This is a genomic window from Sphingomonas dokdonensis, from assembly GCF_002197685.1.
Taxonomy (GTDB): domain Bacteria; phylum Pseudomonadota; class Alphaproteobacteria; order Sphingomonadales; family Sphingomonadaceae; genus Sphingomonas; species Sphingomonas dokdonensis.
On the sequence record NZ_NBBI01000011.1, the window covers coordinates 1 to 48,499 of the forward strand.

Annotated in this window: 56 protein-coding genes and 1 pseudogene; 23 read left to right on the forward strand and 34 right to left on the reverse strand. The window is 65.4% G+C overall.

The annotated features are described in order from the left end of the window. Nucleotides 1-12: 12 nt before the first annotated feature. The 7 genes from SPDO_RS15570 (at nucleotide 13) to arsH (ending at nucleotide 3,987) form a co-directional block, all read left to right on the forward strand. Complete coding sequence (locus SPDO_RS15570; RefSeq protein ID WP_245829578.1) at nucleotides 13-105, forward strand: helix-turn-helix domain-containing protein; 93 nt, start codon at nucleotides 13-15, stop codon at nucleotides 103-105. Nucleotides 106-422: 317 nt separating this feature from the next. Further along, on the forward strand, nucleotides 423-755 hold the full coding sequence (locus SPDO_RS15575; RefSeq protein WP_066779324.1) for an ArsR/SmtB family transcription factor: 333 nt from the start codon (nucleotides 423-425) through the stop codon (nucleotides 753-755). An 11-nt stretch (nucleotides 756-766) separates the two neighbouring features. Continuing rightward, complete coding sequence (gene arsC / locus SPDO_RS15580) at nucleotides 767-1,195, forward strand: arsenate reductase (glutaredoxin) (RefSeq protein WP_088368451.1); 429 nt, start codon at nucleotides 767-769, stop codon at nucleotides 1,193-1,195. Beyond that, complete coding sequence (locus tag SPDO_RS15585; protein WP_088368452.1) at nucleotides 1,195-2,481, forward strand: arsenic transporter; 1,287 nt, start codon at nucleotides 1,195-1,197, stop codon at nucleotides 2,479-2,481. Before arsC ends, SPDO_RS15585 begins: the two co-directional genes overlap by 1 nt. Beyond that, the gene (locus SPDO_RS15590) at nucleotides 2,478-2,801 is read left to right on the forward strand and encodes a YnfA family protein (protein ID WP_088368453.1); all 324 of its coding nucleotides are present in this window, start codon (nucleotides 2,478-2,480) and stop codon (nucleotides 2,799-2,801) included. The genes SPDO_RS15585 and SPDO_RS15590 overlap by 4 nt, the downstream gene beginning before the upstream one ends. Next, the gene (arsN2, locus tag SPDO_RS15595; protein ID WP_219994274.1) at nucleotides 2,798-3,232 is read left to right on the forward strand and encodes an arsenic resistance N-acetyltransferase ArsN2; all 435 of its coding nucleotides are present in this window, start codon (nucleotides 2,798-2,800) and stop codon (nucleotides 3,230-3,232) included. Before SPDO_RS15590 ends, arsN2 begins: the two co-directional genes overlap by 4 nt. Beyond that, nucleotides 3,232-3,987: an arsenical resistance protein ArsH gene (arsH, locus tag SPDO_RS15600; RefSeq protein WP_066779332.1), complete on the forward strand. Its 756-nt coding sequence runs from the start codon at nucleotides 3,232-3,234 to the stop codon at nucleotides 3,985-3,987. The genes arsN2 and arsH overlap by 1 nt, the downstream gene beginning before the upstream one ends. On the opposite strand, the gene SPDO_RS15605 is transcribed toward arsH, so the two are convergent. Continuing rightward, nucleotides 3,978-4,385 (reverse strand): MerR family transcriptional regulator, encoded by a 408-nt coding sequence (locus SPDO_RS15605; protein ID WP_066779335.1) that lies wholly within the window; start codon nucleotides 4,383-4,385, stop codon nucleotides 3,978-3,980. The genes arsH and SPDO_RS15605 overlap by 10 nt on opposite strands. Before the next feature lie 63 nt (nucleotides 4,386-4,448). Between SPDO_RS15605 and SPDO_RS15610 the strand changes: the two genes are divergently transcribed. Genes SPDO_RS15610 through SPDO_RS15615 form a run of 3 tightly spaced genes read left to right on the forward strand, consistent with a single transcriptional unit; the run spans nucleotide 4,449 to nucleotide 5,838 of the window. After that, nucleotides 4,449-5,201 carry a MauE/DoxX family redox-associated membrane protein gene (locus SPDO_RS15610; RefSeq protein ID WP_066779336.1) on the forward strand — a complete coding sequence of 251 codons (753 nt, stop codon included), beginning with the start codon at nucleotides 4,449-4,451 and terminating at the stop codon, nucleotides 5,199-5,201. A gap of 37 nt (nucleotides 5,202-5,238) precedes the next feature. After that, nucleotides 5,239-5,571 carry a hypothetical protein gene (locus SPDO_RS16755; protein ID WP_066779338.1) on the forward strand — a complete coding sequence of 111 codons (333 nt, stop codon included), beginning with the start codon at nucleotides 5,239-5,241 and terminating at the stop codon, nucleotides 5,569-5,571. A gap of 45 nt (nucleotides 5,572-5,616) precedes the next feature. Then, nucleotides 5,617-5,838, forward strand: coding sequence for a hypothetical protein (locus tag SPDO_RS15615; protein ID WP_066779340.1), 222 nt, complete (start codon nucleotides 5,617-5,619; stop codon nucleotides 5,836-5,838). 32 nt (nucleotides 5,839-5,870) lie between these two features. On the opposite strand, the gene SPDO_RS15620 is transcribed toward SPDO_RS15615, so the two are convergent. The 9 genes from SPDO_RS15620 to SPDO_RS15660 all read right to left on the reverse strand — a co-directional run bounded on the left by SPDO_RS15620 (nucleotide 5,871) and on the right by SPDO_RS15660 (nucleotide 12,704). Beyond that, nucleotides 5,871-6,311, reverse strand: a complete 441-nt coding sequence (locus tag SPDO_RS15620) for a DUF411 domain-containing protein (RefSeq protein ID WP_058733718.1) — start codon at nucleotides 6,309-6,311, stop codon at nucleotides 5,871-5,873. Between the two features lie 58 nt (nucleotides 6,312-6,369). After that, nucleotides 6,370-6,726 (reverse strand): DUF305 domain-containing protein, encoded by a 357-nt coding sequence (locus tag SPDO_RS15625; protein ID WP_041043301.1) that lies wholly within the window; start codon nucleotides 6,724-6,726, stop codon nucleotides 6,370-6,372. 93 nt (nucleotides 6,727-6,819) lie between these two features. Further along, nucleotides 6,820-7,422, reverse strand: a complete 603-nt coding sequence (locus tag SPDO_RS15630; RefSeq protein ID WP_211280110.1) for a DUF305 domain-containing protein — start codon at nucleotides 7,420-7,422, stop codon at nucleotides 6,820-6,822. 47 nt (nucleotides 7,423-7,469) lie between these two features. Continuing rightward, the gene (locus tag SPDO_RS15635) at nucleotides 7,470-8,207 is read right to left on the reverse strand and encodes a PepSY domain-containing protein (protein ID WP_088368454.1); all 738 of its coding nucleotides are present in this window, start codon (nucleotides 8,205-8,207) and stop codon (nucleotides 7,470-7,472) included. Beyond that, nucleotides 8,198-9,367 (reverse strand): copper resistance protein B, encoded by a 1,170-nt coding sequence (locus SPDO_RS15640; protein WP_181401849.1) that lies wholly within the window; start codon nucleotides 9,365-9,367, stop codon nucleotides 8,198-8,200. The genes SPDO_RS15635 and SPDO_RS15640 overlap by 10 nt, the downstream gene beginning before the upstream one ends. Before the next feature lie 23 nt (nucleotides 9,368-9,390). Then, nucleotides 9,391-11,361, reverse strand: coding sequence for a copper resistance system multicopper oxidase (locus SPDO_RS15645; protein ID WP_088368456.1), 1,971 nt, complete (start codon nucleotides 11,359-11,361; stop codon nucleotides 9,391-9,393). Nucleotides 11,362-11,428: 67 nt separating this feature from the next. Further along, a complete protein-coding gene (locus SPDO_RS15650) occupies nucleotides 11,429-11,998 on the reverse strand; it encodes an RNA polymerase sigma factor (protein ID WP_088368457.1) in 570 nt (189 codons plus the stop codon). Beyond that, nucleotides 11,995-12,435 (reverse strand): periplasmic heavy metal sensor, encoded by a 441-nt coding sequence (locus tag SPDO_RS15655; RefSeq protein WP_041043253.1) that lies wholly within the window; start codon nucleotides 12,433-12,435, stop codon nucleotides 11,995-11,997. The genes SPDO_RS15650 and SPDO_RS15655 overlap by 4 nt, the downstream gene beginning before the upstream one ends. Then, nucleotides 12,432-12,704 (reverse strand): hypothetical protein, encoded by a 273-nt coding sequence (locus SPDO_RS15660; protein ID WP_066779362.1) that lies wholly within the window; start codon nucleotides 12,702-12,704, stop codon nucleotides 12,432-12,434. The genes SPDO_RS15655 and SPDO_RS15660 overlap by 4 nt, the downstream gene beginning before the upstream one ends. 120 nt (nucleotides 12,705-12,824) lie before the next feature. Between SPDO_RS15660 and copC the strand changes: the two genes are divergently transcribed. Further along, entirely contained in the window at nucleotides 12,825-13,196 is a 372-nt protein-coding gene (gene copC / locus SPDO_RS15665; protein WP_088368458.1) for a copper homeostasis periplasmic binding protein CopC, read from the forward strand. Between the two features lies 1 nt (nucleotide 13,197). After that, nucleotides 13,198-14,127 carry a copper homeostasis membrane protein CopD gene (copD, locus tag SPDO_RS15670; RefSeq protein ID WP_088368459.1) on the forward strand — a complete coding sequence of 310 codons (930 nt, stop codon included), beginning with the start codon at nucleotides 13,198-13,200 and terminating at the stop codon, nucleotides 14,125-14,127. A gap of 36 nt (nucleotides 14,128-14,163) precedes the next feature. On the opposite strand, the gene SPDO_RS15675 is transcribed toward copD, so the two are convergent. The 8 genes from SPDO_RS15675 to SPDO_RS15710 form a co-directional block, all read right to left on the reverse strand. Next, nucleotides 14,164-14,499 carry a four-helix bundle copper-binding protein gene (locus SPDO_RS15675; RefSeq protein WP_088368488.1) on the reverse strand — a complete coding sequence of 112 codons (336 nt, stop codon included), beginning with the start codon at nucleotides 14,497-14,499 and terminating at the stop codon, nucleotides 14,164-14,166. A 323-nt stretch (nucleotides 14,500-14,822) separates the two neighbouring features. Beyond that, nucleotides 14,823-15,740 (reverse strand): cation diffusion facilitator family transporter, encoded by a 918-nt coding sequence (locus tag SPDO_RS15680; protein ID WP_088368460.1) that lies wholly within the window; start codon nucleotides 15,738-15,740, stop codon nucleotides 14,823-14,825. Further along, on the reverse strand, nucleotides 15,737-16,345 hold the full coding sequence (locus tag SPDO_RS15685; RefSeq protein WP_088368461.1) for a cation diffusion facilitator family transporter: 609 nt from the start codon (nucleotides 16,343-16,345) through the stop codon (nucleotides 15,737-15,739). The genes SPDO_RS15680 and SPDO_RS15685 overlap by 4 nt, the downstream gene beginning before the upstream one ends. Further along, complete coding sequence (locus SPDO_RS15690; protein ID WP_088368462.1) at nucleotides 16,342-19,569, reverse strand: efflux RND transporter permease subunit; 3,228 nt, start codon at nucleotides 19,567-19,569, stop codon at nucleotides 16,342-16,344. The genes SPDO_RS15685 and SPDO_RS15690 overlap by 4 nt, the downstream gene beginning before the upstream one ends. A 3-nt stretch (nucleotides 19,570-19,572) precedes the next feature. Beyond that, nucleotides 19,573-20,745, reverse strand: a complete 1,173-nt coding sequence (locus SPDO_RS15695; protein WP_088368463.1) for an efflux RND transporter periplasmic adaptor subunit — start codon at nucleotides 20,743-20,745, stop codon at nucleotides 19,573-19,575. Then, entirely contained in the window at nucleotides 20,742-22,007 is a 1,266-nt protein-coding gene (locus tag SPDO_RS15700) for a TolC family protein (protein ID WP_088368464.1), read from the reverse strand. Before SPDO_RS15700 ends, SPDO_RS15695 begins: the two co-directional genes overlap by 4 nt. A 63-nt stretch (nucleotides 22,008-22,070) precedes the next feature. Continuing rightward, nucleotides 22,071-22,406, reverse strand: coding sequence for a hypothetical protein (locus tag SPDO_RS16760; RefSeq protein ID WP_143559681.1), 336 nt, complete (start codon nucleotides 22,404-22,406; stop codon nucleotides 22,071-22,073). Nucleotides 22,407-22,425: 19 nt separating this feature from the next. Next, a complete protein-coding gene (locus SPDO_RS15710; RefSeq protein ID WP_088368466.1) occupies nucleotides 22,426-23,088 on the reverse strand; it encodes a cation efflux transmembrane domain-containing protein in 663 nt (220 codons plus the stop codon). A 68-nt stretch (nucleotides 23,089-23,156) separates the two neighbouring features. Between SPDO_RS15710 and SPDO_RS15715 the strand changes: the two genes are divergently transcribed. Beyond that, nucleotides 23,157-23,576 (forward strand): MerR family transcriptional regulator, encoded by a 420-nt coding sequence (locus SPDO_RS15715; RefSeq protein WP_219994280.1) that lies wholly within the window; start codon nucleotides 23,157-23,159, stop codon nucleotides 23,574-23,576. A 939-nt stretch (nucleotides 23,577-24,515) separates the two neighbouring features. Here the strand turns inward: SPDO_RS15715 and traA are convergent. Then, nucleotides 24,516-27,356, reverse strand: coding sequence for a Ti-type conjugative transfer relaxase TraA (traA, locus tag SPDO_RS15720; protein WP_082746203.1), 2,841 nt, complete (start codon nucleotides 27,354-27,356; stop codon nucleotides 24,516-24,518). Nucleotides 27,357-27,520: 164 nt separating this feature from the next. Here traA and SPDO_RS15725 point away from each other — a divergent pair, with 164 nt between their 5' ends. The 5 genes from SPDO_RS15725 to SPDO_RS15745 all read left to right on the forward strand — a co-directional run bounded on the left by SPDO_RS15725 (nucleotide 27,521) and on the right by SPDO_RS15745 (nucleotide 31,480). Beyond that, the gene (locus SPDO_RS15725; protein WP_088368468.1) at nucleotides 27,521-27,850 is read left to right on the forward strand and encodes a conjugal transfer protein TraD; all 330 of its coding nucleotides are present in this window, start codon (nucleotides 27,521-27,523) and stop codon (nucleotides 27,848-27,850) included. 13 nt (nucleotides 27,851-27,863) lie between these two features. Further along, nucleotides 27,864-28,082 (forward strand): conjugal transfer protein TraD, encoded by a 219-nt coding sequence (locus SPDO_RS15730; protein WP_088368489.1) that lies wholly within the window; start codon nucleotides 27,864-27,866, stop codon nucleotides 28,080-28,082. Then, entirely contained in the window at nucleotides 28,079-28,363 is a 285-nt protein-coding gene (locus SPDO_RS15735; protein ID WP_088368469.1) for a hypothetical protein, read from the forward strand. Before SPDO_RS15730 ends, SPDO_RS15735 begins: the two co-directional genes overlap by 4 nt. Next, nucleotides 28,363-29,907, forward strand: coding sequence for a type IV secretory system conjugative DNA transfer family protein (locus SPDO_RS15740; protein ID WP_088368470.1), 1,545 nt, complete (start codon nucleotides 28,363-28,365; stop codon nucleotides 29,905-29,907). The genes SPDO_RS15735 and SPDO_RS15740 overlap by 1 nt, the downstream gene beginning before the upstream one ends. A 694-nt stretch (nucleotides 29,908-30,601) precedes the next feature. Then, nucleotides 30,602-31,480, forward strand: coding sequence for a replication initiation protein (locus tag SPDO_RS15745; RefSeq protein WP_088368471.1), 879 nt, complete (start codon nucleotides 30,602-30,604; stop codon nucleotides 31,478-31,480). Between the two features lie 95 nt (nucleotides 31,481-31,575). Here the strand turns inward: SPDO_RS15745 and SPDO_RS15750 are convergent, their stop codons facing one another. From SPDO_RS15750 to SPDO_RS15765, 4 genes and pseudogenes are all read right to left on the reverse strand, one after another. Beyond that, the gene (locus tag SPDO_RS15750) at nucleotides 31,576-31,851 is read right to left on the reverse strand and encodes a hypothetical protein (protein WP_088368472.1); all 276 of its coding nucleotides are present in this window, start codon (nucleotides 31,849-31,851) and stop codon (nucleotides 31,576-31,578) included. A gap of 31 nt (nucleotides 31,852-31,882) precedes the next feature. Beyond that, on the reverse strand, nucleotides 31,883-32,170 hold the full coding sequence (locus tag SPDO_RS15755; protein WP_211280109.1) for a ribbon-helix-helix domain-containing protein: 288 nt from the start codon (nucleotides 32,168-32,170) through the stop codon (nucleotides 31,883-31,885). Next, nucleotides 32,170-32,805 (reverse strand): ParA family protein, encoded by a 636-nt coding sequence (locus tag SPDO_RS15760; RefSeq protein ID WP_088368473.1) that lies wholly within the window; start codon nucleotides 32,803-32,805, stop codon nucleotides 32,170-32,172. The genes SPDO_RS15755 and SPDO_RS15760 overlap by 1 nt, the downstream gene beginning before the upstream one ends. A gap of 67 nt (nucleotides 32,806-32,872) precedes the next feature. Beyond that, nucleotides 32,873-33,504, reverse strand: a pseudogene (locus tag SPDO_RS15765) (transcription elongation protein SprT). A gap of 439 nt (nucleotides 33,505-33,943) precedes the next feature. On the opposite strand from SPDO_RS15765, the gene SPDO_RS15770 reads away from it, so the two are divergent. Together SPDO_RS15770 and SPDO_RS15775 are read left to right on the forward strand one after the other, a co-directional pair. Beyond that, nucleotides 33,944-34,573, forward strand: coding sequence for a Cap15 family cyclic dinucleotide receptor domain-containing protein (locus SPDO_RS15770; RefSeq protein ID WP_088368474.1), 630 nt, complete (start codon nucleotides 33,944-33,946; stop codon nucleotides 34,571-34,573). Beyond that, a complete protein-coding gene (locus SPDO_RS15775) occupies nucleotides 34,573-35,697 on the forward strand; it encodes a nucleotidyltransferase-like protein (protein WP_088368475.1) in 1,125 nt (374 codons plus the stop codon). Before SPDO_RS15770 ends, SPDO_RS15775 begins: the two co-directional genes overlap by 1 nt. On the opposite strand, the gene SPDO_RS15780 is transcribed toward SPDO_RS15775, so the two are convergent. From SPDO_RS15780 to SPDO_RS15810, 7 genes are all read right to left on the reverse strand, one after another. Next, nucleotides 35,694-36,749: a BsuBI/PstI family type II restriction endonuclease gene (locus tag SPDO_RS15780; RefSeq protein ID WP_088368476.1), complete on the reverse strand. Its 1,056-nt coding sequence runs from the start codon at nucleotides 36,747-36,749 to the stop codon at nucleotides 35,694-35,696. The two genes, SPDO_RS15775 and SPDO_RS15780, sit on opposite strands and share 4 nt — an antisense overlap. Next, a complete protein-coding gene (locus SPDO_RS15785; protein ID WP_088368477.1) occupies nucleotides 36,746-38,518 on the reverse strand; it encodes an HsdM family class I SAM-dependent methyltransferase in 1,773 nt (590 codons plus the stop codon). Before SPDO_RS15785 ends, SPDO_RS15780 begins: the two co-directional genes overlap by 4 nt. Beyond that, entirely contained in the window at nucleotides 38,515-39,090 is a 576-nt protein-coding gene (locus SPDO_RS15790; protein ID WP_088368478.1) for a recombinase family protein, read from the reverse strand. The genes SPDO_RS15785 and SPDO_RS15790 overlap by 4 nt, the downstream gene beginning before the upstream one ends. Nucleotides 39,091-39,224: 134 nt before the next feature. After that, nucleotides 39,225-39,707: a c-type cytochrome gene (locus SPDO_RS15795; protein WP_021224435.1), complete on the reverse strand. Its 483-nt coding sequence runs from the start codon at nucleotides 39,705-39,707 to the stop codon at nucleotides 39,225-39,227. A gap of 12 nt (nucleotides 39,708-39,719) precedes the next feature. After that, nucleotides 39,720-40,955 (reverse strand): molybdopterin-dependent oxidoreductase, encoded by a 1,236-nt coding sequence (locus SPDO_RS15800; protein WP_088368479.1) that lies wholly within the window; start codon nucleotides 40,953-40,955, stop codon nucleotides 39,720-39,722. 89 nt (nucleotides 40,956-41,044) lie between these two features. Further along, nucleotides 41,045-42,196 (reverse strand): TDT family transporter, encoded by a 1,152-nt coding sequence (locus tag SPDO_RS15805; RefSeq protein WP_088368480.1) that lies wholly within the window; start codon nucleotides 42,194-42,196, stop codon nucleotides 41,045-41,047. Then, entirely contained in the window at nucleotides 42,193-43,065 is an 873-nt protein-coding gene (locus SPDO_RS15810) for a LysR family transcriptional regulator (protein WP_088368481.1), read from the reverse strand. The genes SPDO_RS15805 and SPDO_RS15810 overlap by 4 nt, the downstream gene beginning before the upstream one ends. Nucleotides 43,066-43,211: 146 nt before the next feature. Here SPDO_RS15810 and SPDO_RS15815 point away from each other — a divergent pair, with 146 nt between their 5' ends. Together SPDO_RS15815 and SPDO_RS15820 are read left to right on the forward strand one after the other, a co-directional pair. After that, entirely contained in the window at nucleotides 43,212-44,279 is a 1,068-nt protein-coding gene (locus SPDO_RS15815) for a molybdopterin-dependent oxidoreductase (protein WP_088368482.1), read from the forward strand. Further along, complete coding sequence (locus SPDO_RS15820) at nucleotides 44,276-44,788, forward strand: MgtC/SapB family protein (RefSeq protein ID WP_076718490.1); 513 nt, start codon at nucleotides 44,276-44,278, stop codon at nucleotides 44,786-44,788. Before SPDO_RS15815 ends, SPDO_RS15820 begins: the two co-directional genes overlap by 4 nt. Before the next feature lie 51 nt (nucleotides 44,789-44,839). Here the strand turns inward: SPDO_RS15820 and SPDO_RS15825 are convergent, their stop codons facing one another. The 4 genes from SPDO_RS15825 to SPDO_RS15840 are packed head-to-tail and all read right to left on the reverse strand — an operon-like array spanning nucleotide 44,840 to nucleotide 47,924. Continuing rightward, entirely contained in the window at nucleotides 44,840-45,610 is a 771-nt protein-coding gene (locus SPDO_RS15825; protein WP_058733713.1) for an anti-sigma factor family protein, read from the reverse strand. Continuing rightward, nucleotides 45,607-46,116, reverse strand: coding sequence for an RNA polymerase sigma factor (locus SPDO_RS15830; protein ID WP_088368483.1), 510 nt, complete (start codon nucleotides 46,114-46,116; stop codon nucleotides 45,607-45,609). Before SPDO_RS15830 ends, SPDO_RS15825 begins: the two co-directional genes overlap by 4 nt. A gap of 1 nt (nucleotide 46,117) precedes the next feature. After that, complete coding sequence (locus tag SPDO_RS15835; RefSeq protein ID WP_088368484.1) at nucleotides 46,118-47,557, reverse strand: YncE family protein; 1,440 nt, start codon at nucleotides 47,555-47,557, stop codon at nucleotides 46,118-46,120. A 1-nt stretch (nucleotide 47,558) separates the two neighbouring features. Continuing rightward, nucleotides 47,559-47,924, reverse strand: a complete 366-nt coding sequence (locus SPDO_RS15840) for a DUF305 domain-containing protein (protein ID WP_206379054.1) — start codon at nucleotides 47,922-47,924, stop codon at nucleotides 47,559-47,561. Between the two features lie 232 nt (nucleotides 47,925-48,156). Between SPDO_RS15840 and SPDO_RS15845 the strand changes: the two genes are divergently transcribed. Next, nucleotides 48,157-48,499 (forward strand): recombinase family protein (locus SPDO_RS15845; RefSeq protein WP_143559682.1); only part of this gene is annotated, 343 nt, incomplete at its 3' end.

Sequence of the window (48,499 nt, forward strand, 5' to 3'; positions counted from 1 at the left end):
GCGCGCAAGCTGCTGGCGGCGGGCGACAGCCCCGCCAAGGTCGCCAAACTGCTGCAAGTCGGCCGCTCGACCTTCTACCGTCACTTCCCAGCCGGCGAACGATAGCCGGTGTCATAACCGGACGGTTTTGACACGTTTCTCGCGGTGGGCGCACTGATCCGCGCGCCCTCCAAGGCGGATTAACTGTCAGGTGGTGGAATAGGCCGCGCCCGCTTTGCGGAGCTGCGAAAGCGCCGGCGGCGATTAGCGCGCGACGCTTCCTTGACCGCTTGGGGGTCGTCCAAATCAATCATGCTGCTGGTCCTCGGAAAGGCGAGGCGCGCGAGCCGCGCCTATAATCCTGTTCCGAGCCGGAAGGTGTTGCGGACCTGGTTTTTCCGGACCCGTTGCCTCGCTCTCGTCATATCCACTATGCTGGATATATGGAAAACGATTCGGCCATTTCCGCTTTGAGCGCGCTCGCGCAAGCGACACGCCTCGATGTCTTCCGCCTGCTGGTGCGGCATGAACCGAACGGTATGGCAGCCGGCGACATAGCCCGTCAGCTTGATGTGCCGCAGAATACCATGTCCGCACATCTGGGCATCCTTGCGCGCGCGGGCCTCGTGCGGTCCGAACGTCGCAGTCGATCCATCATCTACTGCGCTGACCTGGACGGCCTACGTGCGCTCACCCTCTTCCTCGTCAAGGACTGCTGCGCCGGCAATGCCGAGCTGTGCGCGCCGCTCGTCGCGGAACTCGCCCCCTGCTGCTGAAAGGACGCTTCGTGCCTGTCGATATCGTCATTTACCACAATCCCGAGTGCGGCACGTCCCGCAACGCACTCGCCATGATCCGCAATGCCGGCATCGAACCGCATGTGGTCGAGTATTTGAAGACGCCGCCCTCGCGTGCCCTGCTGGTCGAGCTGATCGATCGCGCCGGCATAGCGCCCCGCGAGCTCCTGCGAGAGAAGGGCACACCCTATGCGGAGCTGGGCCTGGGTGACACGTCGAAGTCCGACGACGCGCTGGTGGACGCGATGATGGCGCATCCGATCCTCATCAACCGGCCTCTGGTCGTCTCGCCACTCGGCGTGAAGCTGTGCCGCCCCTCTGAAGCCGTCCTCGATCTGCTGCCAAGCGATCAGCTCGGCGCGTTTGCCAAGGAAGACGGTGAGCAAGTGGTGGACGCTTCGGGCCAGCGCGTCGTCTGATGCTCCTGGCCGTCCTGATCTTCGTCGCCACAATCGCGCTCGTCATTTGGCAACCCAAGGGCCTCGGCATTGGGTGGAGCGCCATGGGAGGGGCGGTCGTGGCGCTGCTAGCGGGCGTCGTCACGCTGTCCGACGTGCCGGTGGTGTGGAACATCGTGTGGAACGCGACCGCCGCGTTCGTTGCCATCATCGTCATCAGCCTGTTGCTCGATGAAGCCGGGTTCTTCGAATGGGCGGCGCTGCATATCGCACGCTGGGGCAGGGGGCATGGTCACCGACTATTTGTCCTGATCGTGCTGCTCGGCGCGGCGGTGTCTGCGCTGTTCGCCAATGATGGCGCGGCGCTGATCCTGACGCCGATCGTCATCGCGATGCTGCGGGCGCTAGGCTTCAAGGACAGGGCGACACTGGCGTTCGTCATGGCGGCGGGGTTCATCGCCGACACGGCCAGTCTGCCGTTGGTCGTGTCGAACCTCGTCAACATCGTGTCGGCCGACTTCTTCGGCATCGGCTTCGGCGATTATGCGTCCGTGATGGTGCCGGTCGATCTAGTGTCGATCGCCGCCACGTTGGGCGCGCTGCTACTGTTCTTTCGAGGTGACATACCAAGAGCTTACGATGTGGGGGCGCTACGTACGCCCCGAGAAGCGATCCATGACGCCGCGACCTTCCGCGCCGGATGGATCGTTCTCGCTTTGCTGCTTGCCGGCTTCTTCCTGCTCGAACCGCTTGGCGTGCCCGTCAGCGCCGTTGCCGCTGCCGGCGCGATCCTTCTGCTGGTAATCGCCGGACGTGGGCACGTGATAGAGACGCGGAAGGTGCTGCGCGGCGCACCGTGGCAGGTCGTGATCTTCTCGCTCGGCATGTACCTGGTGGTCTATGGCCTGCGGAACGCCGGCCTGACCGATCATCTGGCTGCGCTCCTCGATCGGACGGCACAAGGCGGTGTCTGGAGTGCCGCCTTGGGAACAGGCGTGATCGCAGCCGTTTTCTCCTCGGTGATGAACAACATGCCGACCGTGCTGGTGGGCGCGCTGTCGATCGATGCGGCCCATGCCACGGGCACGGTCAAGGAGGCGATGATCTACGCCAACGTGATCGGCTGCGACCTCGGTCCCAAGCTCACGCCGATCGGATCGCTCGCGACGCTCCTGTGGCTTCACGTTCTCGGCCAGAAAGGCGTGCGGATCGGATGGGGCTATTATTTCCGGATCGGTGTCACGCTGACCGTGCCGGTGCTGCTGGTCACGCTCGGTGCCTTGGCGTTGAGGATTACCATCGAATGACTGCCCTGATCTACATCGGCGCGGCGCTTGCTGAGATTGCCGGATGCTTCGCATTCTGGGCGTGGCTCCGAATGGGCAGGGCGCCCCTCTGGCTGGTCCCCGGCGTTGCCTCCCTAATCCTTTTCGCCTGGCTTCTGACCCGCGTCGACAGTGATGCCGCGGGGCGGGCCTATGCCGCTTATGGCGGCATCTACATCTGCGCCTCCCTGCTCTGGCTGTGGAGTGTCGAGGGCGTCCGTCCCGATCGCTGGGATGTCGGCGGGGCCGCCCTCTGCCTTGTCGGAACCTGTTTGATCCTGCTCGGGCCTCGCGGCGCATGATGACGCCGATCGCCAGGCTTCTCCAAGCCAGCGACCTTGCTGAGCTGTCGCGGCACCTCGACGCCATGGGCTTGCCCAGCACCGATCTCGCGGAGCCTGACCGCGTGTTCTTCCGGTTCGATGCGGATAGCCTAATTGGCTATGGTGGTCTGGAAGGCGAAGGAGCCGACCGTCTGCTCCGCTCCGTCCTCATCCTTCCCGATCGTCGGGGCGCCGGCATCGGCCGCGCGCTGGTCGCCGCGCTCGAACAAGAAGCTTGCACACTGGGCGTACAGCGACTCCATCTACTGACCACGACCGCGGCCCCGTTCTTCCGCATGCTCGGCTATGCGGCCGCCGATCGCCATTCGGCACCGTCCGCTATTGCCGCCACGCGCGAGTTCACCTCGCTCTGCCCCGCCTCCGCGACCTACCTCGTGAAAGCCCTCTGATGCCGCTTCGTACCCTTGCCGATTTGGATGTTCTGCCGGCACTCGATCCGGCGTTTATCCGTCATCGCCTCGCCGCGGATCTTGGGCCGACCGAACCCGCTCCCCGCATCCTGCTGCTCTACGGCAGCCTGCGTGAGCGCTCCTTCTCGCGCCTAGCCGCGGAAGAAGCGGCGCGCTTGCTGCACCTGTTTGGCGCAGACACGCGCATCTTCGATCCTTCCACGCTGCCGCTGCCCGACCAAGTGGCGGGAGACGATCACCCGGCCGTTCACGAGTTACGCGAGCTATCAATGTGGTCGGAGGGGCAGGTCTGGTGCAGCCCTGAGCGGCACGGCCAGATCACGGGCATCATGAAGGCGCAGATCGATCATCTGCCGCTCGAGATGAAGGGGATGCGGCCGACGCAGGGACGCACGCTCGCGGTGATGCAGGTGTCGGGCGGATCGCAATCGTTCAACGCAGTCAACACACTACGCCTGCTTGGCCGCTGGATGCGGATGTTCACGATCCCCAATCAATCATCGGTGGCGATGGCCTACAAGGAGTTCGACGAAGCTGGGCGCATGAAGCCGTCGAGCTATTACGACCGTATCGTCGATGTAATGGAGGAGCTGGTGCGCTTCACCGTCCTGCTGCGCCCATATGCAACCCAGCTCGTCGACCGCTATTCCGAGCGCAGGCACGCCGGCGTGCCAGTCGACGTCAGAACCGATCTGTCGAGCATCGCCATCGCCCGAGCTGACGCTCAAGCGTGATCGAAAGCCGCCAGAATAGGGCACGGTCCCGCTGATCCGTTTCCGCACTCGTGTGCGAGATGCCGCAGTGACGCGCGTACCCGCTCAAGCTCCTCGATCTTGGCGTCCAGCACCGTAATCCGCTCGCTGGCAAGCTCGCGTGCGCGTGCGCGATCGTCGGTCGCGTCGAGCGCCAGCAGCTCGCCGATCTGCTCCAGCGTGAAGCCGGCGCCCTGGGCCGATCGGATGAAGCGCAGCCGGCGAACATCCTCCGGGCCATAGCGGCGGATACCGCCCCCGGACCCGGAGTTTATCGGCCTGTCGGGCGTGTCGAGAAGACCTCGGCGCTGGTAGTAGCGGATCGTTTCCACGCCCACATCGCCTTCTCGAGCGAGCCCTGCGATCGTCATGCCGGTCATGCCTTGACTCCGTACTATAGTACGGATGCCATATAGGTCGGGCACAGAGGCCGGAGAAGACGAATGGCGACGTTCGCGCCCAAGAAGGCGACGATCTATCGGATGGTGATGCCGACCCACACCTGTCCCTACGGGATCAAGGCGAAGGATCTGCTGCGCCGGCAGGGTTATGAGGTCGAGGACCATTGGCTACGCACGCGCGAGGAAACCGACGCGTTCAAAGCCGAGCATGGGGTCAAAACGACACCCCAGACCTTCATCGGTGGCGAGCGGGTAGGAGGCTACGACGATCTGCGCCGGTTTTTCGGTAAGACCGTGGCCGACCCCACGGCGGTGACCTACCGGCCGGTCGCGGTTGTGTTCGCGATGACGGCATTGATGGCGCTGGCGGCCAGCTATGCCGTGCTCGGCACACCGTTCACGGTACGCGCGGGTGAGTGGTTCATCGCCTTCTCCATGTGCGTGCTGGCCATGCTCAAGCTCCAGAACGTGGAGAGCTTTTCGAGCATGTTCCTCAACTACGATCTGCTTGCGAAGCGCTGGGTGCCCTATTCCTACACCTACCCCTACGCGGAAGGCGCAGCGGGCGTGCTGATGGCGGCCGGCGTGCTGACCTGGCTGTCGGTGCCGATCGCGCTGGTGATCGGGACGATCGGAGCGGTCTCGGTCATCAAGGCCGTGTATGTCGACAAGCGCGAGCTGAAATGCGCGTGCGTGGGCGGTGACAGCAATGTGCCGTTGGGCTTCCTGTCGCTCACCGAGAACGTGATGATGGTCGCCATGGCGATCTGGATGGTGCTGGGCGTCGCGCACTGATCTGGTGCGGCGGCCCGGCGCAAGCTAGAAGGGCTGCATGAGCTTCGGCCGCCTCGTCCGCACATTTGCGCTGCTCCTGCTGGGCGCGATGCTGCTCGTGCGGATGGGCCCGATGTGCGAGGCCATGGCGCAGGCTGCGCCGCCTTCGCAGGCGCATGCCGGAATGGCCGATTGCGATCGCGCGCCGCTCACGCCCGTAAAAAAGACCCCTCCGGTGGACTGCGTAGGAGCCTGCATCGCAACGGCCCTCGACGTTCACACGTCTCCCGCGCCGCAGCTCGCCGTGCGGACGGATCCGCCCGCACCCGAGCCTCATGCCCTTGTTGGTCGCTCGGGCGGTCCTGCACCGCCACCTCCTCGAACCGCCTGATCGACGTGGATTCCGATCAATCAGTGCATTTGAGGAAAATTACACATGAAGACCATCAAGTTCATCGGCGCGGCTATCGCGCTCACGCTCGTTCCCGCCACGGCCTTTGCCGCCGCTGACTGCTGCGCGGGGAAGGAGTGCTGCAAGGATGGCGCCGACTGCTGCAAGGACAAGGACGGCGCGAAGAAGGATTGCTGCGCCGACATGAAGGACATGAAGCACGGCGAGCACGCCGGTCACGACATGTCGGGCATGCAGAAGAAGTAAGCTGGGAGGGGAGGCGTTCGCGCCTCCCCTTTTCAATGGCGGGCGAACACCCTGCGGCCGCTCGGCCCGAACGCGATCACGTCATAGGCCTGGGCCTTCATGCCCGGCATTTCCATGCCCGGTGAGCCCATCGGCATCCCGGCGACCGCGAGGCCGGTGACGCCCTTCGGATGCGTGGCCAAGGCGCGCTTCATGTCGGCAATCGGAACGTGCCCTTCGAAGGTCATGCCGTCGATAATGGCAGTGTGACAGGAGGCGAGGTCTTGAGGCACGCCGCGTGCCTTCATGAACGCCGGCCGGTTCGCATCGTCGACGACGCGGACGGCGCGGCCGAACTGCTCCTTCACCTGCTGCGCCCATTTCTCGCAACAGGGGCAACCCGGGTCGCGATGCATCAGGACGGGACCCGCGGCGAGAGCCCCCGCAGGGGTAGCGCACGCCAGCGCGGCGGCGAGAAGGCGAAAGCGATCCATATCTGAGTTCCCGGGTGGCCATCCCCCGCACGGTGACGGGGGGAGGGACGATAGTCGATTACTGGGCGCTCTTGCCATGCGCCCGCAGCCAGGCGTTCAACTCGCCGATCTCGCGGGTCTGCTCTGCGATCGTCTTGGTGGCCATCTGGCGAACCTTGGGGTCCTTGGTCTCGCGAAGCACGATACGCGACATGGCGATGCCGCCACGGTGGTGCTCGACCATCTTGCGGACCCACGTCTCGGTGGCATCGGCACCCATCGCCGACATCATCTTCTGATGCATGTCCATCTCGGCCTGCGGGTACGGGTTCGCCGGCGTCGGCCGCATCATCTGCCCATGGTTCATGCCGGAATGGTCCATGCCCTGCATCTGGGCGACCGCGGGAGCCGCGCCGAGGGCGGTCGCGACGGCCATAATCATCATTTTCTTCATCGTGTCGCTCCTGCGTCAAAACCCCCGCTCAACAGGGATACGGGCTCAAACCGATTAGCCCTCAAGCGATGTTGCTCAGCGGATCGGCTGAAGCGTGTTGACGCCGACGCTCTCGTCGGTTTCGGGGGGCGGGGGAGGCACCTGCTTGTCGCGATAGGAGGGGAGGTCGGGCGCATTGTCGGGCGTGGGGTGCGCCTCGAGCCGGGCGATGTAGCGCTTCATCTGCGCGATCTCGCGGACCTGAGCATCAATGATCCCGTCCGCCAGCTTGCGTACCTCGGGGTCTTTGATGTGCGCGCGCTCGCTGGTCATGATCGCGATCGAGTGATGCGGGATCATGGCCTTCATATAAGCGACGTCGCCGACCGTCTCCTGGCTACGGACGAGCCACAAGGCGCCGGCGAATACCGCGATCGAGGCTGCCACGATGCCGAGATTGGCCCGCCGGTCGGGGTACATGCCCCACATGAAGCCGATCATGATGAGCGCCATGGTGGCGCCCATGACGATCGCCATCCACGTCCGGGTCTGGCTGTATTCGACATGGCTCAGTGCGTAGGTGTTAAGGTACATGAGCCCGAACATCACGACCGTCGACGTCGCGATCATCGCGGCGAAGCGCCCGTAGCTCATCCCCATATTGCCGCCCTGTTTGGAGCTGGGGTCGTCGTGGTTCATCATGCGCTCTCCTGTGCGGCCCCACCCACACGAGGATACGCGGCTCTCTAGCGGACCCCTTGAGCTTTTCTGCGCCGTCGGCGGGGCCAACGCATGAAGAGCAGGATCGCGCCGGCAACGGCGAACACGAGCCCGCCCGCTGCAAAGGCGTTGAGCCATGGCGTGTTGAACCGTTCGTGCTCGGTCCAATCCATGATGTGGAGACCCCAGAAGAAGTCATAGAGCCGCCACGTGCCGGTTCGCACCGATGTCAGCCGCCCCGTTTCAGCCGCGACGTAAATGCGGGTCCCGTCGGCATCGGGGAAAGAAGCACGCCAGGCGGGGAGGGCGCCGCGGTACTCGGTGCTCGGGCGCTCGATCCGTTCAACGACCGGCGCCGAACCGGCATCGCCGCGATACGCCTGCCTCGCGATCAGCGCTGCAGCGGCGCCATCGACCGGGGCCAGAGGCTTCGCGGTCCGGGCGTCCAGCAAGCGCACCTTGCCGTCGCCGAGTTGGGCTTCGACGATTGGCCGACCCAGCAGCATCCGGTGCTGAAGCTGACGCACCGGCGCCCCTGCCGATGCGAGAAGGGCAGGGACGGGCGCGAAGTCCTGGGTGGCAATCAGGGCCGGTTCGACGTTCCGATCGATCCGGTGATCGCCATGCACCGTGTCGATCGGCAGCAAGCTCATGACTAGCCCGCTTGTGAACCAGACGATCGCCTGCGCTCCGATCAGGAGCGCAAGCCAGCGGTGAACCTTGCTTGCCCCAACATGGAGGCGGAGCCGCGGGCTCAGAACCAGGTCCTCACGCCCGCGACGAAGCTAAAGCCGCCCGTTTTGTCACCGCGTGCGCGAGTGAAGCGCGCGGTGTCCCCGAACTGCCGCTCCCAGGACACGCCGATGTAGGGCGCGAACTCGCGCCGGCCCTCGTAGCGAAGCCGAAGCCCGGCCTCGAGGTCCGTGAGCCCGGAGCCGGTGCCGGTTTCGGGCACGTCCTGCGCGGAGAAATTGGCCTCCACCCTAGGCTGGAGCACGAACCAGTTGGTGATGCGCTGGTCGTAATAGCCCTCCGCACGGCCAAGCACGTCGCCCTTGTCGGAGAGGAACAATGCGCCCTCCACCTCGAACCAACCGGGGGCCAGCCCCTCGATCCCTACCGTCGCGTAGGTGCGCGAGGGGTTGGGCTTGAAGTCGTAGCGAACGCCCGCCTGAAGGTTCCAGTATGGATCGAGCGCGCGGCTGTAGAGCGCCTGCACCTCGGCCTGTTCGAGCGGCTTGCCGAACGTGCCTTCGCCCTCGCTCTTTAGCGTAAAGCGATTGATGTCGCCCCCGATCCAGGCCTCGCCATCCCAGCGATAGCCGTCGCCACCCTTGCGAGCCTGATATTCGGCGAGATTGAAGAGGATCTGATAGACGGTCATTCCGCCATGCTCGCGGCGTAGATCGTTCTCGCGCGAGCTGGCCATGGCGTCCGCGCCCCAGAAACGATCGGCGAGGTGGTCCCCGGCCGGAGCGGGAGCGGGCTTGTTGCCGGGGGGAAGGTCGGTTCCGACCTTGGCAGCGGGCTGATCGCCGGGCATCGCCATGCCCGGCATCGTGCTCATGTCGTGGCCGGCATGTGGGTCCTGGCCCGCATCTGTCGATGCTGCCATGCCCGGCATAGCGGACATATCGTGCCCGGCGTGCGGGTTCTGGGTGGGCTGCTGACCGCTCATATCCATTCGCTGCATTCCGCTCATGTCATGCCCGGCATGAGGGTCGGCAGCCTGCGTCTTCGCCGGTTGCGCGCGCCGCGGCGCGGTGCGTCGGACGGGGGCCTTACGCTTAGTCGCGGACTTGGCCGCGGCTTTCGCCTTCGGCTTGGCGGCCGGCTTTGCCGGCATCGTCATGCCCGGCATGTTGTGCATGGAATGGTCCATGGTCTGCGCCAATGCGGGTGTCGCAAGGGCGAGCGGCGCCATACCGGCGAGGAGGAGCGCCCGGATCACGCCGTGGCCTCCCCGGCCTTGCGGACCTGGACGACACGCATCATGCCCGCGTGCATGTGGTAGAGCATGTGGCAGTGGAAGGCCCAGTCGCCTTCCTCGCCGGTCACGTCCCAGCTCACCGTGCCTCCCGGCTGCACCAGCACCGTATGCTTTCGGGGCGCGTAGGCGCCCTTGCCGGTCACCAGGTCGAAGAAGTGGCCATGGATGTGGATCGGATGTCCCATCATCGTGTCGTTGATGAGCGTCACCCGTACGCGCTCGCCGTGAAGCAGCGTGATCGGATCGGGGTTCTCCGACAGCTTTTCGCCGTCGAAGCCCCACATGTAGCGCTCCATGTTGCCGGTGAGGTGGAGCTTGATCTCCCGCTCCGGTGCGCGTGTGTCCGGGTTGCGGTCGAGCGCCATCAGGTCGCGATAGGTGAGAACGCGGTGCCCGACATTCTCCAGCCCCTGCCCGGGATCTCCGGTGCGATCGACCGGCATCGGCGAGATGGTCTGCACGCCCGGTCCCTTCTTCACCTCAGGGGCATTGCTGAAATCGCGCATGGAATGGCTCATGCCGCCCATGTCCATCCCGCCCATCTGATCGCCGTTCATCGCCGGCATCGTGCCGGAGCCATGGTCCATACCGGCCATGGCGCCGCCCTGAGCCTGGCCGTGGTCCATGCCTGCCATGCCGCCTGCCGCGGTGCCGGCCGCGCCGTGGTTCATTTGGGAATGATCCATACCCGGCATCGCGCCGGTGCCCGCGCCATGCCCCATCGCAGCATGGTCCATGCCGGACATCGATCCCGCGGCGCCGCCCATAGCACCATGATTCATAGCGCCGTGGTCCATCGTGCCATGATCCATGCCGCCCATGCCCATGTCCTTCATGGTCGCGAGCGGGCGCTTGCGGAGCGGGGGCACCTCGGCCGCCATCCCCTCACGCGGGGCGAGCGTCGCGCGGGCCATGCCGGAGCGATCGACGCTCTCACCGACCAGCGTATAGGCGCGCAGGTCGGGCGGGGTGACGATCGCGTCGTAGGTCTCGGCCGGGCCGAACTGGAACTCGTCGATCTCAACCGGGCGCACGTTCAAGCCGTCGGCCGCGACGATCGTCATCGGCAGGCCCGGAATGCGGACGTTGAAGGTGGTCATCGACGAGGCGTTGATGAAGCGCAGCCGTACCCGCTCGCCGGGCCGGAACAGCGCGGTCCAATTGTCCTTGGGGCCGTAGCCGTTGACCAGGTAAGTGTAGACCGACCCCGTGACGTCGGCGACGTCGGCGGGATCCATCCGCATCTTGCCCCACTCCAACCGCTCTTTCAGCGACTGATCCTTGCCGGCGAGAAGCCCGGCCAGGGTCTGGCGCTGGCGGTTGAAGTAGCCCGACTCCTTCTTCAGCCGATCAAAGAGGTAGTGCGGGTGATGGAAGCTGTGGTCGGACAGCACGATCACATGCTCGCGATCGAACTGCACGGGATCGGGATTCTTCGGATCGATCAGGATCGGGCCGTAGTGTCCCTCCTGCTCCTGAAGCCCGGAATGGCTGTGATACCAGTAGGTCCCGCTTTGGATGATCGGGAACTCGTAGGTGAAGGTCGAGCGCGCCGGAATGCCGGGGAAGGCGATCCCCGGCACCCCGTCCATCTGAAAGGGCAGCAGCAGCCCATGCCAGTGGATCGAGGTTTCCTCGTCGAGCTCGTTGACGACGTGGAGGCGGACGTTCTGTCCCTCGCGCAAGCGGATGAGCGGCGCGGGCACGGTGCCGTTGATGCCGATGGCGTGGCTCTGCCGCCCGTCGATCATCATCATCTGATGCGCGACCTTGAGCGTGATGTCCTCGCCCGACACCGTGGGCAACGGCTTGGCGATGCCGGCGGAGACGGGCTGTGCCCATGCCGGCATATAGGCCGACAAGGCGAGGCCGCCTCCTGCCAGACTGGCACCGCGCAGCACCTGGCGGCGGTCGAGAACGCGCGACATGCAAGCTCCTAAGAATGGGGCCGTGAAAGGGCCGTCGCTTCTTCTACGCGGCCGATCCGTCCAGCCCTCAGCGGTTCCCGAGTTTTTCGAGCAGCCGCGCCCGCGCGCGATACAGGCGGGTTTCGACCGCCTTCTGGCTGATCCCCAGCACCTCGGCCGTCTCGGCCTGGCTCAGGCCTTCGATCGTCCGAAGTACCAAAGGCTCCTTCAGGTTCGCGGGCAAGGTCGAGATGGCGCGGGTCACACGATCGAGTTCCTGCCGATCGCCGGCTGCGTCGTCGATCGGCACCTGTTCGTCGACGATGCTCTGGACCTGTTCGTCGTTCGGCAGCGCGAACGACAGAAACCGGCGCACGGCACGCTTGCGCGCCCAATCGCGGCATTTGTTGACGGCGATGGTCGTGAGCCACGCCTGCATCGAGCGGTTGGGATCGTAGCGCGACAAGGCCTGATGTGCGGCCACGAACGCTTCCTGGGTCACGTCCAGCGCGTCGTCGGCATCGCCGAGGAATGCGCGCGAAAGCCGGAACATCGGCTGCCGATAGCGTCGCACGATCTCGGCGAAAGCGGCTTGTCGGCCGGCGATGCTGAGCGTCGCCAGTTCGCCATCCGACAACGCGGTCCAATCGAGGCTCACCCCTGGCCGTCGGTGAGCGCCTTCACCACCGCGTCATCGAATTGAGAGGTCTGATCGGGCCGGAGGAGCTGACGCATGGCGAAGATGTGCGCCAGCGTCGCCTTCTGCAGCTCGCCCATCGCGGCATGGCTTTGGTCGACCGCAGCGGCCACCCGCGGACCATTGCCATGCTCGGCCTCGATCGCCTCGGCAAGGCGGGCATTGGCGGCACGCATCTCCAGCTCGAGGGCGCGGCGTTGCACCGCGAACCGGTCTTCGAGCACCTTCAATCGGGCCTGCTGGTCGCCATCAAGCGCGAGCTTATGATGCAGCACCTCGTGAAGCGCCGCACCGGGTTGCTTGGGCTGCGGCAGCAGTGCGCGCCCGATAAAGACACCGCCGATCGCTGCCAGGAAGGCGAGCAAGGCGCACAGGACAACCCGCTTGGTCGAGGTCATGGCTCGCCGATCAGCAACGCGGAAGGGGCAAGGGGGGAGGCTCCGCCGAGCGGCGCGAGCGAGACAACAGGGCTTGCCGTCGCGGGCAGCTCGGCACCGACGATCCCGATACCGAGCGCCGCGGCGGTTATCACACCGATCCCGAGCCCGGCTCCGCGCACGGCGGGGCGGCTGCCGATTCGTCTGAGGACTTGGTCCTCGATACCCTCCAAAGCGGCCGGGGCGGGTGCGCCCGCTAGTCGCGCCAATGCTCTGTCTAGATCGTCCATGCTTTCCACTCCGCCCCTCTATCATCGGATACGCATCGCTGCCCATCATCCCTCAACCGCCGGTGAGGGGTCGGGCAGCGCGCCGCGTAGAAGGGTGCACGAACCTCGTCGGAGTACCCCATGCGTAGTCTCGCCCTTCCTGCCGCCCTCACTCTCCTGAGCCTCGCCAGTGCGGCGCAGGCTCACCCGAAGCTCGTTGTGGCCTCACCCGCGCCCAACGCGACCGTTGCCAAGCCCGCGCGTGTCGCTTTGCAGTTCAGCGAGAAGCTGATGCCGAAATTCTCCGGTGCGGACTTGATGATGACGGGCCATGGCGGCACCACGCACCCACCGATGAAGGTTGCAACCACCACCCAGGTTGCACCCGATGGCCGAACGCTGGTCGTGGTGCCCAAGTCGCCGCTCGGCGCGGGCCGCTACAGCGTCGCATGGCACGTCGTCTCGGCCGACACGCATCGGGTGTCGGGCAACTTCGCCTTCGCGGTGAAGTAAGGTGGATGCCGACTGGCCGCTGATCGGGGTCCGCTTCGCGCTTTATGCGACGTTGAGCGGGCTGTTCGGCCTGTCGGCGTTCAGCCTCTACGGGCTCAAGGCCGGGGAGCGCGCAGACGCACTCGCCTTGCGCCCCTGGCTGGTGGGGACCGGGCTGCTCGGCCTTCTGTTTTCAGGCATTGCGCTCGTCCTGCTCGCCGCGGCAATAGCTGGAGCGCCGCCGTGGCCGATCGATCGGGAAGCGATCGGAATGCTGATCACCGGCTCCGCGACGGGCACGGCGTGGAAAGCGCGCATGGTCGCGCTGATTGTGGCCGTGATCGCCGCGCTGATCGCGGCAGGACGTACCGCGCCGCTCGGCATGGTGGCGCTCGCGGCGGGCATTGCGCTCGCGACGCTCGCCTGGACAGGCCATGGCGCGATGGATGAGGGCGCGACGGGCTGGATCCATCTGCTGGCCGATATTCTGCACCTGTTGGCGGCCGGAGCCTGGGTCGGTGCACTGCTCGGGTTGACGCTGCTCGTGGTGCGGCCGGCAGTTCGCGTCGACGTCGCCCATCTCAGACTGACCCACCGGGCGCTGCACGGCTTCGGTCTGGTCGGCACGCTCGTGGTCGGCACGATCGTTGTGACGGGCCTGGTTAATGGCTGGCTGCTGGTCGGTGCCGGCAATTTACCGAGACTTCTGACCACCCTTTACGGCCAGCTCCTCCTCGCCAAGCTGGTACTGTTTGGCGCGATGCTCGGGCTGGCCTCCCTCAATCGTTTCCGGCTGACGCCGGCTTTCGAGCGCTCGATTGCCGCGGGCGATCATCGGGCCGCGCTTGGTGCTCTGCGGCGCAGCCTTGCGATCGAGGCGAGCTGTGCCGTCACGATCCTGGCGCTGGTCGCCTGGCTGGGGATGCTCGAGCCCCCCGCAACGGCGATGTGAGGAGCGGGCGGCCGATCGCCACCCGCCCGTCACCGATCAGGCGGCCATCTTCTCGCATGCGTCGGCACAACGCTCGCACGCGGCGACGCACTCTTCCATGCCGTCGAGCCCCCGGCAGCTCTCCGCGCAAGCCCGGCAGATCTGAGCGCAGATGCCGCATACGAGCTTATGCTGGTCGGACCCGCGGGCCATGAAGTCGAGTGAGGTGCCGCAAATCTGCGCGCAGTCGAGCATGATCTTGATGTGGTCGGGCGCGGCATGTGCGCCGCCCACCTGAAGGCAATGCTGCGTGGTCATCGAAAGGCAGGTGACGTGACAGTGGTGACAGGCGTCCATGCAAGCCTGCATCTCGGCGCTCATATGATCGTGCATCGGTGATCTCCACGTGAGCCCCCACTCATGGAGGAGTACGTGCGGCGCCGGCTCGTCCCTCAGCCGGATGCCTTCATTCGTCACCTTTAGCCTGATCCTTCATCGGCTTCGGCGCAGGCCCCCGCTTCACTGTTTCACGCCAGGGCCGCGTAGGAGACGGAAGGGCGACCCGCAGCGCAGCCGCCCTCCCCCGAACGCCATCCATCGTTCTATCCATCTCCCTCGCGATCGTCGCCAATGGCTGTTTCGCGGCGATCCGCTGGCGAAGCTCTGCGTCGGCTTCTTCCGTCCAGCGCCGCGGCTTTCTCATGGCCACCGCGCGTTCACGGGTGCAGGTGTCCGGTGTCCTCGCACGGCTCGGCCGCTGCCTCGGTCTGGATCGTACAATGCTCGATCCCAAACCGGCTATCGAGCATGTCCGCGACCCTCTTCCTGACCGCATCGGCATCGGCACCTTCGGCAAGCGTGACGTGTGCGGTGCAGTTGATGTCGTCCGAGGCCATCGACCAGACATGGAGGTCGTGGACGCCAGCCACGCCGGACAGGCCGGCGATGCCGGCACGCAACTCGGGCAGCTTGATCCCTCCAGGAACGCCCTCGAGCAACACGTTGGTCGTGTCCCGGAGCAGCACCCATGTTCGGGGCAGCACCCATAAGCCGATCCCGACCGCCACGATTGGATCGACCCACGTCCATCCGGTAAACCGGATGGCCAGCGCCCCGGCGATCACGCCCACCGAGCCGATCATGTCGGCCCATACCTCGAGGTAGGCGCCCTTGACGTTCATACTCGCGTCCTTGCCCGACGTGAGCAGCTTCATCGATATGAGGTTCACCACCAGGCCGATCGCGGCGACGATCATCATCCCGGTCGACTGGACCGCCTCGGGCTGGCGGAAGCGCTGCACCGCCTCCACCAGCACGTAGATCGCCACACCGAAGAGCAGCAGGGCGTTGAAAGCAGCGGCCAGGATCTCGAACCGCTTATAGCCGAACGTCCGCTTGTCGTCGGCCGGCTTCTGTCCGAACCGGATCGCGAGCAGCGCAATCACCAGTGCTGCCACGTCTGTCAGCATATGCGCTGCGTCAGATAGAAGCGCGAGGCTGTTGAAGACGAACGCACCAACAACCTCGGCAACCAGATAGGCGGTCGTGAGCGCCAGCGCCCAGCTCAGCATCTGGGCATTCGCGCCAGCGGTGTGGTCGTGGGCATGCCCCCCATGGTCATGGCCTGCGCTCATTGATTGGCTCCTTTCGTGCCCGCGTCCGAGCGAGCGTCTCGCAGGATTTCGAGGCCGCCTTTCACCGCGATAGCGGCAACAGCGACGCCGACGATAAGGTCAGGCCAGTTCTGGCCCGTCCAAACGACGATCGCGCCGGCTAGAATGATGCCCCCATTGGACACGAAGTCGTTGAGGCTGAAGGTTGTCGCAGCGCGCATATTTACATCGGGCTCGCGCAATCGCTTCAACAGCCACAAGCAAAGCCCGTTAACGACCGCCGCGATGATCGCCATCCCGATCATAGTGGGGCCGAGCGGCTCGCTTCCCGAGAAATAGCGCCGCCCGGCATCGAGCAGCACACCCGCGGCAAAGAGCAGCAGCAGGATGCCCGATGTCACCGCGGCCCCCCGCTTCCACGCCTGTGAGCGCGAGAGGGCAAGCAAGCTGATGATGTAGACGATGCCATCGGAGGCGTTGTCCAAGCCGTTTGCGATCAGGGCGCTGGAATCCGCCATGACGCCGGACACCCCGAAGCCTGCCGCCAGGCCCAGATTGAGCAACAGGACTATCCAAAGCGTCCGGCGCTTCTCGGCCGTGTCGAGGTCGAAGCTCTCTTCGCTCATGCCGGCACCTTCTCGTCAGGAGCGGCAGTTTGCCGATCGCTTTCCGGGACCGGCAGCTCTCGGCTACCGAAACGGGCATAGAGCGTCGGCAGCACGAACAATGTGAGCAGCGTCGCGGATATGAGGCCGCCAATAACCACGGTTGCGAGCGGTTTTTGCACCTCGGCGCCCGCTCCATGTCCCAGCGCCATCGGTACGAAACCGAGTGAAGCCACAAGCGCAGTCATCGCGACAGGCCTGAGCCGGGCCAGCGCGCCTCGATGCGCCGCAGCCGCGCGATCCATGCCGTCGCGCATCAGGTCATGGATGGACGTCACCATGACCAACCCGTTGAGAACTGCGATGCCGGATAGCGCAATGAAGCCGACGGCCGCGGAAATGGAGAAGGGCATCCCGCGCAGCACAAGCGCGAGCACCCCTCCCACCAGCGCCAGAGGGACGCCGGTGAACACAATCAGCGCATCCCGAACGGAGCCGAGCGCCCCGTAGAGCAGCAGCATGATGACCACGAAACAGATCGGCACCACGATAGCGAGCCGGTCCCGAGCGGACGCAAGGTTCTCGAACTGGCCTCCCCATTCGAGGTACGTCCCTGCCGGCAGCTTCACCTGAGCGTCGATTGCCGCCCGGGCATCGGCAACGACGCCCGCCACGTCGCGGTCACGGACGTTCGCCTGCACCACCACGCGCCGCTTTCCGTTCTCCCGGCTGATCTGGTTGGGACCATCGACGACAGCGATATCGGCGACGGTCGACAGCGGTACGAAGCCACCACCGGCAGTCGGTACCGGCACCTGAGCGACCGCCGTGAGGTCCGAGCGCGAGCTTTCGGCCATTCGGATCATGACGGGGAAGCGGCGATCCCCCTCAAAGATCATGCCGGCCTGCCGGCCACCGATGGCTGCGGCAACCGTGTCTTGCACGTCGCCGGCGGTTACGCCGACGCGCGACATGGCGGTGCGGTTCGGCCGGATGTCGAGCATCGGCAGGCCCTCGGTCTGTTCGACCCGCACGTCTGCGGCACCCCGGGTCCGGCGAAGGATACCGGCGATCCGGTCCGCGGTCGCATTCATCTCGCCAAAATCGTCGCCGAACACCTTGATGGCGATGTCGCCGCGCACGCCCGCGATCAGCTCGTTGAACCGCATCTGGATCGGCTGGGTGATCTCGTAGGCGTTGCCGGGGAGGGTGGAGAGACGCTTCTCCAGACGCTCCACAAGCTCTTCCTTGGAGAGACCTGGATCGGGCCACTGCGCCTTCGGCTTCAGGATAACGAAGGTGTCCGTGGCGTTCGCTGGCATCGGGTCCGATGCGATCTCGGAGGTGCCCGTGCGCGAGAAGGCGAAGCGGACCTCCGGCACCTTGGCCAATGCCTTCTCGACCTGGAACTGCATCGCCTGGCTTTGGTCGACCGACGTGCCCGGAATCCGCACGGCCTGGACGAGGATATTGCCCTCGTCGAGCTGCGGCAGGAACTCCTGCCCCAAGGTGGTGAAGGCGACACCGGCGAGCGCCAAAGCGCCGATCGCAATGCCGATGGTGAGCGTCGGGCGACGCATCGCCCCATCGAGCCCCGGCTCGTAGCGCTGTCGAAGGAACGTCACGGCCCGGCTTTCCTTCTCCTCCACCCGCTTGCTGAGCCAAATGGCGATCGCCGCGGGTACAAAGGTCAGCGACAGGATGAAGGCGAACACGAGTGCGATGATGACGGTGAGCGCCATTGGCTCGAACATCTTCCCCTCGACACCGGTGAAGGTCAGCAAGGGCGCATAGACCAGGATGATGATCGCCTGCCCGTAAACGGACGGACGGATCATCTCGCGGGCGGACGCGGCGACCAGCCCGAGCCGCTGTTCCATCGTCAGCTCGCCGTCCCGGCCATGCTGGGCTTCGGCAAGGCGCCGCAATGCGTTCTCGACGATGATGACGGCACCGTCCACGATCAGGCCGAAGTCGAGCGCGCCGAGGCTCATCAGATTGGCCGAAACGCCCGCCTCCAACATGCCGATGCTGGTGAGCAGCATCGTGATCGGGATGACGAGAGCCGCGATCAGCGCCGCCCGGAAGTTGCCGAGCAAGGCGAACAGGACGACGATGACCAACAGCGCGCCTTCGGCGAGATTGCGGGCGACCGTCGATATGGTGGAGTTCACCAGCTCGGTGCGGTTCATCACCGGTTTCACGACAACGTCGACCGGCAGCGAGCGGCCGATCTGGGTCAGCCGTTCGGCGACCCCGGTCGAGACGGTACGGCTGTTCTCGCCGATCCGCATGACGGCGGTCCCGACGACCACCTCATGGCCGTTTTCGGACGCGGAGCCCATGCGCAGAGCCTGGCCGGTCCGAACGGTTGCGATCTGGTTGAGCAGGATCGGCACACCCTCGCGGGTGGCGACGACGGTTCGGGCAAGCTCGTCGGCGTTGCGCACGCGCCCGTCGGAGCGGACAGAGAGCCCTTCGCCGTTACGGTTGACGACACCGGCGCCGGCGCTGGTGTTGTTCCGCTCCAGCGCCGTGGTGAGATCCTGCAGCGTCAGCCGCATTGCGGCCATGCGCTGCACGTCGGGGACGACGAGATATTCCTTGGTGTACCCGCCAAGGGAGTCGACCCCCGCCAGTCCCTCCGTGCTCTTGAGCTGCGGCGTGACGATCCAGTCCTGGACAGTGCGCAGGTAGGTGGCCTTGTCGGCCTCGCTGACGAGGTGATCGCCTTCCGGCGTGATGTAGCTGCCGTCGCGTTGCAGACCGGGCTCACCGTTGCGGTGATGGACCTGATCCAGTTCACGGTACTCGACCGTCCACATGAAGATGTCGCCGAGCCCGGTCGCGATCGGCCCCATTTCAGGGTTTACGCCCTCGGGAAGGTCTTCCTCCGCAGTCCGCAGCCGCTCCGCCACCTGCTGACGGGCGAAGTAGATATCGGTCTTCTCGGTGAAGACGGCCGTGACCTGGGCGAAGCCGTTGCGGCTGAGTGAACGGGTATATTCGAGGCCAGGGATGCCGGCGAGCGCGGTTTCGACCGTGAACGCGACCTGTTTCTCGATCTGGTCGGGGGAAAGGGCAGGGGCGACGACGTTGATTTGCACCTGGTTATTGGTGATGTCGGGAACGGCGTCGATCGGGAGTTGGCGCAACGCGCCTATCCCGAGCAGCGCAGCGGCGACGGTGAGAAGCAGGACTAGCCAACGCTTCTCGACGGAGAGGGTGACGATGCGACCGATCATGGTTCAGTCCTCGTCCCCGCCGTCGCCCTTGCCGAGTTCGGCTTTGAGCGTGAAGCTGTTGGTGGAGGCGATCCGCTCCGAACCGGTTAGCCCGGACGTCACGACGACCTGGCCGCCGTTGGTGCGGCCCAATGTCACCGGGGTCGCCCGGAACCCCGTCGGGGTCCGCACAAAGACGAACGACTTGTCCTCGATCATCTGGACCGCGGCCGACGGCACGGCGACTGTACGGTCGCCGGTTGCCGGCACCAGGATGGAAACATTGACCGTCTCGCCAACGCGCCAGGTGCTGCCGCCATTGTCGAGGGTGACGATCACCGGCACCAAGCGCGTCGTCTCGTCCAGTATGGGCGAGACGAACGTGACGCGTCCTTCCTGACGGCGCCCCGCCGCTGTTACCTCGACGCGGGCACCAGGCTTCACCCGGCCCGCATCAGTGGGCACCAGCGAGGTCGCAACCGTGACCTTGGAAAGGTTGGCGACCCGGAAAAGCTCGGCGTCGGCTGCAACGGTCTGCCCGAGCGTAGCCGAGCGCGCGATGACCTGACCGGCGATTGGTGAGCGCACTGCGATGCGGTTGAGCGCACCGCCCCCGCTGCCGGTCGCGGACAATTGCTGCTGCGCCAGGCGAAGCGCGATGCTGGCTTCGGTCGCGGCGGTCCGCGCCGCGACAAGATCCTGTTCCGGCGAGACGCGCTCGGCGAACAGGCGCTGCTCACGACGAAGGTTCGTTTGCGCGAGGGCGGCACGCGCGCGAGCGGCCTCCACCTCTGCTTTGAGCGACGCCGCTTCGCGGCTCTCGATAACGGCGAGCGGATCGCCGCGACCGACAGGCTGGCCGAGATTGCGGGTCAGCGAGACGAGCCGCCCGCCCACCGATGCCGATACCACCTGCACGCCTTGCGGATCGCCTTCGATCGTTGCCGAAAGCTCGATCGCACCAGCTTCCCCGCCGACCGTTGGCCGCGTGACCTCGATCCCGGCGTCCGCGATCTGCTGCGCGGAGAGGATGACGGCATCCTTTGGACCTTCCTTGGCCTCGCTGGCCTCGGCACCTTCGGCCTTCTCGGCTCCGGCCTTCTCCCCGGCTTCACCGCCGCTGCCGGTCCCGCCGCATCCCGCAAGGATGAGGGCCAGCGTCACGGGCGCCAGCGCCCGCATGATGTTCTTCGTCATTGATTGTTTTCCTCAGGAGAGGGCGCGGCGGCAACGAGCCGTTCCAGGCGTGCCTTTGCGTCATGATAAGTGGCGAGCGCGTCGATCGCGGCGGTGCGCGTCTCGGACAGGGTCCGCTCGGCATCGAGCAAGTCGAGCTGGCCGAACTTGCCCTCGCGGTAGCCGATCCGGGCAATGCGCGCAGCCTCGGCAGCCGACGCCAGCACCGGACCGCTCGCATTGCGTGCGGACGTGGCGGCGTTGGCCACCTCCGCCTGGGCGTTCGCGATGTCCTGCGCCGCGTCCAGCTCGGCGGCACGCCGCAGGGCCTGCGCCTGGTCGCTCTGCGCGCGCGCCTGGGCGATGGCGGCTTTGCCGTTGTTGAAGACGGGAAATGGGATGGAGACCCCGAACACCGCGGCGACGTCGTTGGTAGCCTCGAGCCGTCGTGCGCTGGCGCTCAACGTCACATCGGGAATGCGCTGCGATCGGGCGAGCCGGACCTGTGCCTCGGCCGTCGTCGCGTCGGCACGGGCGGCCGCCAGTGCCAGCGTACCACCGGGTTCGATCGGCCGTGCCGGTCCAAAGCCCTCAACACGATCATACCATGCGAGGTCGAGCGGCCCGGTCACGGGCTGGCCGATCCGACGAGCGAGATTGTCCCGCGCCACCTCGGCAAGCCGCTGGGCACGTTCCACGGCCGTCTCTGCATTGATACGCAGCACATCGGCACGCTGCTGTTCGAGCGGTGATGCACGCCCCGCCTGCACGCGGACACCGGCTGCGCGGAGCGCCTCCCGGGCGATGCCGGCCTGTTCGCGGGCTGTGACGAGGCGGCGTTCGGCCGCTGCTGCCTGAATGTAGAGCTGCGTGACGGCGAGCCGGAGATCGGCCTCGGCCAGCGCCGTGCCGATCCGTGCCCGGTTGCCGATCGCCTCGGCGACCGCGATCCGCGCCGACCTTTTGCCGCCCAACTCGATCGGAAGTGCCAGGCCAGCGGTCGTCTCCGCACTGCGCAGGCCCCGATACTGGCCGCTGCCGGCGATGTTTTCGGTCTCGGCAACGATCGAGGGGTTGGGGCGATAGCCGGCGACGGTCCGGCCGGCCTCGGCCGCCCTGACCCCTGCTGTGGCGGCTTCGAGACTGGGCGCGGTTGCGCCGGCGAGCGCCAGCGCCCGCTCAAGCGTGAGCGGGGGACTGGGCGATGCCGGCTCGGATGATTGCGCGTGCGCGATCGACGCGCACGACGCCACGGCCAATAAGGCCGCGATGAAACGGGACATGGTGACGAACTCCTGACGAACTTGGATTGCCGCGCGGGAAGCTCCCGGCGGATTAGGCGCTTGTCAGGCTTGGGGAGGTCGCAGAGCTGGGTCCGAAGGCACCGGTGCCATCGGGGCGTGGTTCCACGCTGGAGGAGCGACAGAGAGCCCGGTCACTGAGGCAACGAGCTTGGCCTCGAACGGAACCCCGATATGATGGCCATGGCAACCGCCATGATGGTGCGGATAGGCCTTATCGGCATCAGCCGGCACCTGGTCGGCGTCGCCGTCACTATGTTCGAGCGAGCTGGCAGCGGTGGTATCGACGCAGCCCACCGCCTCGGTCGCATGCGCGACCGATCCCAGCCCAAGCGACAGCACGAGCATGAGACAGAGGAACAAGGCGGAAAGCCGATGCATCGGCCTTCGCCTTAGCAGCTTAGCGAACGCCATGTAACGGCTGCCTGTAAGTGGAAGGGGCAGGCGTGGAAGCGTATCGCAGTTCGGCCCGCGCCTGTCGCATGATCTGGAATCCGCCCGACAGACCGAGCACGGCCATCAACGCGGCCACCACTAGATCGGGCCACGCGCTGTTCAGACCGAAGACGCCGCCTGCAGCCAGCACCACGGCGATATTGCCGATCGCATCGTTGCGCGAGCAGATCCACACCGAACGCATGTTCGCGTCACCGCTCCGGAAGCGGTACAACATCACCGCGACCACGACATTCGCGATCAGCGCCGCAATCCCCACAACGCCCATGACCTCGGCATGGGGCACAGCGCCGTGGAGCGCGCCCCACCCCGCCGCGAGCAGGACATAGAGCCCAAGCAGGGCAAGCGTCGCTCCCTTCAGCATCGCCGCACGCGCGCGCCAGGCTATCGCCATCCCAGCGACACCCAGGCTGATCGCGTAATTGGCAGCGTCACCGAAGAAGTCGAGCGCGTCGGCCTGGAGCGCCTTCGACCCGCCCGTGATCCCCGCGACGATCTCGATCGCGAACATGCCGCCATTGATCGCGAGCGCGATCCACAACGCGCGCCGCCACTTCGGGTCATTGAGGGTGCCCGCCTTGTCGGACGCGCAGCTCGTGCAGGCCATTTCGCCACCTCGATAGAATCGATCTGGCAGCCTATATGCACCCTCTAGTCGCTAGAGGGTCAAGCGCTGTGTCTGATAAACTGACGATCGGGAAGCTGGCTTCGGCGACGGGCACAAAGGTCGAGACGATCCGCTATTACGAGCAGATCGGCTTGCTGGCGGCGCCAGCGCGGTCGGCCGGAAATTACCGGACCTACGAGGGCGAGCATCTGCGGCGCCTGTCCTTCATCCGTAGAGCGCGCGATCTCGGCTTCTCGATCGACCAGGTCCGGGAGTTGATGGGGCTCGCCGATCGACGCGAACAATCCTGTATGGCCGTGGACGTGATCGCCAACCAACATCGTGATGCCATCACGCGAAAGATCGCTGACCTGACGGCGCTCGCGAGCGAGCTGGATGCGCTGATCGACTCCTGTAGCCGCAACACTGTGGCCGAGTGCAGGATCATCGAAGCCTTGGGTCCGAGCGCGGAGGCCCGCTCACACTGAGCGTTTCTAACGGGCGACGCTGGGCTCATGCGCCGATCGAGGCGCGCCGGTCTAAATCAGGGTGCGTGTCGACCCGACTTAGTGTGCCACGTGGCACACCTCCTGTGCAGGAGCGCTGGTCTAAGAAGGCCGTCCCTTGATGCCGAAGGCAACAGCGGGGACGGCCATGTTGCCTTCAACATAGCGCGTCTTCTGCGGCTTTTGAAGAAACAGTTCGCTTACAAAACCGAGGACCGCCTTGAAAGGCGGTCCCGGTGCTAGTTCCCTGATCGGGAAACGGACAATCCGTTGGATGCCGCATGTACCGATTTGATAGGGGTCGCTCTCTGTTGGGACAAGGCTCCTCAAAGGGCCGAATGCGCCACGTGGCACACCAACGGTCATCGAAAGCACGAAAATCGTGAGATGGGCGCTCTCAACGCACGCTAACTCAGCCTGAAAATCGTCAATCTTCGTGCTTTCGATGACCGTTTCCAGCTTCGGTCCTCAAAAGCACGAACGCCTCGCGAGACGCCATAGGCGGCAAGGCGCTACCTCCTGAGCGGCCCGATGTAATTCGTGCTTTTGAGGACCTGAGCAAAGGTGCCGCGCCTGATTTCGTGTCCTTGCGCAACAGCCCGGACCTTGTATCATCGAGAAGCGAAAGCCGATCACGACCAGAGCCCACCAAGCTGCTACTTGGTGGGCTCAAATCATGAAGGCTTGCTACCCGATGATGCCGCCAACGATTCCGATCAGCGTCCGAAATCCCGTAACGGGTCGATCGGTGGTCGTTCGAGGTGCTGGTGCGCTACGCGGCCGATTGATGCTCAGGGATGGTTTGGACCTCACCCGGCCGATCGCCGCGCAAGTTCTTAGGCCCGGTTGCTAACAGTGAGATAGCCAACCTGAAGCTGGCACCCCTCGCAACGGTCGTGGCTAGTAGGCACGCAAGATGGACTATCGCCCACGGCCCCGACCATCACCACTCCGATCCTTGTCTCGCTGTTTGATCCGCTCGCGTTCCTGCTCTTGCTGGCGGACACGCTCGGCGCGGCGCTCGCGCATGACTGCTTCGTAGAGCTTGTTGAGGTGAGGATGCGCGCGCTCAACCCTGGCACGCGCCAGCTCATCGCCGCGGTGACGCCGCTGCCCGGTCACGGGACCGAGATACTCCTTGATCTGACCTAGTCGCTTCGCGAGCTGCGTGGATCGCTGCTGCAACCCGCGCGCGGCCTTCTCCCAACTCGCGCGTGCTGCCTCGTAGGACGGACGCCGCAAGGTTGCCATCAGTCCTTTGGGCGGCAGCGGCTGCTTACGAGCATGATCACCTCTCACCGCCTCATGTCGCCGGTACATTCCATCCGCCCGCACCTGCGCGCGTTGCGCGCGTGCCTGTACGTCCGCCAGCTCGCGTCCGTGTTCGGCCGCCCAGCTCCGCACCACTCCTTCGCGGGTCGGGCGCTGGTCGCCCTGCGGACTTGCCGTCGACCTTTGATACCGCTCCCCTGCCCCACCACGCGTCTTGTCGACCATCGGACGCGCGAGTTCCGGCAACCGGATCTCGCGCCGGTCGGCAAAGGCCCGGGCATGATCCTGGTGACTACGCTCGGGACCATAGTCGCCGGCCATATCCTTTGCCCGATCGCGAGATAGCAAGAGGGCGAGACGGCCTTGATCGGCGAAGTCATCCCGACCATAATGGAGGTGCACGCGGTCGCGGTGACGCGTCATGCCGACATAGCTGCTGTGACGATCCATGCCCGGTGTTGCGAGCGCATGGGCGTCATCTACCGACACGCCCTGCGACTTGCCGAACGTAGCTGCATAGCCGTGATCGAATGCCGCATAAGCCTTCGCGTCGAATTGAACCTGACGCCCACCGTCCAGACGCACCGTCATGCTCCCAGGATCGGCTCGCTCGATAGTGCCTAGCGTGCCGTTCTTGACCCCCAGCGACCGCTCGTTCCGAAGGAACATCAAGCGGTCGCCCGCCGCGAAGTCGCGGGTGCCCCGGTCTGTCGTGAACGCCACGTCCTCGCCAAGTTCGCCACCAGCTCGAAGCCGGCCGCGCGCTTCCTCGTTCAGCTCGCGCACCTCGGCATTGGTATGGGTAAGGATGATCCGTGAACGGTCGGGATCGGCCTGGCGTTGACGATCCCACCCCTCCACCAGCTCGGCCCGCGCCGCCTCGCGCGTGTCGGCGGCATGGACCATGCCATGCGCGGCATAGGCATTCAGCGCCTCGGCCGTCCGTCCCGTGGCGAGCGCCCGCGTTGCTTCCTTCTGCCAGTCCTCCCGCTGCCGGCGAATCTCGGTAATCTCGGCCGCGCCGTGCCGCTCGGTGATCGACCGGAACGCTGCGCCCGCCTCGATCGCCTGAAGCTGCTCGGGGTCGCCCACCAGCACCACCTTGGCCCCGGCGTCACGGGCATGGGACATCACCCGCTCCATTTGGCGCGTGCCGATCATGCCCGCCTCGTCGACCACCAGCACGTCCTTGGGCCCGAGCTGGTCGCGTCCCTGCGCCCAGCCATGCTCAAGGCTGGCGATGGTGCGGGAGGTGATGCCGGAGCCGCCCTCCAGGTTCTCGGCCGCGATTCCCGACAGCGCCGCGCCGCGCACCTGGTAGCCCTCGCGCTCCCACGCCTCGCGCGCGACGCCCAGCATCGCGGACTTGCCGGTCCCGGCATAGCCCACGACCGACGCCAGACCGTCACGGCCGGTGATATGATCGAAGGCGTCGCGCTGCTCGTCGGACAGCGTGAGACCCCGCGCCTCGGCCGCCTCCAGCGCCCCGGCTCGCTGCCGGTGGGACACGCCATGATCTTGGCGCCGCGCCAGCTCGTCGCTGGCCTTCTCCAGCCGCGCCTCGGTCGCGATCATGTCACGGGAGGTGAACCGCTCCTGGTCACGCCCGTCCCTGCCCAGCGCCACCAGCTCGGGGCTGGCGCGAACCGCCGCCATCACTTGGTCGAACTGCTCCTTGCCGTCCGAATGCCGGAACGCGAATGCGGCCAGGTCGCGGGTAGTGAACGTCGCCTGCTGCCGGGTGATGCCGTCGAGCGCGATGCGCGGATCGGCCGCGATCTTCTCGCCGTTCTCGCGCGCGATCCGCCGGTGATCGTCAGCACGCTCGGCATCCTCGCCGCGGTCGAGCCGGCGCATGCCGGCCGGGCCGATCTTATGCTGCGGCTCCAGCTCGATGCCGCGGTCGGCATGGCTGCGATGATCGATCCGCGCCTCAAGCCCCAGCTCGGCCATGCGCTCGTTGACGTGGGCCGCCCATGCCTCGCGCCAGCCTTGCAATAGCTCTCCGCTGTTCCAGTCGCGGTTCTTCTGACCAAAGCCGTCCGGCCCCACGTCGCGCATCGACAGCATGACATGCGCGTGCGGCTTCGGACTGCCGTCCCTCGCCTTGTCCCAATGCACGTTGAGGTCCGCGACCATCCCGCGCTTCACGAACTGCTCGGCGACGAAATCGCGGGTGAGCGCGACGCCCTGCTTTTCATTCATCTCACGCGGGATCGAGAACTCCACCTCGCGGGCGAGCTGAGCATCCTTGCGCTTCTCCCCTGCCTCCACTTCGTTCCAGAGCACGGTGCGGTCGTTTAAACGCTCCGGTGCACCCTGCGGCAACATCACCTCGGAGTGGATGACGCCGGCCTTGTTCGAGAAGTTGTGATTCCGCCCAAGCCGCTCGTCATGCAACTCGGAGGCAGAGCGATAGGCGGCGGATGCGACGGCGCTGGAGCCGTTTGCACGACTGATAATTTTGGCGCTGAAATGATAGATCGCCATTGCGTCCAGTACCATGCACTTTGGAGCGCACGTCGGCAACGACGTATAAGCGCGCACTCATGATCTGCTGCGCATCTCCTGACTGACTTGATGCCGCTCCCTGTTCGGTTAAGCTTGCTCCTGCCATGCTGTGCGCTAGGATGCTGTCGTTAGGAGGCTGGCCGATGCGGAAGGTTCGGGATTACGACGCGGAGCTGAAGGCGCTCGGAGACAAGGCGCGCCAGCTCAAGGCGAAGCGGGTCGAACAGCTCGGCGCGCTCGTCACCGCGACCGGGGCCGATGCTCTCGATGCGGAAACTCTCGCGGGCGTTTTGCTCGATGCGGTCGCGTCCAAGGATGCCGGTGCGAAGGAGGCGTGGCGGGCGAAGGGGGCCGCCTTCTTTCAGCGACGCGGGCGTAAAGGTGGCGGCGCTGCTGCGATCGACGGCGCGGATGCTGGCGCTCAACCGGGCGGCGACGCTGCGCGCGGAAGCGACCGGGCGTCGAACGGATAGCCGGGGCTGGGTCGTGCAACGTCGCGAACGGACTCGCCACCTGATCGAGCTGGGCGGGCTGGTCCAGAAAGCCGGGCTGGTCGAACTGACGGACGATGATCGCGCCACCCTCTACGGCGCGCTGCTCGATATCGCAGGACGCGCGCGCGGCGATGATGCCGGCGATACACTGGCGTTGTGGAAGCGCCGCGGCAGACGGGCGTTCGACGCGGAAGCGGAGAAGGTTGAATGACCGGGCTGAACATTGAAGCAATCCGCGCCGAAGTTCGCGCGCTCGACTATGTGCGGGGCACCCTGACCGACGCCGCGATGTGGCGCGAGGACGACGAGGATTCCCGGGCCAACCTCGCGATCGAAGGCATGGCGCTGTCCGCTGAGGATGACGCGCTGTTCGACATGCTGCGCGACGAACGCGTGCCCCCTCCCCTCGCCACGCAAATACTCCTCAAACTGCTCGACCATCCCGACGCCGATCCGGCGCTGGCGATCACGCCTGCCGGTGCGAGCTGCTGATGCCGGCGCGCATCAGTCCGCTATTGGCGCTGTTCATCGCCTTCGTGGTGCTGATGGCGAGCAATTCCTGGCTCAAGGGGATCTTCGGCGTCGGTGAAATCGCGACCGATGTGCCGTTCCTGCTGACGGGCCTGACGCTGTTCGCGATCTGGAAGTTCAATCGCCGCGGCGGCAACCGCGGTAACACCCTGTTCGGCTCGGCCCGGTTCGGCGATCGGCGCGACCTGGCGAAGCTCGAAGGCGCGGGCGATCTCATCATCGGCCGTTCGGGCAAAACCAATAAGCTGCTGCACTATGGCGGCGCGGCGCACCTTCTCACGATGGCGCCGACGCGCAGCGGCAAGGGCGTCGGCACCATCATCCCCAACCTGCTGCTGCTCGATCGCGCCGTGATCTGCATCGACCCCAAGGGCGAGAACGCGCGCGTCACCGCCCGCGCGCGCGCCACCAAGGGTAAGGTGTGGTGCCTCGATCCGTTCGGCGTCTCGGGTCAGCCGGTCGCGCGCTACAACCCGCTCGACCGGCTCGATCCCGCCTCGATCGACCTCGCCGAGGATGCCGGCACGCTTGCCGACGCACTGGTCCATGACGCGCCCGGCCAAGCCGGGGAAGCGCATTGGAACGAGGAAGCCAAGGCGCTGATCGCCGGGCTGATCCTCCACGTCGTCACGACCGAGCCCACCGATCGCCGCACGCTGGCGACGCTGCGCGAGCTGCTGACGCTTCCCCCTGCCCGCTTCGCGGCCCTGCTCGATGCCATGTCGGACAGTCCGTCCGCCGGCGGTCTGGTGGCGCGCGCCGCCAACCGCCACCTCGGCAAATCCGATCGGGAAGCTGCCGGCGTGCTGTCATCGGCGCAACGTCACACCCATTTCATCGATAGCCCGCGCATCGTCGCCAGCACGGCCGCGTCCGATTTCCGGTTTGCCGATTTGAAAGAGACGCCGGCGACGGTGTTCCTGATCCTGCCGCCCGATCGGCTCGATACCTATGCGCGCTGGTTGCGCCTGCTGATCGCGCAGGCCGTCACTGACATGGCGCGCTCCCCTGCCGGCCCCGCCCGGCCGGTGCTGTTCCTGCTGGACGAGTTCGCCGCGCTCGGCCGACTGGAGCCCGTCGAGCGCGCGATGGGGCTGATGGCCGGCTATGGCCTCCAGCTCTGGCCGATCCTCCAGGACATGCACCAGCTCCGCGCCACCTACGGCGAACGGGCCGGCACCTTCATATCGAACGCGGGGGTGGTTCAGGCGTTCGGCGTCAACGATCATGCCACCGCTGACATGCTCTCGAAAACGATCGGCGACACCACCATCGAATATACCACTTTCGGGTCATCACACGCGACGAGCTGGACTCAGCCGGCCAACCGTTCGGAGAGTTCAAGCGGCCATGTCGCCGCACGACGGCTGGCGACGCCCGACGAAATCATGCGGATGGACCAGGACAGCCTCCTGCTGCTGCGGCAGGGGCAAGACCCGCTCGTGGTGGGGAAAATCCGCTACTATGCCGAACGCGAGTTCACCGGCCTCGCCGATCCGGCATGACGTGATCCGCAAAAACACGAACGACGGTGAAAGCAGCGAAAGGTGAGTTTTGGGGTAGCGCCTCACCCGTCGCGCAGATGAAGCCGCCACGGTAGCCGATATAAGGGATGCTTGGCATGTTCGGCGCGTTAGGCACCTCGGTGACGTCGAAAGGCCCTTTCCTGCCCTGACAGCGCTCCTGGGCGGCGCTGGGGCATGATTCGACCGCCACCCGCCTTTTTCTTCCCGCTTAGCCTGCGGCGCTTGCGCCGCTCTGGTGACGGCGTAGCCGGCACGCAGCAAATAGCGCATCGGCCGGTAGGCCGATTCCGTCGTTGTGTCCTGACGCTGGTTATCCACAGGATGGCTACCCCAAAGCTCACCTTTCGGCGTTCAGATTCTCTAATTCTTCTGATTCAAGATTCAGGGTGCTGAAAGGCCCGTATTTCTGCGGAAAATCAGGCCTAGCGGTGAGCCTTGGGGTCGATTCGCGTGAGTTTCGGGGTAGTTTGCGGTGAGCTTTGGGGCCGGTAAAGGTGAGTGTTCGGGCGGGTTGCGGTGAGCGTTGGGGTAGCCGGCCGGCAGTGTCGGGAGTGACGGTGAGTTTTGGGGTAGCCCCTCACCGTTCCATCGGGGAGCCAGATCATTTGCCTGGCTCACTTTTCGCGGTTAAGGTGAGGCGATAAGCCCCTCTTGCTCACCGTTGGTCAAGCCTATGTCGCAACCTGCCGTGGTCGATATGTCGTTCCGTACACTGGCCCAGAAGGGGCGCGGCAACCCCTTTGATCCCGCCAACTATGGGGAAATCGTCAAGCCCGGCGAGCTGGTCGATATTGTCGAGCTGAGCCCCCTCACCCTCGCCGATCGCCGTATCTATAACCTGCTCATCGCCAACGCCTGGGAGCGCATTGGCGAGCCGATCATCCATCGCATCGCGAAATCGGGACTGAAAGGGACGCACCAGGGCAATGAGCGCGTGGAAAGCTCGCTGCTGCGCCTCATGGGCACCATCGCGATCGTCACGATCCGCAAGGACGGCAAGAGCTATAAGCGCCGTGTTCAGCTCCTCGGACCCAGCGATGAAAGCCTCGAAAAGGACGGCTTCCTTCACTACCGCATTCCGGAAGAGCTGATCGAGATACTGCGGAACAGTCAGGTCTATGCCCGTCTCAAGACGCAGGTGATGTATTGCTTCGAGTCGAAGTACGCCCTCTGCCTCTATGAGATGATCGAGCGGCGTATCGGCCTCGAATACAAGCAGAAAGAGGAGTTCACGATTGAGGAGCTGCGCGGTCTGCTCAACGTCCCCGAGGGCAAACTCGAACGCTTTGCCGATCTGAACAAATACTGCCTCAAGGTCGCCGTTGAGGAAATCAACAAGCTCTGCCCCTTCTATGTCGATTTCACGCCGATCAAGAACGGGCGCAAGGTCGAGCGGGTGGCACTCCACTGGTTCCCGAAAACGTCCAGCGGCAAGCGCGACGCACAGAACCTGATCGATCAGCACAGCATCGTGCGGCGCGCCAAGCTGCGTGGCGGGATACCCGAGCTGCCCGTTCTGGTGGATTTCAGTACGCCAGCCGCGCAAAGGTGAGGCGCTACCCCAAAACTCACTTTTAAGCCACGACCGTATCAGTATAGGTGTATACATCTATACTGATACGGTCGCCACTCGGTATCGACACTACGCTACCGCTCATCCTCCATCTCGTTTTGAAGGCGTGCGATCTGGGCTCGGCGGCTTTCGTTACGCGCCTTCCGTCCCTCCCACATCCGTTCCGCATCAGCCCAGCCTTGGGGGTCGCTTTCCTTGAAGCGTTGCCAGCGTTCGGCATTATCGCGATCAATGTCCCGAAGCGTCCCGCTCCACCTTTCCTTCCGCCGTTGATCGAGCAACCACAGAACGCCACATCCTATCGCGCCATATCCCACAAACAGCGCGACCGTGTTCAGCGTCTCGATCATACAACCTTGCTACTAGTATAGCTGTATACGCTTATACCCGCCGGCTTGCCCGGCTGCGTCCCTTCTTCACAAACAGGTCGTCCAGCGCCTCGCCCAACAGACTCTGCACAGTCGTCCCCTCCTCGGCGGCGAGGATGCGGAGCTGCGTGCTGACCTCTGGGGCGAAATGTCCACCGATCAGCTTGGTCCCTTGCCGTCCCGCCTGCGCGGGTTTGGCGGGGGTTGCCGTTGGCACGACGGACGGGGCGGGCGTTGCCGGCGCGTCGCCGCCGGCCTTGGCCCGATCAAGCATCGCCTGAAGTGTATTGCCCTTCGCCATTACGCCGCCTCCACCTCATCGTATAGACGTATAGCAGTATACTCGTATAGACGTTTGATTTCTGCTGCGGCGGGGCCGTTAGGCTCGAACTCCTGCACTGCCTGGCCCGCAGCCTGAGCGCGGAAGAACGCCTTGCGGTTGCCGATCGTCACCGGACAGACCGCCGCGCCCAGCTCCTCAACCGCCTTCATCGCGTCACCCGTTTCCTGTCCTTGCGGCGGGACGAATGTCAGCACGACGGCGAAGTCGCGATCGAGCTGCCGCACCACGTCGAGCGTGTGCGTCATGCTCATGGTGTCGAACACCGCCGTCTTCGTCGGTACGAGGATAAAGTCGGCGTGCCGCGCAGCCTCATAGGCAACATCACGCGCAACGGCCGCGCCGTCGATCACCACAAGGTCTGTACCGGCGTCGGCACACGCCTTGAGCATTGCCGCGAGCCGCACCGGCTGGATCGAAGCGACGGCCGGCGTATCGAGCTGGCGCACGTCTTTCCAGAACGATGCTGTCGCCTGCGGGTCCAGGTCGATGATCGCCGCTTCCTTGCCCGCCTGCTCGGCCGCTACGGCAAGGCATGTCGCTAGCGTCGTTTTTCCGACGCCGCCTTTTTGGGACAGGATGGCTAGAACCTTCATGCTGCACTCCTGCGGTATAGAACTATACTTGTATACTTATATACGACGGGGATGGGAAAGGGAAGCGTTACGGCTTTGGATCATCGCCGTCAGTGTCGAGCGGATCATGGTGCATCGGTCCATGCCCCTCGACTGGGCATAGCGGCGCGCCGGCCGTCTCGAGCCACTTACGCGCCGTCCTGACGGTATAGCCGCACGTCCCGCACTCGCATTTAAGCAACCGCGTCGCCTGCTTCTTCGGGCGCGTCGTCTCGCCGCCGGTATCGAGCCGGGCATGGGGAAGGGGGCCTGCAGCCGCGAGGATGGGCGCAACCGCGGAGAGGAAGGCGTCGCCCGGCGTCGTGGCCGTCATCCGACCGATCAACCCCAAGCCCACCGCAACCCGTTTAAACGCCTTCCCGTGCCCGGCGGGAATACCCACTGCGGCGTGAACCAACTCGTGCGCGAGGATCGCTGCGATCTGCGCCGGCATCGCATCGGGAGCGTGCGCCAGGTCCGGCCGGATAAAGATTTCAAAATGGCCGTCGCCGCTGCAACGGTTGTCCCAGCACTCGCCGATCGCACGGCCCCGCGCGCCCCGGCTGGTGAAGCCGATCGCGACACGCACTCGGGAGGGCAGGGGGACGTCCAGCGCCGCAAACAACGGTGCATGCCGATCGCCACCCGGTTCAGCCAACTCTCGCGATTGTCCTGGTCCATGTCCCGTCTTCCTTCCTCACATCGCCCCTGGGCGATGGCCCTCAGCCATCGGCCCTGCCTCGTGGCGAACAGCGGGGGGTGAGGGGGCAGCGGGAATCTGCCGGGGTGGTGCGGGCGCACGAAGCGAAGCGGAGGAGCCACGGCCCGGCTGATTGCCGTTGCTGGGAGAGGGGGGCAGCGCTTCCCTTTCCCTCCTGTCGAACGAACGTCGCCGGCACCGCCGGCGGCATCAGGGTGGCTTGCCGCCCCCCGCGAGCGATCGTCACCCGCAGGGACCAGACGCCACAGGCGGCTCGGTCGGAGCGCAGCGTAGATAGAGCGCGGTCCGGGACGGACGCGTTGGGAAAGAACTTTACGGGAACACTTGTCCGATGTTCGGTGTGCCCCCACATTCCAGACTTAGGCTAATCCGTGGGGGCACGGGTGAAGGCAGGGGGCTATGAAGCTAGAGCACGAATATGCTCTCCTCGAAGGGTTTAACCGGGCAAGCGTAGGTCGTTGGCTGCAAGTCGGCGCCGCGGCGATCTCCGCAGTGATCGTCTTCGTCCTGCTATCCGCTGTCGATCTGGCGAAGCGTTACGCCCTAGACGTCAATGTGCCTCCGGTGGTCATGTCGCTGGTTGGCGCGGGTACGGTTTATGGCGCTCTCTACTGGCTGTTCAGTCGTCACATTTGGAAGCTGTCGGCAGTAGCCCGCATGTTGAAGGTGCCCAACCTAGCGGGAACCTGGTCGTGCGAAGGCGTGACGCTTGAGAAAGAGCCGAACATCACCTGGTCCGGCACGGTCAAGATCGTTCAGTCCTGGGATAAACTCCGAGTTCACCTCGAAACCGAACAATCTGTTTCCGACAGCATCGCCGCCGCCCTGCTGCATGACGAAGCTGTCGGCTACCGACTGCTCTATCATTACGAAAACCGCCCCAGGATTGGCGAGACGTCGTTAGCGGCTCACCACGGTTTTGCCGAGCTTACATTCGCAACCGGCGAGAACAGCGCGACCGGTGAGTATTTCAACGGCCGCGGCCGGAACACCTGGGGCAAGCTCAAGCTGACAAGAAAGGTCGCGTAATGGCGCGGAATATCAACGATCGTCTGACGCAACTGAACAGCCGTCGCAAGGGAACCGATCGGCTCGATCGCGTCGCTACCGCTTCGATCAATGAAGTCCTCACCAAGAGCCTCATGACCGAGTCGTGGGAGAAGCGCGCAACGTCGCAGCCTTACACCCGCTATGCGCTCGGGGCGATGCAGGCGGTCAGCGACCGCTACACGCAGATTTCGATCGAGACGGCCGAGCGGGTCGGCAAGCAGCTCGTTACCAACTTGCCCATGTCGGTGTCGTTCCGTCTCCAAGGTTCCGTTCCGCTAGACGTCCACATTCGCGGCGTCAGCGACGTGGATCTCCTGACCTTGGACGGGCGCTTTCTGACCTACAATCCGTATGGCAGCCGGGCTAGCACCTACGGTTCGTCAACTCTGACCTCATTAGGCGTTTTGCTGGAATTGCGACGGGAGGCGGAGCGAGTGCTTAAAGCGGCCTATCCCGCTGCAAAGGTAGATTGCTCAGGGGGTAAATGCATTGCGCTGTCAGGTGGCTCGCTCGCGCGACCGGTCGATGTGGTGCCGTCGCATTGGGAGGATAACGCCGCCTATCAGTCGTCCCTTCAAGAACATGACCGGGGTGTCACGATCTTGAACAAGACAGTGCCCGAAACACTCGGAAATCTCCCGTTCCTTCACATCAAGCGGGTTCACGATCGCGACACATCGGTGCTCGGCGGACTCAAAAAGGCCATTCGGCTCACGAAAAACGTTAAAAACGATGCCGAAAATGAGACGAGTGCAGCCAAGCTACCCAGCTTCGATATCGCCGGCTTGCTCTACCACGCCGATCAGAATGCATTACGCTCGGGGTATACTTACGAACTGGCAATCCTGCGCGAGACGCAACGGTTTTTAGACTGGTGTTATCACAACAAAGACGCTGCGAAGCAGCTCCGGACGCCCGACGGGTCGCGGTGCATCCTTGATACTGACGCGAAGTTTGCCGGGTTGAGCACAATTTCGGTCGAGATGGATAATCTCGCCAAAGAGGTCGCGCGCGAACAGCTCGCCGGTGTATCCTTTGGGGAGCCTAGCTGGTTGCAAATCGACGAGGCGTTGCGGAAGGCTTACATCCCCGCGGCTGCCTAGCCGCCAAGCGAGCGTGGGGCATCGCTGAATATTAGCAGCCGCTCCGGCTCGGCCGCGAACCAGGCGTAGCTGCCCCATGCGAGGCTATCGACCGTCTTCTTGAATGGCCCGGCGCTGCGATCGAGATAGGCGGTAACGAACGCGACGTGTTCGGCAGGGAAACCCGTCTCGGCGACCAACGCCTCAAGCGCCTCCTTTCGGCGTTCGCTGATCGGGCCATCGGTCGCGACCACCTCGACGAAAACCAGCAACGGATGTGTCGGCCCGAGGTCGACGAGGATCGTGTCGGGCAGGTTCCGATCGGCCTGGATGGCAAGACCGATCGACCGCGCCAGTTCGTCGTCGCGCGCGACTACCTTGTTGCCGCTCTCGCTAAGGAAAAGAACGGCGGGATCGGCGAGGAAGGCAGGAGCGAACACCTCGACCACCGCCTTGGTGATCTCCGAGCTGGGGCCGGGCTTCATCCGGCGCGTCTCGCCGTTCGGGAAGGTGACCAGCACTTGGTCGGCACTGACGCCGGCACCACGTCGAACGATCGCTAGCCGGGCGAGCGCACCCTTGTTTAACGCCTCGGCTTGCCACGCCGCGATCCGGGCCTGCAGCACTTCGCCGGCGAGGCCCGGGTCGAACAAAGCGGCAAAGCCTGCCTTTAGCGCATAGCGCGGCTTGCTCGACGTGGTGGCAAGATCGGTGCGCTCGGTCACCGCGCCGATCGCCACCAGCCCCTCGCGCAACGTCTCGTCGCGGATCGGCTCGCGAGTATTGTCCTGATACCAGCGTCGCCCCTCGACCTGACTACCGGTGCGCAGAACGCCGGTCGCATAGCTGGCCCGGTCTGCAGCATCGGTACGCGCCGCCTGTTCGTCGGTCATGCGATAGACGTGCTTGGGACCGAGATACGTCCCGCTGCCTTCAACCGCGTCGATATAGAGGGCGACAAACACCGTGCTCGCCGCCAGCATCCGGGTTAGATAGGCGCGATTGGGCGCCCCATCAGGGAAAATCTCCTGCAGCCGGGTATGGACCTCCTCACGGGTCAGCAGCGGCGTCATAGGGCAACCTGCCCATAGAGGCGCGCCAGTTCGTCCTCGATGGCGACACCGCGGCGGACCAGCGTCTCCACCTTTTTCATCGCGGCGGGTGAGGGCAGGGGCAACGCCTCCATCTCGAACGCCGACACCGCGACGCTGCCGTTGATGCAGCGGAAGAGCTGGTCGACGATCGCGCTGTTCAGCACTGCCGCGACCGTCGCCGGTGACACCGCCGGACGCGCGCATGGCCTGACCATGTTCAGGTGGTTCTCAACCACCACGCCGCCATGCTGGGCGATGAAGTCCGCCGGCAGCTCCGCCGCGATCAGGCGACGCGCCTGCTCCTTTGCGGTGGTGCGCTGGACGAGGACACACGCCTCCTCGACCAGCAGCCAGGCGTCGCCGCGCTCGATCTTGAAATAGGGCGCATGATTGCGCTTCTCGGCCCGGAAGGCGAAGCGACCATCCGCAGATACGGCCTCCGCCCAGATCAGCGGATGCGCCCCACGCGCGGGACGGAGCCGCATCTGGTCCTTGTAGCGGTTCCATACCAGCGGCCCCGTCGAGACACGGTAGCCCCAATCAGCCAACCGAGACGGCATCATCTCGGCCTTGGCGATCAGGGCGCTATGCCGTGGCTCGCGCGGCGCGAGCCACGGTTGCGAGGCGGGGGAAGGCAGACCGATCGTACCATTCCGGATGACGCGGGCCTCGCGCTCGTTCGCCACCTCGACATAATGGACCTGGGCGCGGCCCGGTTTCCCGCCGCGCTTGTAGGCCGCCAGCAACGTCTCCTGCAGCACGTCTTCGAACACGCCGCGCCGGGCATGGACGAAATCAATCGCGACGGGCGGCGCCTCCTTGGCGATCAGCTCGCGAAGTGCGGAATAGTAATGCCCCGACAGGAAGCTGGTCGGCGTCAGATAGGCGATCGTCCCGCCCTTCTTCGTCCAGCGCACGGCGATGTCCGTGAACACGCCGTAGAGATTGGCGTGACCGTAGAGGCCGCGTGCGAACCGCTGGCGCTGCTCGGGGGTGAGGGTGATGCGCCCATATGGGGGATTGCCGATCACTAGGTCAAAGCGGGCGCTGGGCGCCTCCTCAAGCGTGTCGGCGACGCGCACGACGATCGGGGCGGGGCGCCCTGCAGCGGTGGTCACGTCCGCCAGCAGCAGCTCGATCGCATTCTGCCCAAAGCCCGCGGCATAGGGGTCCAGCTCCAGCCCGGTCAGGCGGGTGGCGATCTGCCGCAGTACGATCGCCGGCTCGGCCGCGGGAAGCGCAGCGATCATCCGTTCGGCTGCAGGCAACAGAAACGCAGCCCCACCGCTCGCCGGATCGAGCACGCGCGCACGGGTCCAGTCGATCCCTTGTTCCTCGGCCATGTCGAGCAACCGGTTCGCCAGCGCAGGCGGGGTGTAGAATGCCCCCATCGCTCCGCGCTCCCGTGCCGCGAGCAGGGTTGTGTAGAGGCCAGTCAGGAAATAGACCGCCTCGGCGATCGGCAACGGCGCGGCCTCACGCCCCACCACAGCAGCCAGCTCGGCGACCGCGCGATCGAGCCGGCCATAGGGCACCGCGAACGGTGGACTGAGGATCGCATGGGGTCGGGCCTCGACGCGATAGGTGTCGATCGCAGCGCGTGTGAACAGCGCGGCCATGTCCCGACGTCGGGGTTCGGGCAGCGTTTCCGCCCAGGCCCGCGCAAGCTGGCGAGCGCGGGCCAGCTCGTAGCGTTGCGCATCGAGGTCTGCAGCCAGGTCGCGGAGCAGGGCAGGGGCAAGGCTCATGCTACGGCCGATCGGTTGCGGTGGTCGCGAAGCACGCGCTGCACGGTTGATCGCGAAACACGGAACAGGCTGGCGAGCTGCGCCGGCGATCCTTGCCCGGATTCTGCCTTGGCGACGATCTCGGCGCGCTGCTGCCGGGTGAGGCTCGGCCGGCGACCCAGCAAACGTCCAGCCTGGCGCGCGTGTGCCAGCCCGCTCATGGTGCGCTCGCGGATCATGGCGCGCTCAAACTCGGCGAAGGCGCCAAGCGTTTGCGTCATCAATCGTCCCGCCGGTGTCGTCGTGTCAACGGCCTCGGTCAGCGATCGGAATCCGGCACCGGCCGCCGCGACTTCCTCCAGCGTGAACAGGAGGTCACGAAGTGAGCGCGACAAGCGATCGAGCTTCCACACCACCAGCACGTCACCCGGCTGCAGGCTCCGGATCGCGCGCGCCAATTCAGGCCGATTAGTCTGGCCGCCTGAGGCTTCCTCGCGGAGGATCGGATCGCACCCCGCCGCAGCGAGCGCGGCGACCTGTGCATCGAGGTCCTGATGATCGCCGCGGGACACCCGCGCATAGCCGATTTGCATGTCGGTGTTCTGACACGGGATTCTGACACGCGCAAACCCTTGGAAAACGGTGGTCGGGTCTGCAGCGTCAAAACCGGACGGCTCCGACACCGTCCCGATTGGGATGGTATTTCGGGATTATGGAAGTAGATCGGTTATCCGGTTCCACCTGAGACATCAGGAGCCACCTTGGGGTCGGGATCCTGTGCCTTGCCGGTTGCGGGTGCCGCTTTCTGGCTCGGCATAGCGGTGAGATAAGCAACGATCGCGTCAACGTCCTTCTCGGCCACCGGCGCCTTGTACACCTCACGCATCTTGGTGACGGTCGCCTTCCACTGGTCCGCCGATAGCGCAGGCTGAGTTAGCGCCATGCTGGCCGAGTGGCACGAAGTGCAGTTGGCGTTGATGACGTCGGCGTGCGGACCATCGGGGTAGGTAGCGTCATCGACCGGCAGGTCGACGCTGGTCGAGGCGAGCGAAAAGCCGCGGGCTGAGACGCTGGTGGGCGGTGCCGGCTCGGATGTCTCGGAGATCGGGGCAGGCGCCTTGCGGCTGCTCGGCGCCCCGATCGAGACGAGGATAATGCCGGTCAGGCCGATCAGGCCAGCGGCCATGATGCCGGGAGACGGGGTCTTCATGCTACTCGCTCCTCAGGCCGCGATGATGGTGGTGGTCTCGATATTGCCGCGCATGAACCCGCCGGGATTCCAGATCGGCTTCATCGGCTGAGCGACACCGTTGGTGTTCCAGCAGCGCACCATGATGGGGTTAGGCCCGCGTCTCAGCGGCACCCGCCCGTCCCAGCGCCGGAAGCTGTACCTTCCTTCGTCCGCTCCGAGCGTCGTCCTGTACCAGGTGCGGCCACCGTCCGACGACACATCGACCTTGGCGACGCCGCAGTCGCCGCCCATTGCGATGCCGCCGACCGGGATCGACGCTTCATAGGCGATCGCCTGACCATCGGGCAGGCTGGTCATCCAGCTACGCGGGATCATGCGGTTGATGGGGACAGTCGGGAAGTCTCTGGCGCCGGGCGCGACATTCGCGCCCGGCGTCGCGGGGATCTTGTAGGCCTTGGCCATCCAATACTGGTCGTCGGGGCCGGGCAGTACCTCGATCGAGTTCAGCATCTTGACCCAATAGGTCGAGTACCAGCCCGGCACGATCAGCCGGCAGGGAAAGCCATTGAGGAGCGGCAGCTGCTCGCCGTTCATGCCGAAGGCGATCATCACTTCGCCGTCGCGGGCATGGTCGATGTCGAGCGCCTTCTCAAAGTCAGGGGCGCCCGCCACGACCGGCTGATCGAGAGCGCCGAAGCGCACCTGCACCGCGCCTGCCTTGACCCCGGCGAGGTCGAGCACGTCGCGCAGGCGCACACCGAGCCACTTGGCGTTGCCCATCGCGCCATTGCCCCATTGCGCGCCGGCGACGCGCGGCTGGAACAGCCCTCGGCTGTTGCCCGAGCACTGGTTCACCGCCGCCATCTCGACCCGCGGCAGGCGCAGCAGCTGAGCGAGGCTGATCGACAGCGGCCGATTGACGTGGCCGAAGACGTTGAGGCGGAAAGTCTCGACATCGATCGAGGTCGGGATATCGGCCCAGTGCCAGCGGACGAAGAACTGGTCGTTGGGGGTGAACACCGACTTGTCGAACACCTCCATCGGCGTCTCCAGCAAAGGCGGATGGACGCGCTGAAGGATCATGCTGCCTTTGCCGGGAAAGGCGCTGGTCATCGGCCGTTCGGCATTGCCGCCGGGCAGCTTCAGGTCGACGAGCTGCTGCGCCAGCGCAGGCGCGGCGGCAAGGCCGACGGTACCGAGCGCGGCATGCCTGAGAAAGCGGCGACGGCTGGTCTCACTCGCCAGCCCGGCGTCGAAATTGTCCATGACAAGGCTCTCCTGTGGCCAGTCACGCTGGCGGATCGAAGGGGCGTTCTGCAAGTGATCGGACCGACTGATCCGATCATCATGGCGGATCAGTTCGGGGTGGCGATGCAGGGTGAGACGAACAGGTTGCCGCGCCATGCGCCGGCCAGCGTCTTGGCGCCGACGAGCAGCCACATCGCCGCAAGCGCGACTGTCAGCACCGTGCCGACGAAACCGAAGAAACCGAGGTTCAGCGTCGTGCCTAGGCGGAAGGTGGCGACGGTGTAGACGCCGAGCGGAAAGGTATAGCCCCACCAGCCCAGGTTGAACGGGACGCCGGCGCGCCAGTAGCGGATGGTGATGAGCGTCGCGAGCGCCAGCCACCACAGGCCGAAGCCCCACAGGCAGAGTCCGGCCACAACGCCGATCCCTTCCGCGACGGTACCGACACCGGCCAGCCCGTGCGCCGCGAGGATCGCCGGCGCGTCCGCCCCGAGCACCAGCATGCCCAGAGCACCCGTGCCGATCGGTCCCAGCGCCAGCCAGGAGGACGCCGCCATGCTCTCATGCGGCAGCCTGTGGAGCGCCATGCGCAGGATGAGGATGGCGAGGATCCCGAACGCGACCGGCACCGAATAGGCCCACAGCACATAGGAGGTCGCAAGCGTGACTAGCTGCGCATGAGGATCGGTTAGATGCGGCGCGAGCAGCCCGCCGCTGGCGCCCGCCACTTCGGCAGCGACGACCGGCAGCAGCCATACGGCGGTCATGCCGTCCAGGCTGTGCTCGTGGCGGGTAAACATCAGGTAGGGGATCAGCACGCCGCAGGCGAGCGACATGGCGACGTCGATCCACCACAGGATATGCGCGACCGGCACGATGCCATTTCCGAACCGCGCGATGCCGAAGGCGAGACAGCCGTTGATGATCGTCGCCAGCCCCATCGGAATGGTCCCGATGAACATCGACACGGTGTTGTGCCCGAAGATGCGCCGCGCCTCGTGCCCGAACATCGCCCAGCGAGCGCCATAGAGGCCGGCGAACAGCGCGAAGAGCGCGATGTTGAAGAACCACAACACCTCGCCAATTGGCTTCAGCAAGGGTCCAATGCCGGGTACCTGCGGCAGCGCGAGGGCAAGGATGCCCGTGCCCATCGTCGCGGCGAACCAGTTGGGGGTGAACTGGCGGATCATCTCGCGGGGGTGATCGAGCCGGCTGAGCGGCTTGAGGCCGCTGAGAACGGAGTGCGTGTCGGCAGTCATGCGACCTGCTCCTTGATAAGATCCGTCAGCGCGTCGGCCGCGCGGGTGCGATAGCGTTCCTTGTGGCGCAGCGCGTGAAAGGCGCGGTCGGGCAGCCCGAGCGGCAGCTCGACCAGATCGCCGGCCTTGAGCGCGCGCGCGACGACCAATCGCGACAAGACGGCAACGCCGGCACCGGCCTCAACGGCGGTGCGCACCGCCTCGTTGGACGGCAGCGTCATCGCTATCGTCAGCTGGGCCGGATCAAACCCGCGCGTTCGCAGCACGTCCTCGAAGGTCGAGCGTGTACCCGATCCCTGCTCACGGACGATCCAGCGTGCAGTGCGCAGCCAGGCCTCGTCGATGCGTTCGGCTTCCTCGCGGCCGACCAGCACCATCGGGTCACGCCCGACCTTCCAGTGGGCGAGCGCCGGTTCATCCACCTCGCCCTCGACAAAGCCGAGTTCCGCCGCGCCGCTCAGCACCTGCGCTGCCGCGCCCTCGGTGTTGTCGATCGCCAGCTCGACCGCAATCTGCGGGTGGCGTTCGTGGAAGGCGGCGAGCTTTGCCGGCAACCAATAGCTCGCGATCGTTTGGCTGGCGACGATCCGCAACGAACCACGCGCAAGCCCGGCATAGTCCGCTAGCATCGTCTCGGCATGCGCTGCCCGCCCCAGCACCGCGCGCGCTTCCTCCAGAAAGCCGCGGCCCGCCTCGGTCAGCTGGATGCCACGCCCGACGCGGTGAAACAGAGGAACCCCGTAGCGCGCTTCGAGGGCCGCAACCGCGCCGGAGGCAGCAGACTGCGTGACGTTCAGCGCCTCCGCTGCCTTGGTGACGTGTTCGCGCTCCGCGACGCCGACGAATATTCTGAGCTGCTCCAGGGTCATGCAGCATATATCGCGCGTCTTGATCGATACGACCAACCGTTTGATATGGTCATTCCAATCTGGATATCGGAATGATCGGCAGCCTTTCGTCTGCGAAGGTCTCGAAGACTTGAAGCGTTACGCGGGCCCGCGACGTTTGATCGTCCATGACCGATATGATCGAGCGCAGTTCCGATCCCTACAACGCCGAGCCGACGCCCGGTGCGTTGATCGAGCGGTTCCTGACGCCGCAGGCGCTGTTCTACGTGCGCAGCCACGGGCCAGTGCCGGATCTGCCCGCCAATCATCGGATCGAGGTGAGCGGGACGGGCATAGCGAGCCGCTTCTTCTCGGTGGAAGAACTGAAAGCTACGTTTTCCACGCACTCGGTGACAGCCGTGCTCCAATGCGCGGGTAACCGGCGCACGGACCTCCAGCAGGTCGGCAAGACGTCGGGCGATCCTTGGGATGTCGGCGCGATTGGCAATGCGGAGTGGACCGGCGTACGCCTGGCCGATGTGCTCGATGCAGTTGGCGCGCCTGATGCGTCCAACCTGTTCGTGGCGTTCACCGGCGCCGACGAGGTGGACGTGGAGGGCGAAGAAGCCTTGTTCGGGGTCTCGATCGCCATGGACAAGGCGCGGCAACCCGACGTCCTCATTGCCTGGGCGATGAACGGCGAGCCGCTGACGCCCGAACATGGCGCCCCGCTCCGCATGGTGGTGCCGGGCTATGCAGGCGTGCGCAGCGCCAAATGGCTGACACGGATCGAGGTGCGAGACACGCCTTCCGACGCACCGATCCAGGCGCACGACTACAAGCTGTTTCCCGCCGATGTGACGAGCGACACCGTCGACTGGAGCCAGGGTCTGACGATCAACGCCATGCCGCTCAACGCCGCGATCTGCTCGCCCGGTGCGGGCGAGAGTTTGGCCGCCGGAGAGGTGCGGATTGAGGGATATGCCATTGCCTATGACCGCCGTATTTCTCGGATCGAAGTGTCGGTGAACGGCGGTCGCGACTGGCAACAGGCGACCTTCGCCGATGATCCGGAGACGCGCTGGGGCTGGCGGCGCTGGATCCTTGACGCCACACTTGCCAAGGGACGCCAGCACCTTGTCGCCCGTGCCTTCGACGAGACCGGGCAGGGACAGCCCGAGCGGCCGGATACGATGTGGAATTTCGCCGGCTATCTGTGCACCGCCTGGCATCACGTTCACGTGCTGGTCGAATGATCGAAGCATCAGCGGCACCGGACGTCGCTTTCTGGATCGATGCGATTGGCCGGCTGGTGGTGGCGACCGCGGCCGGGATGGTGCTCGGCTGGGAACGCTCGCGTGAGAACCGGCAGATCATGGGCCTGCGGACGCTGGGTCTGGTCGGTCTGGCGAGTTGCATCGCCGTGCAGGCGATCGTGCATAGTGGCTTGCCGAACGTGAACGCCGATGCCGCAGGACGGGCGATGCAGGGCATTCTGTCCGGCGTCGGCTTCATCGGTGCCGGTGCGGTGCTGCGGGTCGGCCAGGGTCAGGAGGTGCATGGCCTCGCGACCGCCGCGTGCATCTGGGTCACCGCCACGATCGGCGCGGCAGCGGGGTTGGCAGTGTGGCCGCTCATCATCGGCGGGGTGAGCCTTGCAATGCTCGTCCTGTTCGTCGGTGCGCCGCTGGAACGCCGCATCCGCGAGCGGGCTCGCCTGACGCCGGCTGAGGCCGACAGGAAGGATGTCGAGCGCAAGCCGTGATCCCGCTGGACCGCCCGGTGCCTGTCAGCGTCGGGAAGCGGCAAGGTGCAATCAGGACACCAACGCCGCATCGGCCTGGCGCCGGACCTCGTCGGCGATCGGATGCAACTCGGCCGCGGGTCGCTCGCCCACCACACTATAGCCGATCCCATCAACCGCCCATGTGACCCGGCCCATGGTCCCGCTGGACGTGCTGGTCATGCTCGCGGTCTTGTCGATCTGCATAGGCCTCGTCAGCACCGCGAGTTTCGACGCTTGCGGTCCGTCGTAGAGGAGCAGTGCCGCAGGGCCGTGAGGCGTCGCGACCAATCGCCCCCCGCCATAGCGATAGCCGGCTGTGCTGAGGTCCGGGATGGTGACGCGCTCACCCAGTCGGGCGGAGGTCCACCGGATCAGCATGGCGCGCTGGTCGGGGCCGATTTCCGCCGGTCGTATCCGGTCGGCGGCATAGACACGGAAATTGTCACTCGCCTCGTTGGCCAGCGCCGCGATGCCCGCGCGGGGTTCACCGCTCCACCGCGCGCTCGACCAGCCCCCGCCAAACCCCAACGCCAGCAGAAGTGACGCGGCAATGGCGAGTTGCCAACGCGGTTGCCTTTGCCGTCCCCTGATCGCTGCCACGCGCATCGTCGCCGGAATGGGTTCGTCCGCGATCGTGGTGAACAGGGATGCAAGGGCTCGCGCCTGCTCCGCCTGCTCCCGCAAACGGGCATGCAGATCCGGCTGGCCTTTAAGGTAGGCGTCAACCAGGCGCTGCCGCTCGGGCGACAACCTGCCATCGATCCATGCGGCCAGATCGTCCTCGCCGATCGGGCTGGTCATTGCACGCTCCTCAATCGCGGCCGTTCACCCTCCCGGAGGAGTGTCGCCAGACGGTCGCGCCCCCGCGATATGCGCGACATCACCGTGCCCAGCGGCACGCCGACGACGGCAGCGACCTCCGCATAGGGCAGACCCTCGACCGATACGAGGAGCAGCACCGTTCGCTGCTCTTCAGGCAACGCATCAAGCGCGCGCAGCAGGTCGCGGTGGTGCAGGCCTGTGTCCTGATCGGCCGGACGGCCGAGCGCGGCGTCATCCACGAGGTGGAGCGGAACCGCCGTGCCTCGCCGGCTACGCTGCCGCTGATGGTCGACCAACAGATTGTGCAGGATCGCGTAGACCCATGGGCGAACCTCCACCCCGCGCCGCTGTCGCCATCGCCCGACCGCGCGCTCGAGGCAATCCTGCACCACGTCGTCCGCCATCGCCCGATCGCGCAGCCACGACCGGGCATAGCGGCGCAGGCCGGGGATCAGGGGTTCGATCGCGGCGGCAAGAGGGTCCATTTCAGTCGCGCTGCACCTGCACGATGCGTCCAGGCGCGCCGTTCACCACCTCCGCCACCGCCAGAAAGCGGCGGGGCGTCGCGGTGCTGCCCTGAACGATCTGCCGGATCGGACCCGATGCGTTGACGATCGCCGCACCTGCCGGGTTGCTCATGAAGTTCGCAAGCGGCTCTACCGCACCACTGCCGTCCGCATTGGCGGTCAGCACGAGCATGTAAGGCTTTTTGGGCTGCAAACCGGTAACGGCACTTTGCACGACCTGAATTATGCCCTGGTCGAAGAGGGTGATGCTGCTTGCTGTACCTTTGCCGCCGATCGGCCCCATGGTCAGATGCAACGCCTTGCCGGCCGTGCCGAGCGGCTGGAGATTGTCGGTGCCGGGGCCTGTCGGAACTGCGTTCGACACATAGGCGATCGCCTGCGGTGCCTGTCCGACCGGCACGGTGGCAACGACCGTGTTGCCAGCGGTGTCGATCGCGGCGAGCTCATCGGCATTCTCCAGCCCGACGTAGATGCGCCGGCCGTCGCCCGATGGCCAGACACCGTGCGGCATCTTGCCGACCGGGATGGTGGCGACGGGCGCGAAGTCGGATGTGCGGAACACCTTCACCGCATTCTCTCCGCCGACCGTCACATAGGCGAACTGCCCCTTGGCCGTGCGGGCGAAGTTGACATGGTTGGTGATCGGCCCGGTATCCAGCACCTTCAGGATCGCGAAGGGTGGTCTCGCATCGAATGCGACCGTCTTGCCGATGTCCTTCAGCGTGAACCACACCTGCTTGCCGTCCGGCGTCGCGGCAATATTGGGACAGAACGGGCTTGGCTGTGCCACCTGTCCGACCTGCGCGTGGGTCGCGACATCGAACACGGCCAGCACCGGATTGAACGACGAACAGACATAGCCGTACCGGCCATCGGGAGAGAAGATCGTCATGCCCGGACCACCGGGCGTCTTGATGCGCCCCGTCTCCTTGTACGTCGTAGGGTCGAGCACGGCGATATAGTCCTCGCCGCGTACCGTAACCCACACCTCCTTGCCGTTTGGCGTGAAGAACGCCTCGTGCGGACTGCGCCCGACATAGGTCGTGTGCTTGACGGTGTTGGTGGCGGTGTCGATCCACGACACGGCGTTCGATCCGATCGACACGACCGCCAAGGTCTTCCCGTCCGGCGAGAAGCCGAGGCCGTGGACCAGCACCTGTCCCTTGTAGAGCGGCGAAAAGTTCATCGGCTGGGGATCGCCCAGCTTGATGACGCCGAGCAGCCGGTTGTCGGCCGGGTCCGTCACCGACACCGTGTTGGAGAATTGTTCGGACGCATAGACGCGGTCGCGGTGGCTGACGGGTACGTCCCTGGCGTTCCATGGCGCCTGCTGGGCCATGGCGATCCCCGGTGCGGCGCTCATCAGCAAGGCGGCCGATCGAAGGATGGTCCGGATCATGTCAGTGCTCCATATGGCTGTGGTGGTCGCCGCCCTGCGTCGGGGCTGGCGTCGAAGGGGGTAGCGGCTGACCGATCGCCAGCTTCATGGCGGCGATCTCCTGCTGCTGATCAATGATGATCTCCTGCGCGATGCGCTTGAGCTGCTCGTTGTGGCCGTAGCGAAGCTCCGCCACCGCCATATCGATGGCACCCTGATGATGCGGAAGCATCATCGTGACGAAGTCGCGGTCGACGTCGCCGGACGGCTTGACCATCATGCCCGCCATCATCCGGTCCATCGCGGCAGCCACCATGCTGGCGTAACCACCGGCAGGGGCGGCCGCGACTGCGCCTGTGAGCAGGGCCGAAGCAGTCAGACCGAGCATCCAATATCGTCTACGCATAAGCCTCCGGCGCATCAGTCCTGAAAGCATAGACGACGCTCGTCCGGGTTTATTCCATGGGTGAGCCGGTTATCAGCCTTCCCGATTGGGAACCTCCAACGGGACGGATCGGACCAGCATAAAAATGCGCCCGATGAACGCCGGAGCTTTCCCAAAATATGTTCCCGAAATATGAGTCCCGAAATTCGCTGTTCGAGTTGGGATAACGGGACTCATGCTGGTTGGTTATGCGCGTGTCTCGACGTCCGATCAGGACCTGACGCTGCAAACCGATGCGCTGACCAGAGCCGGGTGCGAAAAGCTGTTCACCGACAAGGTTAGCGGCGCGAAGCTGAACCGGCCCGGCCTGATCGAGGCCCTCAATTTCGTGCGGGCCGGCGACACGCTGGTCATCTGGAAGCTCGATCGGTTGGGCCGCTCGATCCAAGGCCTGATCGAACTGGCGGCCGACCTCTCGGCGCGCAAGGTCGATTTCCGGTCGCTGACGGATGGGTTCGACACGTCCACGCCATCGGGGCGGCTGCTGTTCCATATCCTTGCCTCGGTCGCGGAAATGG

What these genes read in the sequence shown, in the direction of transcription:
- arsN2 (WP_219994274.1), top strand. Translation starts at nt 2,798, where the DNA reads ATGATGACGCCGATCGCCAGGCTTCTCCAAGCCAGCGACCTTGCTGAG.
- SPDO_RS15805 (WP_088368480.1), bottom strand. Translation starts at nt 42,196, where the DNA reads ATGACTGCCGACACGCACTCCGTTCTCAGCGGCCTCAAGCCGCTCAGC.
- SPDO_RS15840 (WP_206379054.1), bottom strand. Translation starts at nt 47,924, where the DNA reads ATGCTCGGTCTGACTGCTTCGGCCCTGCTCACAGGCGCAGTCGCGGCC.
- SPDO_RS15825 (WP_058733713.1), bottom strand. Translation starts at nt 45,610, where the DNA reads ATGACCAGCCCGATCGGCGAGGACGATCTGGCCGCATGGATCGATGGC.
- SPDO_RS15770 (WP_088368474.1), top strand. Translation starts at nt 33,944, where the DNA reads ATGAAGCTAGAGCACGAATATGCTCTCCTCGAAGGGTTTAACCGGGCA.
- SPDO_RS15640 (WP_181401849.1), bottom strand. Translation starts at nt 9,367, where the DNA reads ATGGCGCCGCTCGCCCTTGCGACACCCGCATTGGCGCAGACCATGGAC.
- SPDO_RS15575 (WP_066779324.1), top strand. Translation starts at nt 423, where the DNA reads ATGGAAAACGATTCGGCCATTTCCGCTTTGAGCGCGCTCGCGCAAGCG.
- SPDO_RS15795 (WP_021224435.1), bottom strand. Translation starts at nt 39,707, where the DNA reads ATGAAGACCCCGTCTCCCGGCATCATGGCCGCTGGCCTGATCGGCCTG.
- SPDO_RS15700 (WP_088368464.1), bottom strand. Translation starts at nt 22,007, where the DNA reads ATGTCCCGTTTCATCGCGGCCTTATTGGCCGTGGCGTCGTGCGCGTCG.
- SPDO_RS16760 (WP_143559681.1), bottom strand. Translation starts at nt 22,406, where the DNA reads ATGCATCGGCTTTCCGCCTTGTTCCTCTGTCTCATGCTCGTGCTGTCG.
- SPDO_RS15760 (WP_088368473.1), bottom strand. Translation starts at nt 32,805, where the DNA reads ATGAAGGTTCTAGCCATCCTGTCCCAAAAAGGCGGCGTCGGAAAAACG.
- SPDO_RS15615 (WP_066779340.1), top strand. Translation starts at nt 5,617, where the DNA reads ATGAAGACCATCAAGTTCATCGGCGCGGCTATCGCGCTCACGCTCGTT.
- traA (WP_082746203.1), bottom strand. Translation starts at nt 27,356, where the DNA reads ATGGCGATCTATCATTTCAGCGCCAAAATTATCAGTCGTGCAAACGGC.
- SPDO_RS15655 (WP_041043253.1), bottom strand. Translation starts at nt 12,435, where the DNA reads ATGACCTCGACCAAGCGGGTTGTCCTGTGCGCCTTGCTCGCCTTCCTG.
- SPDO_RS15605 (WP_066779335.1), bottom strand. Translation starts at nt 4,385, where the DNA reads ATGACCGGCATGACGATCGCAGGGCTCGCTCGAGAAGGCGATGTGGGC.
- SPDO_RS15740 (WP_088368470.1), top strand. Translation starts at nt 28,363, where the DNA reads ATGCCGGCGCGCATCAGTCCGCTATTGGCGCTGTTCATCGCCTTCGTG.
- SPDO_RS15835 (WP_088368484.1), bottom strand. Translation starts at nt 47,557, where the DNA reads ATGATCCGGACCATCCTTCGATCGGCCGCCTTGCTGATGAGCGCCGCA.
- SPDO_RS15625 (WP_041043301.1), bottom strand. Translation starts at nt 6,726, where the DNA reads ATGGCCGTCGCGACCGCCCTCGGCGCGGCTCCCGCGGTCGCCCAGATG.
- SPDO_RS15810 (WP_088368481.1), bottom strand. Translation starts at nt 43,065, where the DNA reads ATGACCCTGGAGCAGCTCAGAATATTCGTCGGCGTCGCGGAGCGCGAA.
- SPDO_RS15710 (WP_088368466.1), bottom strand. Translation starts at nt 23,088, where the DNA reads ATGGCCTGCACGAGCTGCGCGTCCGACAAGGCGGGCACCCTCAATGAC.
- copC (WP_088368458.1), top strand. Translation starts at nt 12,825, where the DNA reads ATGCGTAGTCTCGCCCTTCCTGCCGCCCTCACTCTCCTGAGCCTCGCC.
- SPDO_RS16755 (WP_066779338.1), top strand. Translation starts at nt 5,239, where the DNA reads ATGAGCTTCGGCCGCCTCGTCCGCACATTTGCGCTGCTCCTGCTGGGC.
- SPDO_RS15830 (WP_088368483.1), bottom strand. Translation starts at nt 46,116, where the DNA reads ATGGACCCTCTTGCCGCCGCGATCGAACCCCTGATCCCCGGCCTGCGC.
- SPDO_RS15690 (WP_088368462.1), bottom strand. Translation starts at nt 19,569, where the DNA reads ATGATCGGTCGCATCGTCACCCTCTCCGTCGAGAAGCGTTGGCTAGTC.
- SPDO_RS15815 (WP_088368482.1), top strand. Translation starts at nt 43,212, where the DNA reads ATGACCGATATGATCGAGCGCAGTTCCGATCCCTACAACGCCGAGCCG.
- SPDO_RS15725 (WP_088368468.1), top strand. Translation starts at nt 27,521, where the DNA reads ATGCGGAAGGTTCGGGATTACGACGCGGAGCTGAAGGCGCTCGGAGAC.
- arsH (WP_066779332.1), top strand. Translation starts at nt 3,232, where the DNA reads ATGCCGCTTCGTACCCTTGCCGATTTGGATGTTCTGCCGGCACTCGAT.
- SPDO_RS15590 (WP_088368453.1), top strand. Translation starts at nt 2,478, where the DNA reads ATGACTGCCCTGATCTACATCGGCGCGGCGCTTGCTGAGATTGCCGGA.
- SPDO_RS15585 (WP_088368452.1), top strand. Translation starts at nt 1,195, where the DNA reads ATGCTCCTGGCCGTCCTGATCTTCGTCGCCACAATCGCGCTCGTCATT.
- SPDO_RS15820 (WP_076718490.1), top strand. Translation starts at nt 44,276, where the DNA reads ATGATCGAAGCATCAGCGGCACCGGACGTCGCTTTCTGGATCGATGCG.
- SPDO_RS15775 (WP_088368475.1), top strand. Translation starts at nt 34,573, where the DNA reads ATGGCGCGGAATATCAACGATCGTCTGACGCAACTGAACAGCCGTCGC.
- SPDO_RS15755 (WP_211280109.1), bottom strand. Translation starts at nt 32,170, where the DNA reads ATGGCGAAGGGCAATACACTTCAGGCGATGCTTGATCGGGCCAAGGCC.
- SPDO_RS15630 (WP_211280110.1), bottom strand. Translation starts at nt 7,422, where the DNA reads ATGAACCACGACGACCCCAGCTCCAAACAGGGCGGCAATATGGGGATG.
- SPDO_RS15685 (WP_088368461.1), bottom strand. Translation starts at nt 16,345, where the DNA reads ATGAGCGAAGAGAGCTTCGACCTCGACACGGCCGAGAAGCGCCGGACG.
- SPDO_RS15695 (WP_088368463.1), bottom strand. Translation starts at nt 20,745, where the DNA reads ATGACGAAGAACATCATGCGGGCGCTGGCGCCCGTGACGCTGGCCCTC.
- SPDO_RS15780 (WP_088368476.1), bottom strand. Translation starts at nt 36,749, where the DNA reads ATGACGCCGCTGCTGACCCGTGAGGAGGTCCATACCCGGCTGCAGGAG.
- SPDO_RS15790 (WP_088368478.1), bottom strand. Translation starts at nt 39,090, where the DNA reads ATGCAAATCGGCTATGCGCGGGTGTCCCGCGGCGATCATCAGGACCTC.
- SPDO_RS15645 (WP_088368456.1), bottom strand. Translation starts at nt 11,361, where the DNA reads ATGTCGCGCGTTCTCGACCGCCGCCAGGTGCTGCGCGGTGCCAGTCTG.
- SPDO_RS15735 (WP_088368469.1), top strand. Translation starts at nt 28,079, where the DNA reads ATGACCGGGCTGAACATTGAAGCAATCCGCGCCGAAGTTCGCGCGCTC.
- SPDO_RS15675 (WP_088368488.1), bottom strand. Translation starts at nt 14,499, where the DNA reads ATGCACGATCATATGAGCGCCGAGATGCAGGCTTGCATGGACGCCTGT.
- SPDO_RS15680 (WP_088368460.1), bottom strand. Translation starts at nt 15,740, where the DNA reads ATGAGCGCAGGCCATGACCATGGGGGGCATGCCCACGACCACACCGCT.
- SPDO_RS15660 (WP_066779362.1), bottom strand. Translation starts at nt 12,704, where the DNA reads ATGGACGATCTAGACAGAGCATTGGCGCGACTAGCGGGCGCACCCGCC.
- SPDO_RS15745 (WP_088368471.1), top strand. Translation starts at nt 30,602, where the DNA reads ATGTCGCAACCTGCCGTGGTCGATATGTCGTTCCGTACACTGGCCCAG.
- SPDO_RS15620 (WP_058733718.1), bottom strand. Translation starts at nt 6,311, where the DNA reads ATGGATCGCTTTCGCCTTCTCGCCGCCGCGCTGGCGTGCGCTACCCCT.
- SPDO_RS15785 (WP_088368477.1), bottom strand. Translation starts at nt 38,518, where the DNA reads ATGAGCCTTGCCCCTGCCCTGCTCCGCGACCTGGCTGCAGACCTCGAT.
- SPDO_RS15610 (WP_066779336.1), top strand. Translation starts at nt 4,449, where the DNA reads ATGGCGACGTTCGCGCCCAAGAAGGCGACGATCTATCGGATGGTGATG.
- SPDO_RS15800 (WP_088368479.1), bottom strand. Translation starts at nt 40,955, where the DNA reads ATGGACAATTTCGACGCCGGGCTGGCGAGTGAGACCAGCCGTCGCCGC.
- SPDO_RS15750 (WP_088368472.1), bottom strand. Translation starts at nt 31,851, where the DNA reads ATGATCGAGACGCTGAACACGGTCGCGCTGTTTGTGGGATATGGCGCG.